Origin of the sequence: Pseudoalteromonas sp. GW168-MNA-CIBAN-0100 (assembly GCF_040309225.1) — a bacterium.
Taxonomy (GTDB): Bacteria; Pseudomonadota; Gammaproteobacteria; order Enterobacterales; family Alteromonadaceae; genus Pseudoalteromonas; species Pseudoalteromonas arctica.
Map to the genome: position 1 here is coordinate 1 of NZ_JBEOOL010000028.1, position 57,671 is coordinate 57,671.

49 protein-coding genes and 1 pseudogene (1 of these 50 running past the window's edge) are annotated in these 57,671 nt (G+C 39.8%); 34 read left to right on the forward strand and 16 right to left on the reverse strand.

Annotated features, from left to right (window positions below; translation table 11 throughout):
• Positions 1-763 (forward strand): annotated as a pseudogene (locus AAEY62_RS15825) (DUF2339 domain-containing protein); the annotation flags it as partial.
• A gap of 116 nt (positions 764-879) precedes the next feature.
• On the opposite strand, the gene AAEY62_RS15830 reads toward AAEY62_RS15825, so the two are convergent.
• Complete coding sequence (locus tag AAEY62_RS15830) at positions 880-4,320, reverse strand: PAS domain-containing hybrid sensor histidine kinase/response regulator (RefSeq protein ID WP_101163479.1); 3,441 nt, start codon at positions 4,318-4,320, stop codon at positions 880-882.
• A gap of 414 nt (positions 4,321-4,734) precedes the next feature.
• Between AAEY62_RS15830 and AAEY62_RS15835 the strand changes: the two genes are divergently transcribed.
• The 12 genes from AAEY62_RS15835 to AAEY62_RS15890 all read left to right on the forward strand — a co-directional run bounded on the left by AAEY62_RS15835 (position 4,735) and on the right by AAEY62_RS15890 (position 19,060).
• The gene (locus AAEY62_RS15835) at positions 4,735-4,998 is read left to right on the forward strand and encodes a DUF4212 domain-containing protein (protein ID WP_002961535.1); all 264 of its coding nucleotides are present in this window, start codon (positions 4,735-4,737) and stop codon (positions 4,996-4,998) included.
• A gap of 10 nt (positions 4,999-5,008) precedes the next feature.
• Positions 5,009-6,733 (forward strand): sodium:solute symporter family protein, encoded by a 1,725-nt coding sequence (locus AAEY62_RS15840; RefSeq protein ID WP_007587184.1) that lies wholly within the window; start codon positions 5,009-5,011, stop codon positions 6,731-6,733.
• 125 nt (positions 6,734-6,858) lie between these two features.
• Positions 6,859-8,697, forward strand: a complete 1,839-nt coding sequence (locus AAEY62_RS15845; protein WP_350635327.1) for a DUF294 nucleotidyltransferase-like domain-containing protein — start codon at positions 6,859-6,861, stop codon at positions 8,695-8,697.
• A 15-nt stretch (positions 8,698-8,712) separates the two neighbouring features.
• Positions 8,713-9,336: a 3'-5' exonuclease gene (locus AAEY62_RS15850; protein ID WP_350635329.1), complete on the forward strand. Its 624-nt coding sequence runs from the start codon at positions 8,713-8,715 to the stop codon at positions 9,334-9,336.
• Positions 9,337-9,485: 149 nt separating this feature from the next.
• Complete coding sequence (locus AAEY62_RS15855; protein ID WP_350635331.1) at positions 9,486-10,214, forward strand: SIMPL domain-containing protein; 729 nt, start codon at positions 9,486-9,488, stop codon at positions 10,212-10,214.
• 344 nt (positions 10,215-10,558) lie between these two features.
• Positions 10,559-11,221, forward strand: coding sequence for a peroxiredoxin-like family protein (locus tag AAEY62_RS15860; RefSeq protein WP_350635333.1), 663 nt, complete (start codon positions 10,559-10,561; stop codon positions 11,219-11,221).
• Between the two features lie 178 nt (positions 11,222-11,399).
• Positions 11,400-12,416 (forward strand): erythrose-4-phosphate dehydrogenase, encoded by a 1,017-nt coding sequence (gene epd, locus AAEY62_RS15865; RefSeq protein WP_024598978.1) that lies wholly within the window; start codon positions 11,400-11,402, stop codon positions 12,414-12,416.
• Positions 12,417-12,480: 64 nt separating this feature from the next.
• A complete protein-coding gene (locus tag AAEY62_RS15870; protein WP_024598977.1) occupies positions 12,481-13,656 on the forward strand; it encodes a phosphoglycerate kinase in 1,176 nt (391 codons plus the stop codon).
• A 200-nt stretch (positions 13,657-13,856) separates the two neighbouring features.
• Positions 13,857-14,921, forward strand: a complete 1,065-nt coding sequence (gene fba, locus AAEY62_RS15875; RefSeq protein WP_007587174.1) for a class II fructose-bisphosphate aldolase — start codon at positions 13,857-13,859, stop codon at positions 14,919-14,921.
• A gap of 992 nt (positions 14,922-15,913) precedes the next feature.
• Positions 15,914-16,603, forward strand: coding sequence for a phosphate regulon transcriptional regulator PhoB (gene phoB / locus AAEY62_RS15880; protein WP_006791869.1), 690 nt, complete (start codon positions 15,914-15,916; stop codon positions 16,601-16,603).
• Between the two features lie 65 nt (positions 16,604-16,668).
• Positions 16,669-17,976, forward strand: a complete 1,308-nt coding sequence (gene phoR / locus AAEY62_RS15885) for a phosphate regulon sensor histidine kinase PhoR (protein ID WP_007587170.1) — start codon at positions 16,669-16,671, stop codon at positions 17,974-17,976.
• A 115-nt stretch (positions 17,977-18,091) separates the two neighbouring features.
• Positions 18,092-19,060 (forward strand): PstS family phosphate ABC transporter substrate-binding protein, encoded by a 969-nt coding sequence (locus tag AAEY62_RS15890; RefSeq protein WP_010554592.1) that lies wholly within the window; start codon positions 18,092-18,094, stop codon positions 19,058-19,060.
• A gap of 233 nt (positions 19,061-19,293) precedes the next feature.
• Here AAEY62_RS15890 and AAEY62_RS15895 read toward each other — a convergent pair whose 3' ends face one another.
• The 8 genes from AAEY62_RS15895 to sfsA form a co-directional block, all read right to left on the reverse strand.
• Positions 19,294-19,530 (reverse strand): hypothetical protein, encoded by a 237-nt coding sequence (locus AAEY62_RS15895; RefSeq protein WP_007587168.1) that lies wholly within the window; start codon positions 19,528-19,530, stop codon positions 19,294-19,296.
• A 33-nt stretch (positions 19,531-19,563) separates the two neighbouring features.
• On the reverse strand, positions 19,564-20,412 hold the full coding sequence (gene panC / locus AAEY62_RS15900) for a pantoate--beta-alanine ligase (protein ID WP_007587167.1): 849 nt from the start codon (positions 20,410-20,412) through the stop codon (positions 19,564-19,566).
• On the reverse strand, positions 20,412-21,206 hold the full coding sequence (gene panB / locus AAEY62_RS15905) for a 3-methyl-2-oxobutanoate hydroxymethyltransferase (protein ID WP_007587166.1): 795 nt from the start codon (positions 21,204-21,206) through the stop codon (positions 20,412-20,414). Before panB ends, panC begins: the two co-directional genes overlap by 1 nt.
• A 30-nt stretch (positions 21,207-21,236) precedes the next feature.
• Positions 21,237-21,722, reverse strand: a complete 486-nt coding sequence (folK, locus tag AAEY62_RS15910) for a 2-amino-4-hydroxy-6-hydroxymethyldihydropteridine diphosphokinase (protein ID WP_350635336.1) — start codon at positions 21,720-21,722, stop codon at positions 21,237-21,239.
• Positions 21,723-21,726: 4 nt separating this feature from the next.
• Entirely contained in the window at positions 21,727-23,208 is a 1,482-nt protein-coding gene (gene pcnB / locus AAEY62_RS15915; protein WP_024608323.1) for a polynucleotide adenylyltransferase PcnB, read from the reverse strand.
• A gap of 78 nt (positions 23,209-23,286) precedes the next feature.
• The gene (gluQRS, locus tag AAEY62_RS15920; RefSeq protein ID WP_024608324.1) at positions 23,287-24,231 is read right to left on the reverse strand and encodes a tRNA glutamyl-Q(34) synthetase GluQRS; all 945 of its coding nucleotides are present in this window, start codon (positions 24,229-24,231) and stop codon (positions 23,287-23,289) included.
• Between the two features lie 20 nt (positions 24,232-24,251).
• Positions 24,252-24,695 carry an RNA polymerase-binding protein DksA gene (dksA, locus tag AAEY62_RS15925; protein ID WP_002962671.1) on the reverse strand — a complete coding sequence of 148 codons (444 nt, stop codon included), beginning with the start codon at positions 24,693-24,695 and terminating at the stop codon, positions 24,252-24,254.
• A gap of 316 nt (positions 24,696-25,011) precedes the next feature.
• Positions 25,012-25,731: a DNA/RNA nuclease SfsA gene (sfsA, locus tag AAEY62_RS15930; protein WP_007587160.1), complete on the reverse strand. Its 720-nt coding sequence runs from the start codon at positions 25,729-25,731 to the stop codon at positions 25,012-25,014.
• A gap of 123 nt (positions 25,732-25,854) precedes the next feature.
• Here sfsA and pepB point away from each other — a divergent pair, with 123 nt between their 5' ends.
• Both pepB and AAEY62_RS15940 read left to right on the forward strand, forming a co-directional pair.
• Entirely contained in the window at positions 25,855-27,150 is a 1,296-nt protein-coding gene (gene pepB, locus AAEY62_RS15935; protein WP_024589754.1) for an aminopeptidase PepB, read from the forward strand.
• Positions 27,151-27,333: 183 nt separating this feature from the next.
• On the forward strand, positions 27,334-27,900 hold the full coding sequence (locus AAEY62_RS15940) for a phosphoribosyltransferase (RefSeq protein WP_007377478.1): 567 nt from the start codon (positions 27,334-27,336) through the stop codon (positions 27,898-27,900).
• A gap of 48 nt (positions 27,901-27,948) precedes the next feature.
• On the opposite strand, the gene AAEY62_RS15945 is transcribed toward AAEY62_RS15940, so the two are convergent.
• Positions 27,949-28,605, reverse strand: coding sequence for a Crp/Fnr family transcriptional regulator (locus AAEY62_RS15945; protein WP_002962665.1), 657 nt, complete (start codon positions 28,603-28,605; stop codon positions 27,949-27,951).
• A 288-nt stretch (positions 28,606-28,893) separates the two neighbouring features.
• Here AAEY62_RS15945 and AAEY62_RS15950 point away from each other — a divergent pair, with 288 nt between their 5' ends.
• The gene (locus AAEY62_RS15950) at positions 28,894-29,130 is read left to right on the forward strand and encodes a YgjV family protein (protein ID WP_002962663.1); all 237 of its coding nucleotides are present in this window, start codon (positions 28,894-28,896) and stop codon (positions 29,128-29,130) included.
• 361 nt (positions 29,131-29,491) lie between these two features.
• Here AAEY62_RS15950 and rdgC read toward each other — a convergent pair whose 3' ends face one another.
• Both rdgC and AAEY62_RS15960 read right to left on the reverse strand, forming a co-directional pair.
• A complete protein-coding gene (gene rdgC, locus AAEY62_RS15955; RefSeq protein ID WP_024589755.1) occupies positions 29,492-30,409 on the reverse strand; it encodes a recombination-associated protein RdgC in 918 nt (305 codons plus the stop codon).
• A gap of 102 nt (positions 30,410-30,511) precedes the next feature.
• Positions 30,512-32,281 (reverse strand): sensor histidine kinase, encoded by a 1,770-nt coding sequence (locus AAEY62_RS15960; protein ID WP_024593692.1) that lies wholly within the window; start codon positions 32,279-32,281, stop codon positions 30,512-30,514.
• A gap of 366 nt (positions 32,282-32,647) precedes the next feature.
• Here AAEY62_RS15960 and AAEY62_RS15965 point away from each other — a divergent pair, with 366 nt between their 5' ends.
• The 14 genes from AAEY62_RS15965 (at position 32,648) to AAEY62_RS16030 (ending at position 48,815) form a co-directional block, all read left to right on the forward strand.
• Positions 32,648-33,016 (forward strand): response regulator, encoded by a 369-nt coding sequence (locus AAEY62_RS15965; RefSeq protein WP_007587152.1) that lies wholly within the window; start codon positions 32,648-32,650, stop codon positions 33,014-33,016.
• A 228-nt stretch (positions 33,017-33,244) separates the two neighbouring features.
• Positions 33,245-35,662, forward strand: a complete 2,418-nt coding sequence (gene thrA / locus AAEY62_RS15970; RefSeq protein WP_350635338.1) for a bifunctional aspartate kinase/homoserine dehydrogenase I — start codon at positions 33,245-33,247, stop codon at positions 35,660-35,662.
• A 9-nt stretch (positions 35,663-35,671) separates the two neighbouring features.
• Positions 35,672-36,607: a homoserine kinase gene (thrB, locus tag AAEY62_RS15975; protein ID WP_350635340.1), complete on the forward strand. Its 936-nt coding sequence runs from the start codon at positions 35,672-35,674 to the stop codon at positions 36,605-36,607.
• 11 nt (positions 36,608-36,618) lie between these two features.
• Positions 36,619-37,902, forward strand: coding sequence for a threonine synthase (gene thrC, locus AAEY62_RS15980; RefSeq protein WP_350635342.1), 1,284 nt, complete (start codon positions 36,619-36,621; stop codon positions 37,900-37,902).
• Positions 37,903-38,171: 269 nt separating this feature from the next.
• Positions 38,172-39,428, forward strand: coding sequence for a serine hydroxymethyltransferase (gene glyA / locus AAEY62_RS15985; protein ID WP_024589760.1), 1,257 nt, complete (start codon positions 38,172-38,174; stop codon positions 39,426-39,428).
• 368 nt (positions 39,429-39,796) lie between these two features.
• Positions 39,797-40,246 (forward strand): transcriptional regulator NrdR, encoded by a 450-nt coding sequence (nrdR, locus tag AAEY62_RS15990; RefSeq protein WP_024589761.1) that lies wholly within the window; start codon positions 39,797-39,799, stop codon positions 40,244-40,246.
• A 2-nt stretch (positions 40,247-40,248) separates the two neighbouring features.
• On the forward strand, positions 40,249-41,373 hold the full coding sequence (gene ribD, locus AAEY62_RS15995) for a bifunctional diaminohydroxyphosphoribosylaminopyrimidine deaminase/5-amino-6-(5-phosphoribosylamino)uracil reductase RibD (protein ID WP_350635344.1): 1,125 nt from the start codon (positions 40,249-40,251) through the stop codon (positions 41,371-41,373).
• Positions 41,374-41,400: 27 nt separating this feature from the next.
• Positions 41,401-42,054, forward strand: a complete 654-nt coding sequence (locus AAEY62_RS16000) for a riboflavin synthase (RefSeq protein ID WP_024608327.1) — start codon at positions 41,401-41,403, stop codon at positions 42,052-42,054.
• 29 nt (positions 42,055-42,083) lie between these two features.
• A complete protein-coding gene (ribBA, locus tag AAEY62_RS16005; RefSeq protein ID WP_010554580.1) occupies positions 42,084-43,196 on the forward strand; it encodes a bifunctional 3,4-dihydroxy-2-butanone-4-phosphate synthase/GTP cyclohydrolase II in 1,113 nt (370 codons plus the stop codon).
• Between the two features lie 100 nt (positions 43,197-43,296).
• The gene (gene ribH / locus AAEY62_RS16010; RefSeq protein WP_007587130.1) at positions 43,297-43,761 is read left to right on the forward strand and encodes a 6,7-dimethyl-8-ribityllumazine synthase; all 465 of its coding nucleotides are present in this window, start codon (positions 43,297-43,299) and stop codon (positions 43,759-43,761) included.
• Between the two features lie 15 nt (positions 43,762-43,776).
• A complete protein-coding gene (gene nusB / locus AAEY62_RS16015; protein ID WP_007587129.1) occupies positions 43,777-44,187 on the forward strand; it encodes a transcription antitermination factor NusB in 411 nt (136 codons plus the stop codon).
• A 46-nt stretch (positions 44,188-44,233) separates the two neighbouring features.
• A complete protein-coding gene (gene thiL, locus AAEY62_RS16020) occupies positions 44,234-45,208 on the forward strand; it encodes a thiamine-phosphate kinase (protein WP_007587128.1) in 975 nt (324 codons plus the stop codon).
• Positions 45,205-45,690 (forward strand): phosphatidylglycerophosphatase A family protein, encoded by a 486-nt coding sequence (locus AAEY62_RS16025; protein WP_007587120.1) that lies wholly within the window; start codon positions 45,205-45,207, stop codon positions 45,688-45,690. Before thiL ends, AAEY62_RS16025 begins: the two co-directional genes overlap by 4 nt.
• A gap of 38 nt (positions 45,691-45,728) precedes the next feature.
• Positions 45,729-48,815, forward strand: coding sequence for a ligand-binding sensor domain-containing diguanylate cyclase (locus tag AAEY62_RS16030; protein ID WP_007587118.1), 3,087 nt, complete (start codon positions 45,729-45,731; stop codon positions 48,813-48,815).
• A 73-nt stretch (positions 48,816-48,888) separates the two neighbouring features.
• On the opposite strand, the gene dxs is transcribed toward AAEY62_RS16030, so the two are convergent.
• From dxs to AAEY62_RS16045, 3 genes are all read right to left on the reverse strand, one after another.
• Entirely contained in the window at positions 48,889-50,751 is a 1,863-nt protein-coding gene (gene dxs, locus AAEY62_RS16035; RefSeq protein ID WP_007587116.1) for a 1-deoxy-D-xylulose-5-phosphate synthase, read from the reverse strand.
• A gap of 105 nt (positions 50,752-50,856) precedes the next feature.
• A complete protein-coding gene (gene ispA, locus AAEY62_RS16040; RefSeq protein WP_007587115.1) occupies positions 50,857-51,744 on the reverse strand; it encodes a (2E,6E)-farnesyl diphosphate synthase in 888 nt (295 codons plus the stop codon).
• A gap of 2 nt (positions 51,745-51,746) precedes the next feature.
• Positions 51,747-51,989 (reverse strand): exodeoxyribonuclease VII small subunit, encoded by a 243-nt coding sequence (locus tag AAEY62_RS16045; RefSeq protein ID WP_002961738.1) that lies wholly within the window; start codon positions 51,987-51,989, stop codon positions 51,747-51,749.
• A 321-nt stretch (positions 51,990-52,310) separates the two neighbouring features.
• On the opposite strand from AAEY62_RS16045, the gene pomA reads away from it, so the two are divergent.
• The 4 genes from pomA to AAEY62_RS16065 all read left to right on the forward strand — a co-directional run bounded on the left by pomA (position 52,311) and on the right by AAEY62_RS16065 (position 56,643).
• Positions 52,311-53,078, forward strand: a complete 768-nt coding sequence (gene pomA / locus AAEY62_RS16050; protein ID WP_007587114.1) for a flagellar motor protein PomA — start codon at positions 52,311-52,313, stop codon at positions 53,076-53,078.
• A gap of 2 nt (positions 53,079-53,080) precedes the next feature.
• Positions 53,081-54,001 carry a flagellar motor protein MotB gene (locus AAEY62_RS16055; RefSeq protein ID WP_007587113.1) on the forward strand — a complete coding sequence of 307 codons (921 nt, stop codon included), beginning with the start codon at positions 53,081-53,083 and terminating at the stop codon, positions 53,999-54,001.
• Between the two features lie 143 nt (positions 54,002-54,144).
• Positions 54,145-54,660: a hypothetical protein gene (locus AAEY62_RS16060; protein ID WP_024589766.1), complete on the forward strand. Its 516-nt coding sequence runs from the start codon at positions 54,145-54,147 to the stop codon at positions 54,658-54,660.
• 42 nt (positions 54,661-54,702) lie between these two features.
• Positions 54,703-56,643, forward strand: coding sequence for a DNA topoisomerase III (locus AAEY62_RS16065; protein ID WP_350635346.1), 1,941 nt, complete (start codon positions 54,703-54,705; stop codon positions 56,641-56,643).
• A gap of 76 nt (positions 56,644-56,719) precedes the next feature.
• Here the strand turns inward: AAEY62_RS16065 and AAEY62_RS16070 are convergent, their stop codons facing one another.
• Positions 56,720-57,671, reverse strand: partial view of a M20 metallopeptidase family protein gene (locus tag AAEY62_RS16070; RefSeq protein WP_350635348.1) — the 3' portion only. Its footprint extends 359 nt past the window's final position; 952 of the gene's 1,311 nt are visible here — the last part of the coding sequence; its start codon lies off the right edge, out of view; the stop codon is at positions 56,720-56,722.

The window sequence follows — 57,671 nt, forward strand, 5'->3', positions numbered from 1 at the left end:
TTGAACCAAAATAGGAACTCAGCTATGGTTTGTTTATCAATAAAAACAAATTTAAAAACGAGTTAATCTACAGGCTCATTATCCGCAATTTGATTCACTTAATTTTTACGAACAAATACTCCTTACCTGTAACTGGCTGGCATTAGGGTGCGTGTATTTACATAGAGCAAAACTTGCCGGTACTTTAGCTAAGTTATACCAAGTGGCGGGCTTTGCACTTGCAGGGTTAGCAGGGCTTTTTGCTATTAAAACACTGCTTGACGACAACCCATTATTTGAATCACTTTACATAGGTGAGCTGCCAATATTTAACTGGTTATTACTATTGTGGTTAGTACCTGCAGGATTAACGCTTTGGCTGGCCAAGCTTGTAAAACCAATAAACGCTAAAGCTACGCCATTTATATTGGCCGTTGCGGGTGGGTTTATATTATTGGCAATAAACAGCTTTATTCGCCAATACTGGCAAGGGCCTTATATTTACTTATCAAAAGGCGCAAGTAATGCAGAGCTTTATAGCTACTCTGTTATTTGGTTAGTAATGGGTGCGGGTACTGTTATTTTTGGTCATTTAAAAAACCAGTTATTAATACAAAAAGTAGGCTTAGGCTTACTAGCTGCAGTTATTGTTAAAGTGTTTTTAATTGATATGGCTAACTTGGAGGGCTTACTTAAAGCGCTTTCGTTTATTGGATTAGGACTTTCGTTGGTGGGGTTAAGTTGGTTGTTCCAAAAGCTTAGAAGCCGAGTAAATCCAGTTTAACTTTTGAACACTTTATAAAGCAAAGCCCAGTGAAGATACTGGGCTTTTTGTTTTACGCTATTACTTGATAGCTTTTAACTAGAATACTTTTAACTAGCTCACTTTTTACTAGCTTATTATGTACTGTGATTAAGCAGTGCCTTTAGTTTGCCCGGTTTAATTGGCTTACTTAAATAATGAATATTAGCGGCTTTGGTTTCTTGTTTAAGCTCGGTGTCGCGTACTGCGGTAATTAAAATAGCGGGCACTTGGCTTTGCCAAATTTCGCGCAGGGTTTTAATTAGCGTTATGCCATCGCAGTCATTGCCTAATTGGTAGTCCATTAAAATAACATCGGGTGCACCGTTTTGCTTAGCGTGCGCCAGTACATTATTTACATTATCAAATAGCGTGTAATTAGCTTGCCACTTTTTAAGTAAGCTTGCCATTGCAGCTAGGTTTTCAGGGTCGTCGTCTACGGCAACAATATTAATTGCTGCACGGTTTTCTATTAGGCTGTTTGTCGTACTTTTTTGTTGTACAAACTGCTCGTCACCATAAGGTACTTCAATGCTAAAACGGCTACCTTTATTGGGCTCAGAATGCACATCAAGCGGCAAACTTAATAAGTCAGCCATACGTTTTACAACACCTAAGCCTAAGCCTACGCCTTTGTTATCGCCCGACTCAACACGGTAAAAGTCGTTAAATATTTTAGCTTGCTCTACTTCGCTAATACCAGGGCCTGTATCCCATACTTCTATTCGTAAATTGTGCTTTCGGTTCCTACAGGCAATTAATACACGGCCATTATCGGTGTATTTAACTGCATTAGAGAGCAAGTTTTGAATAATTCGGCGCAAATAGGTTATATCGCTGTGCACAATTTGCTGGTTTGAACGCACACTAAGCTTAAGGCCTTTATCACTTGATAAAATAGCGTATTCACTTTGCAATGGCGCTAAAATATCTTCAATATAAAAGTGGCGAGGGGTTGGGGTCATAGCGCCTTGTTCTAGCTTGGCTATTTCAAGTAGCGCCGACATTAAATGCACGGTTGAATCGAGACTGTCGCCTAATTTTTCAAAGCTGTTTTGGTTAGTGCTGTCGAGTTGCTTTTCGTCAATGGCAGCAAGGTATAAACGTGCTGCGTTTAACGGCTGTAAAATGTCGTGGCTCGCCAGTGCTAAAAAGCGCGTTTTACTGTCGTTGGCTTGCTCTGCTTCTCGTTTGGCTAAAGTAAGTGCTTGCTCGGTTTGTACACGGCTATCTATTTGAGCTTGTAAGTCTCTATTAATGGTTTGCACTTCTTGAGTTCGCGCTTCTATGCGGTTTTCAAGATCCATATTTACTTCTTCAAGCGCATTTTGCGTACTTATGTGATTGGTAATATCCGAAAAGCTGGTAACAAATCCGCCATCGGGCAGCGGATTACCAATCATTTCGTATACTTGGCCATTACGACGGTGGCGAATAAAGTGATGCGAGCTGCCGTATTTTAAATGCTGCACACGTTTTTCTACTTGGCGTTCTATTTCGCCAGGGCCACATTCACCACGGTTAGCGTTGTATCTAATAATATCTTCTATGGGTTGGCCTACTTCTAAAAATCCTTCAGGGTAGCCAAACATTTCGCTGTAGCGCTTATTCCAAGCTACTAGCTTTAAATCTTTATCGACAACCGAAATACCATGGCTTAAATTTTCGAGTGAGGTAAATAACAAATTTTGATTAAATTGCAGCGCTTGTGTGGTTTCGTCAAAAAAGTTTACAACTTCTTCAAACGCCATACGCTTACCCGACGATACCGTATGTATTAATGCTTGTGCGGACGATGCGCCAAGCACGCCTGTTAACGCGCGTTCGCAGTAGGCTATAAATTCAGGCTCTGGGTGTGCGTTGTTATCGCTCAAGTGATGGGCGAGTGCGTAATGCGCCAATACTTGTTGGCTGCGCTGAATACCTAAAAAGGTTTGCAGTAGTATTTTAAAGTCGTAAACAGTGGCTTTTACGTCTTTATTTAAGCGCCTTGATAAAATAGCCTGATCTTTAGGGTTAACAAAAGCAGCTGCCTGAATCTTATCAATTAAGCGTTCCTCAGCCCCAAGTGAAAAACTAATATAACACCCAATATTGGCAAACAAAGCTATCAAGGTTCCGCGTGTTATAAGCGTTTGTTGTAGCTCGCTATCAAGCGTTGCACCGGCATCGAGTATTGGCAGCATTAAAAATAGTACCCAGCAAATAAAGCCTGCTACTAAACCTGCATAAACCCCATAAGCATGGCCTTTTCGCCAGTATAAACCGCCCACAATAGCGGGTAATAATTGAGTAACAAGTGAAAAAGCAACTAAGCCCATACTTGCCAGTGCGCTGCTATGGCCAAACCATTGCTGATAGAAATAGGCCAAAATTAATATGCCTGCAATAGCAAAGCGCCTTACAAGCAAAATACGAGACTTATAACTGGTGGTAATTAAGTTGCGTTTAAATTTACGACGTAGCATTAGGGGTAATACCACATCGTTTGAAATCATCGTGCTTAATGTAAGCGTTGCTACCACTATCATTGCGGTGGCGGCTGATAGTCCACCTATAAATACAAAGGTGGTTAAAAAGGCGTTGTCGTTAATTAACGGTAGGGCAAGTACAAAGCTATCTGGTGAATAGCCGCTGCCAATTTCAGGATGAATTGCCGCAGTCGCAATAGGTAAAATCATTGCGGCAGTTAATAGTAAATACAGCGGAAAAGCCCAGCGAGCGGTAAGTAAGTGGCGTTTGTTTTGGTTGTCGACCACGGTTACATGAAACTGGCGTGGTAAACATATAATAGCCGCCGCAGCCATTAAAGACTGGCCAATAAAGTTAAAGCTAAAGAAGTTAAAGTCGCTCCAATGGGCCCAAATCGACTCGGTTACTTTATTTGAAGTAGGCTCTGGCATATTAAATAAGGTGTAAACAGCAAGGCCTGCTACAGCAATAAGTGCAATAAGTTTAATCATTGATTCAAACGCGACAGCAAGCATTAACCCAGAGCGATACTCTGTTACGTCCACTTTGCGGGTACCAAAAAATATTGCAAATAAGGCCATAATTAATGTGGCAGAAAGCGCGAGCATATCGCCTGATATTTTATTACTGTTTTGCAAAAGTAAAAAGCTGGTACTAAGCGCTTTTAATTGCAGTGCAATGTAGGGAATAGTCGCCAGCAGCGCAATAACAGTAACCATAATAGCGGTAGTTTGGCGTTTGCCGTAACGAGCTGAAATAAAGTCAGCAATAGTGGTTATGTTTTGTTTTTTGCTTACCAGTACCAGCTTACGTAAAAACCCTTGGCCGAATAAAAACAGCAGCGCAGGGCCCAATAATATTGGCAAATAACTCCAACTGCTGGTGGCGGCTGTACCCACTGAGCCGTAGTAAGTCCAAGAGGTACAGTAAATCCCAAGTGAGAGTGAATACACAAAAGGGTGATGGCTAATACGCTTTGCCAAAGGGGTTGTTTTATCGCCCCAATTGGCGAGCCAAAACAGCACACCTATATAACTTAAAGCAACAATAATGAGTACGGCAGTCATGTTGTTATTAAACCTTATTATTTTAAATAGTCCCCCAACCCTATGAGGGATTAACACAATACCAGAACTGAGGTTAAGTGTGAGGCTTGAATTTAAAATAAAACTTTCATTTTATTTCTATCTTATTGAATATTAATAACAAAAATAAAATCATCTCAAGCATTAGACTAATGTCGCATTAATGACCAACTTATCAATTTAATCATAAAGCCAGCTTACAAAAACAGCCTAAGTAATTGAAATAATATAAAAATATATAAAACACGCTTGAATGATAAATACAGTTTACGTAAACGTTAACAAGCTGTTACGACTATGGTCTCAATTCAATATGTAACCAGCGTTGCTAAATTGGTAAGCGAAGATAAAAAACCACTCATCGCGATATTGCGGTGCTTAAAGGGGAAAACAAAAATGGCTTTTAAAGATGAAGAACAAGCAAAAGCTTATTGGGCAGAAAACATTTCGCTGTTATTTAAACTGTTAGCAGTGTGGTTTGTTGTGTCTTTCGGCTTTGGCATATTACTGGTTGATGTACTTAATGAAGTGCGTTTTTTTGGGTTTAAACTTGGCTTCTGGTTCGCCCAGCAAGGCGCGATTTATACCTTTGTTGCTTTGATTTTTGTGTACGTTTTCAAAATGAATACGTTAGATAAAAAATACGGCGTAGACGAATAGGAGCTAAGCAATGGATGTTCAAACACTCACGTTTATAATTGTTGGTTTAAGCTTTGCGCTTTATATCGGCATAGCAATTTGGGCCCGTGCGGGTTCAACTAAAGAGTTTTATGTAGCAGGTGGCGGCGTACCTCCTCTTGCTAATGGTATGGCAACGGCTGCCGATTGGATGAGCGCCGCGTCGTTTATTTCAATGGCGGGTATTATTTCGTTTGCAGGTTACGATGGCAGTGTTTACTTAATGGGGTGGACAGGTGGTTATGTACTATTAGCCATGTGTTTAGCGCCTTACTTACGTAAATTCGGCAAGTTTACTGTGCCTGATTTTATTGGCGACCGTTACTACTCACGCACCGCGCGTTTAGTAGCAATTGTATGTGCCATATTCATTTGTTTTACTTACATTGCAGGGCAAATGCGTGGCGTAGGCGTAGTATTTTCACGCTTTTTAGAAGTAGAAATTGAAACTGGTGTTTACATTGGTATGGTGATTGTATTCTTTTATGCGGTACTTGGCGGCATGAAAGGGATTACCTATACACAAGTAGCGCAGTATTGTGTACTTGTATTTGCCTACCTTGTACCAGCTATTTTCATCTCGATGATGATGACGGGTCACTTCTTCCCACAAACCGGTTTTGGTGCCACATTAATTGGCAGCGATGGCGTGTACGTACTTGATAAACTAGACGGCTTAAGCGCTGAACTTGGTTTTGCGCAATATACCGAAGGCTCTAAGAGCATGATTGACGTGTTCGCTATTACTGGCGCGTTAATGGTAGGTACTGCTGGTTTACCACACGTAATTGTTCGCTTTTTCACTGTACCTCGTGTAAAAGACACGCGTATTTCTGCAGCATGGACACTTGTGTTCATCGCGATTGTTTATACTACAGCACCTGCGGTTGCAGCCTTTGCTCGCGTAAACATGGTTGATACTATTAATGGTAAAGACGGTAGCGGTACAGCTTACGCAGAAGCACCAGGATGGATTAAAAACTGGGAACGCACAGGTTTAATTACATTTGATGATAAAAACGGCGATGGCAAAATGTTCTACACGGCGGGTAAAATCACCGATCCGAACAGTGCTAACGAAGTAAACGTAGACCGCGACATTATGGTATTAGCAAATCCAGAGATTGCTAACTTACCAGCATGGGTAATCGCACTTGTAGCTGCTGGTGGTATTGCCGCTGCACTTTCTACAACAGCAGGTTTACTACTGGTTATTTCGACCTCCGTTTCGCACGATTTACTCAAGCGAACCCTCAAGCCCGATATTACCGACAAGCAAGAGTTACTTGCAGCGAGGTTGGCAGCCATGGTCGCTATTGTTATCTCCGCGTACTTTGGTATTAACCCGCCTGGGTTTGTGGCATCGGTAGTGGCATTTGCATTCGGCTTGGCGGCAGCGAGTTTCTTCCCAGCAATTATTATGGGTATATTCTCTAAAACAATGAACCGCGAAGGCGCCATTGCAGGCATGGTAACGGGTATTGGCTTTACCGCTGCGTATATCATTTTCTTCAAGTTTGTTAGCCCAGAGCTAAACAGCCCTGAAAACTGGTTCTTAGGTATTTCGCCTGAAGGTATTGGCTTAATTGGTATGATTATTAACTTTGCAGTTGCTGCAATTGTTCTTAAGTTTACTAAACCTACACCGGTTGAAATTCAAGAAATGGTTGAAAGCATTCGTAACCCAAAAGGGTCTGCAGAAGCACACGACCACTAGGCTACAATTTATAGATATAGTTTAGAAAACATAAAGCACCAAAAGCCCGACTTTAGTCGGGCTTTTTATTTGTTTAATAAATAAGTACATTAGATTGGTACATCACCATTTAAAGAGCGAATACAATGAGTGTAGAACAACAAGAAATAGCCCAATACGTTTGTTTACAAGCGCCTTTTACACTGCTTGATAGCAGCGCATGCGAATATTTTGTAAATCATCTTGATATTATTTACCTCACCCGCGAAAACCAAACTCAGTGGTTACAAAGTGAAAACCCTAAACTGTTTTTAATTCGCTCTGGTTTGTATGACCTAGTTGATGGTAAGGGCGATGTTGTTACACGCTTAGCGCAAGGTGACTATTTTGGTTTTCCGTCGCTGTTAACCGGTGAGGCAATTCAAAATAGGTTGGAAGTACAAAAAGAGGGCATAGTGTATATGCTCTCTCAAACGCACTTTGATTTTTTACGCAGAGAATATAAATCGTTTGAGCAATACTTTGTACGCGCTCATGCTAATCGGTTGTTGTCATCGCATTATAAAAGTAAAAACGATAGTTGGTCTGAACGTAAAATATCAGAGCTGATGACCCGCACCGCCATTACGCTTTCGCCCGATGCAAGTATTAGGCAAAGTGCTAAAAAAATGAAAGAGCATGGTGTGTCGTCAATAATGATAACGCAGCACGCACACTTAGTAGGGGTGGTAACCGACCGCGACTTACGTAATCGAGTACTTGCCGAAGAAGTAGATCCACAAGACGCAGTAAGCAGTATTATGACCGCCAAGCCCAAGTTTATATTTGAAAATAACCGGGTGTTTTCGGCGCTACACTTAATGCTTAAATACAATATTCATCATTTACCCGTGCTTGACGAAAACCATAACCCAATAGGGATGATAACCAGCACCGATTTACTGCGTCAACAAAAAAGCGACCCCGTACAGCTTATTGGGCGCATATATAAAGCGCATACTGTTACTGATTTAAAACGCTACGCAAAAGAAATCCCCGAACTTTTGCGTGGTTTTTCGTACAACATTGACGACATATCGCTCATTGGTAAATTACTCAGTGGTTTAACCGATGCGCTTACATCGCGCCTGATTCACTTATTTCAAGAAGAGCATGGCGCAGCGCCAACCAGCTTTAGTTTTATTTGCTTTGGCTCGCAAGCACGCGAAGAACAAACCCTGCACTCAGATCAAGACAACGGCTTGTTACTCCCTAACGACTTAACCACCGAGCAACACGCTTACTTTAAAAGTATGGGGGAGTTTGTATGTGAGAATTTAGTTGAGTGCGGCATTAGGCGTTGCCCAGGTAATATTATGGCAAGCAGTGATGAGTGCCGTATGAGCGTAAACGATTGGAGCGAGCGCTTTTTTAAATGGATAAAAAGCCCTACTCCTAATGCAATGCTTAACTGTAAGATATTTTTTGACTTGCGATTTATTGAAGGTTCAAACGCTTTATACACGGCTTTTTGCGAGCAACTAATTCGTATATCACGTAACGACTTATTCTATGCCGCAATGGCAACCGACATAAGCAGCAACAGCGTGCCAATTGGTTTATTTAATAAATTTAAAACCGAAAAAACAGATCAAAATAATAAATACATAGATTTAAAAAAACGCGGTGTCGTAATTATAAATGACATAGTGCGGTTATACGCTTTAAAAGCGGGTATTAGGCGCGCCAACACGCAAGAGCGATTAGACGCACTACTAAAACATAAACTGATCAGCAAAGAAGATATATACAACCTAAAAGACTGCTGGCGGTTCTTAACGCAGCTTCGCTTGAGTACACAAATAAACGAAGAGGGCTTACCGAGTAATTGTATTAATCCTAATAAATTAAACTCACTAGAGCGCCATCAACTAAAAGAAGCGTTTTACCTTGTTAAACAAGCGCAGCAAGCCGCCGCGTTTAAGTTTGCTCGCGGCAGTTTATAATGATGGACTACTAACATGGTAAAAAAGCTGCTCACTCGGTATTTAAAGCGCCGTAAATTACTAGGCAAAAATGCCTTACAACAACGTTATTTGGTGATTGATTTAGAGCTCACTGGGCTTGATGCAAAACAGCACGAAATTGTATCACTAGCGTGGGTGATAATAGATAACCAATGTATAAAAATGAGCGAGTCGCAGCACCTTATAAATAAAGACGTAAAAAGCCTTGAGCAAAGTCCTGTTTTTCATGGGATTAGCGACGATGCTATAACAAAAGGACAGAGCTTGTGCAGTATATTAACGCAATTGAGCTGCCATTTTAGCGACTGTATTTTAGTGTTTCATAATGCCATGCTCGACTGGGGTTTTTTAAAAATAGCGCTTAAAAATGCCAATATAACAATACGGCCTAAACTGATACTCGACACACTGCATATTGAGCAAAAGCGCTTACTCCATCATTCAACTGAAATAAAACAAGATGATTTAACCCTTAATGCATGCCGCACACGTTATGAGTTACCAAGCTATCATTGCCATCATGCCCTCACTGACGCACAAGCAACCGCTGAGTTACTGCTAGCCCAGTGCCATCAAATAAGCCGTGGCAAAAAGCTAAAAGTAGGCGAGTTGACGTAGGTTGGATAGAGGACAGCGAAACTCAACGATAAAATGCCTTATCGGTTAACACCGAGGTTTAGTAATATACAGTTTACTTTTATTGTTGTATGTATAATTATGGGTACAGTTACGTAATCATTATCTAACTAATCACTTCAAGGACGATCATGAAACTCATCACTAGTATTTTCTTAACCTTATTCCCACTCATCACTTTTGCTAATTCAAGCTTAGCCACAAATCGCCATATTGCAGTTCAAGGTACTGCAGAGGTGCTTGCCAATCCTGATATCGCTAAAATACTATTTCAAATTATAAGTATTAAAAACGAACCTTTAGCAGCTAAGAACGATCTTGATAATAAAGTTAATTTACTAATTGACGGACTAAATCAATTTGAAATAACTGCCGATGATGTAGTTGCTTCAAGTGTTAAAGTTGAAAAAACGGGTATGGATTACATTGAAACAGGGCATCAGGCCCCCGCAGAATACGCAGCTATAAGGACCTTTGAAGTAACACTAAAAAATATTGAAAGAGTGAATGATTTAAGTGATTTTTTATTGAGTTTAAAAGTAAATGCGATTCAAAATACTGAGTTTTTATCTTCAAAAGCTGAGCTGTTACAAGCACAAGCTACACAACAAGCACTTAATAACGCAAAAGAAAAAGCAAATATGCTTGCTAACTCCTTTGGTACAAAAGTGGGTGAAGTACGCACTATTAGCTCAACTCAAAAAAGCGTTTACAGTGGCTTTGGTGCAGCGGTTAAAAAAATAGATAGAGTAAATCCAATAAGCGATTCATTTCCTAAAGCTCGCAAAAATTATCTACAACAAACGGTAAGCTTTAAATCATCAATAAACGTGGTGTTTGATTTAGAGGTAGATGAATAAGGTAGGGCGTGTTTTTCTTTCGATGTTGAATTTGCAGCGGTATGTTTGGTATTAAAGCAAGGCAGAGCCTATGGTGTGTAGTTATTCCACATAAGTAGGCGATAACACAGCATAAATACCAAACATGCGCTGCCCTTTGGGTTCGTCCTAGGGACAACTCACTCTTTGTTGCTCAGTTTTTACTTAGCCCACTAGGTTTCAAATCTCGCGCCGCGATTAAATAGCCCCTAGATAGAACAAATTTAACCCTGAAAGGTCAACACGCCCCAAAATTTTCATTTCAAATACATTTTCATAATGTAAGCTGGCTTTAAGTTTTTGATTAATTTGAAGGTAGCCATATAATGAGCGATGAAAATAACACGTTAAAAGCACAAACTGAGGCAAAAATAGCAGCAGGGCGTAAAGGTAATCCTGATTTTATGAAAGGTGTTGATGAAACGATTGCACAAGCAAAAGCGTTTCAACAAGGTGCTAATGCAATTGATTTAAACCAAAGCGCACCAAGTTTTGAGTTACCAAATCAACATGGTCAATCGGTGCAGTTAACCGAGTTACTTGCTAAAGGGCCTGTGGTTGTTACTTTTTATCGTGGAAGTTGGTGTCCGTACTGCAATTTACAGCTCAAAGCGCTTCAAGCACGTTTACCTGAAATTCACGCATTAGGCGCACAATTGGTGGCTATTAGCCCACAAGTACCCGATGGCTCACTTAGTGATGATGAAATAAGTAAAATGGATTTTTTAGTGCTGAGTGATCAAAATGCCGATGTAGCAGCAAGCTACGGCGTAGCATGGCAAGTACCCACATTTTTACTAGAGCATATGCGAGTAGACAGAGGTCTAGATTTAGAGTCGGTTAACAATGGCAATAGTAGTGTTTTACCGATCCCTGCCACCTTTGTTTTAGATAAACAAGGTAAAGTGACTTGGCGTTATGTTGATGTTGATTATCGTACTCGTTCTGAGCCAGAAGATATAATTAGCGCATTAAAAAATTTAGTATAAAAAACTTAATTTAAAAAGTCAGAACCATCAAAGAGCTTGCAATGCGTAAGCTCTTTAACCTTAATTTAAAGTTTCTAATGCTTCCCTCTTATAATCAGATGCAAGGTCGATTACAATACAGACATCTAAAAGGCGTATTGCCTTTATCTGCACGCTAAAAGAGTGGATTTTATATTTCATGGCAATCAAACTTGCAATTAATGGTTTTGGTCGTATTGGTCGAAATATTGTCCGCGCGTTATACGAGTCTGGTTTGAGCGACGATATAAAAATTGTTGCGATTAACGAACTTGCTGATCCTGAAGCTATTGCTCATTTATTAAAATACGACACATCCCACGGTCGTTTTTCTTTTCCTGTAAAACTTGGTGAAGACACCATTAGTGTTGCAGGCGATACCATTGCACTTTTTTGTGAAGAAAACCCAATTGAATTACCTTGGCAAACGCTCGATGTAGACGTTGTACTTGAATGTACGGGTGTTTATCACTCGCGTGAACATGCGCAGCTACATATTACTGCAGGCGCTAAAAAGGTGTTGTTTTCACACCCGGCTGATAACGATGTTGATGCTACGATTGTGTATGGCATTAACGACGATGAGCTTAAACGCGAGCACACAATTGTGTCTAACGGCTCGTGTACAACTAACTGTGTTGTGCCGGTTATTAAAGTATTAGATGATGCATTTGGTATTGAGTCGGGCGCTATTACAACGATTCATGCGTCGATGAACGATCAACAAGTGATTGATGGTTATCATCATGATTTACGCCGTACACGCGCTGCAAGCCAATCAATTATTCCAGTTGATACAAAGCTCGCTCGTGGTATAGACCGTATTTTACCTAAATTTAAAGGCCGTTTTGAAGCCATCGCCGTACGTGTTCCTACTATAAATGTAACGGCAATGGATTTAAGTGTAACGGTTAATACCGATGTAGATTTAAACGCAGTAAATAACGCACTTAAAGCACAAGCAAAAGACCGCTTAGAAGGTATTTTAAGTTATACCGAAGAGCCGCTTGTATCGGTTGATTTTAATCACGACCCACATTCTTGTATTATTGATGGCACACAAACACGTGTTAGTCACAAACGACTGATAAAGTTATTAGTATGGTGTGATAACGAATGGGGTTTTGCTAATCGCATGCTCGACACAGCGCGTGCTATGATGGCAGTGAATAAGTAATTTATTAATATAATAATTTTAAACGTATTTTTCAGGTTCAGTATCGTTAACTAAGGAGATGTTCATGTCGGTCATAAAAATGGCAGATTTAGATTTAAACGGCAAACGCGTATTAATTCGTGAAGATTTAAATGTACCAGTTAAAGCAGGTAAAGTGACGTCAGATGCGCGTATTCGTGCAGCACTACCTACTATTAAATTAGCGCTTGAGATGGGTGCTAAAGTAATGGTTATGTCACACCTTGGCCGTCCTACGGAAGGGGAATATGACGAAGAGTTTTCGCTAGCACCTGTCGCTGATTACTTAAACGATGCCCTTGAGCAAACTGTACGTTTAGAAAAAGATTACCTAAACGGTGTTGATATTGCTGATAACGAAGTTGTTGTTTTTGAAAATGTGCGCTTTAACAAAGGCGAGAAGAAAAACGACGAAGCCTTATCTAAGCAACTTGCAGCACTGTGTGATGTATATGTAATGGATGCATTTGGTACGGCTCATCGTGCACAAGCATCTACCCATGGCGTTGGCTTATTTGCTGATGTGGCATGTGCAGGTCCATTGTTATCAGCTGAGCTAGAAGCGTTAGGCAAAGCACTTGATAACCCAGCGCGTCCATTAGTAGCGATTGTTGGTGGTTCTAAAGTATCTACTAAGCTAACCGTTTTAGATTCACTTTCTAAAATTGTTGACCAATTAGTCACTGGCGGCGGTATTGCAAATACCTTTATTGCTGCATCAGGTAGCCCAGTTGGTAAATCGCTTTACGAACCTGATTTAATGGATGAAGCTAACCGTTTATGTGCAGCAGCGATTGCTAATAATGGTGAAATTCCGGTACCGACTGACGTAGTTGTTGGTAATGAGTTTTCTGAGTCTGCTGTAGCTACGCTTAAAGATGTAAGCGAAGTGACAAGCGATGATATGATTTTTGATATTGGTCCTGATACAGCGAGCAAGCTTGCAAAAATTATTGCAAATGCGGGCACTGTTGTATGGAATGGCCCTGTTGGCGTGTTTGAGTTTGACCAATTTGGTAATGGTACTCGTGCTATTGCTCAAGCAATTGCTAACTCAAATGCGTTTTCGATTGCTGGTGGTGGTGATACCTTAGCCGCAATTGATAAATACGGCATTGCCGATAAAGTTTCTTATATTTCTACTGGTGGTGGTGCGTTCTTAGAGTTTTTAGAAGGCAAAAAACTTCCAGCAGTTGAAATGCTAGAGTCGCGCGCTAAGTAATTTTAGTAGCGTAAGGTGGGGGTTAATAGCCCTCACCGACAATTAATTATTAAATACCTCTCACCCTAATTTAATAGTTAATTTAGACGGAATATTACTGCAAAGCAGTGGTTTTTCGTGGCGTTGTTATAACGCCAAACTAACACATCCGTTCAAACTAGATGGTAGGGAACTACTGTCGATAAATTGGAGAATACCCAATGGCTTTAATCAGTATGCGACAACTTTTAGATCATGCAGCAGAGCATGGTTACGGCGTACCTGCTTTTAACGTTAACAATCAAGAGCAAATGCGCGCAATAATGGAAGCGGCTGACAAAACAAACAGCCCAGTAATCGTTCAGGGATCAGCTGGTGCACGTGCTTATGCTGGTGCTCCATTTATTCGTCATATGATTTTAGCAGCCGTTGAAGAATGGCCACATATTCCGGTTGTTATGCACCAAGATCACGGCACATCGCCAGGCGTATGTCAGCGTTCAATTCAGCTTGGTTTTTCATCAGTAATGATGGATGGCTCGTTAATGAGCGACGGTAAAACTCCTTCAAGCTACGAATACAATGTAGAAGTAACGCGCGAAACTGTTGCTATGGCGCATGCTTGTGGCGTATCGGTTGAAGGCGAGCTAGGTGTACTTGGTTCACTGGAAACCGGTGAAGCTGGCGAAGAAGATGGTGTTGGCGCAGAAGGGTTACTAACCACTGAGCAAATGCTAACAGACCCAGAAGAAGCGGCTGACTTTGTAAATAAAACACATGTTGATGCACTTGCAATTGCCTGTGGTACTTCGCACGGAGCTTATAAATTTACACGTCCACCAACCGATGACATTTTAGCGATTGACCGCATTAAAGCGATTCATGCGCGTATTCCTAACACGCATTTAGTGATGCATGGTTCGTCTTCAGTTCCTCAAGAATGGTTAGAAATTATTAATCAGTATGGTGGCGAAATTCCAGAAACTTATGGTGTGCCAGTTGAACAGATTGTTGAAGGCATTAAGTTTGGTGTTCGTAAGGTAAATATTGATACCGATTTACGTTTAGCATCTACCGGTGCAATTCGCCGTCATATGGCGCTTAACCCATCTAACTTCGATCCACGTAAATACTTAGCTGAAGCAACTAAAGCAATGACAGAGATTTGTGTTGCACGCTATAACTCGTTTGGTACTTCTGGTCAGGCTAGTAAAATTAAGCCAATTTCACTTGATGAAATGCACCTTAAATACTTAAGCGGCGAGCTAGACCCTAAAATTAGATAATAGATCAATTTATAATTGATCATTATTAGGGCCTGTTTATCTTTCGAGGTTAAATTTGCAGCAGTATGTTTGGTATTTAGGCAAGGCAGAGCCTATGAAGTGTGGTTATTCCCCATAAATAGGCGATAACGTGGAATAAATGCCAAACATGCGCTGCCCGAAGGGTTCTGCCTAGGGGCAATTTACTCTTTGTTGCTCGGTTTTTACTTAGCCCGCTAGGTTACAAACCTCACGCCGCGATTAAATCGCCCCTAGATTGAACAAATTTTAATCCTGAAAGGTCAACAGGCCCTAAGCCAGTAACTTTGTTGCTGGCTTTTTTAATGTCAGCCCTTTTTATATTGCAGGTTACGGCTTCTATTGATCAGATCGCTGTACTATCAACGCCGTACTTTGGGATCACGCATTTACTAACACAGCCTTTTCGGATCATTACTTTACTAAGCCAAATACACTTTTTCGCTATTTTAGGCTCTGAGATAATTTGATCGTTATTTATTTGTATAAACAATCAACAACTTATGGCTTTGACTAGGTACAACTCTGATCTGAGAGTGGATCGGCTTGGTAAAAATCTGATCCTTTATTTTGGGCTTAGTAAAATTTAGATCTATTTTTAAACGTATTGATTGTTACACAGGCGGGTTTGTTAATTTTAAAATAGCTTTAAAGTTACTTTTAAACGATCGATCTGTAAAAAAGTCTTGGTTAGTAAAACAATGATCCCAGTTAATTTTGTATTATTTAATGATTCAACTAGCGACAAAAAGCAGATAATTTCAAAAATTAGCTATTTTATAAATTTATCGTAAATCTCTTTTTATTACGTTAAATATTAAAAAGGTTTTAAAAATATGACGTTAATGAGGTTTTTTGTCACTAATTTGTGTTTTTTTTACCACCATTTTAATTTACACGTTACACTTTCATAAAAATGTCATACTTAGTCATAATAATGAAAACTAATTCGATAGCGTAAGAGATAAATTGGAATGTCACGTAAAGTACTAGTCGTAGATGACGAAGCTCCTATCAGGGAGATGTTGGTTTTTGTTTTAGAGCAAAATGGATTTCAAGCAATTGAAGCAGAAGATTACGACTCTGCTATTGCAGCTATGGTTGAACCTTACCCAGATATGGTTTTACTTGATTGGATGTTACCAGGTGGAAGCGGTATTCAAATTGCTAAAAAGTTTAAGCAAAACGAACATACCCGCCAAATCCCAATTATTATGCTTACAGCCCGTGGCGAAGAAGAAGACAAAGTACGCGGCCTTGAAGTAGGTGCTGACGATTATGTAACTAAGCCGTTTTCTCCTAAAGAGCTTATGGCACGTATTAAAGCGGTTATTCGCCGTGTATCGCCAACCTCATTAGAAGAAGCGATTGAAGTACATGGCCTACGTTTAGACCCTATTTCGCATCGTGTTACCTCAGAAGGTAACGAGCTTGATATGGGGCCAACCGAATTTAGATTACTGCACTTTTTTATGACTCACCCAGAGCGTGTTTATAGCCGTGAACAATTGCTTGATCATGTATGGGGAACTAATGTTTACGTAGAAGATCGCACGGTTGATGTGCACATTCGTCGTCTGCGTAAAGCAATTGGCCCACTTGGACATGACCGTTTGGTGCAAACTGTACGTGGTGCTGGATATCGTTTTTCAAGTAAGCTGTGATCAGCTTAAAGCTTAGCTAATGTATGAAATACGCATGTATTACTACTCTAAGGTAAAGTGAGTGTATGTATCGAGTTGTTAATAAGCAGGCGTTAGTAAAGCGCCTGTTTATCTATTTTTTACCCTTACTATTAATTGGTGTGCTGGTTGGCGCGCCATTTTTGCTTTTATTTTTAGGATCTTTTTCCCTCCTTATTTGGCACTACCATCAACTTTATCGTTTGAGCGATTGGCTACTTAATCAACGTAGCTTTAATCCACCTGAGGGCGAGGGTGCATGGGAGCAAGTGTTTGAAGGTATTTATCATCTACAGCACCGTAATCGTAAAAAACGTAATGAGCTTGCTGATTTAATTCGTCGCTTTCGCGATGGAGCTGAAGCAGTACCTGATGCGGTAGTGGTATTACAAAACGATTTAAGTATTGTGTGGTGTAATCAATTAGCCCTTAAAGTGCTTGGTTTGCAGTGGCCAACCGATCATGGTCAGCGTCTTGATAATTTAATTCGCGAACCTAAGTTTGCTAAATACATGCACAAAGGTGAATTTGACGACGCGCTTGAGCTGGATAACGGTCATAGCATTGAGCAAGTACTAGAATTTAGGGTAATGCCTTATGCAAGCACGCAACTTATGGTTGTTGTGCGTGATGTAACGCGCTTGAAACAGCTAGAACAGATGCGTAAAGACTTTGTAGCCAATGTGTCACACGAACTACGTACACCGCTTACAGTGGTTACTGGCTATCTTGAGATGATGGATGGCGACATGATGCCGCCGCCAGCAATGTGGAACAAAGCGCAAAATACTATGCTTGAACAATGCAAGCGCATGGATAGCTTAGTCAGCCAATTATTATCGCTTTCGCGTATTGAAGGTGCACGGCGCCAAGACAACGATAAAGCTATAAATGTGCCGCAATTACTTGGTTATATTCACACTGAGGCAAACTCAATTAATCAAGACAAAGGCCATGAGCTTATTTTTAATATTGATAAAACCCTCGATATTAAAGGCTCTGAGGATGAACTGCGTAGTGCGTTTTCTAATTTAGTATTTAACGCCATTCATTACACTAAGCCCGGTGGCAAAGTGGAAGTGTGTTGGCAGCGCAAAAACAATAAAGCGTGTTTTAGTGTTACCGATAATGGTGATGGTATTGCGCCAGAGCATATTAACCGTTTAACTGAGCGTTTTTATCGTGTTGATAAAGCCCGCAGCAGAACAACAGGTGGCTCAGGTTTAGGGCTTGCGATTACAAAACATGTACTAACGCGCCACGATAGCAAATTAAATATTAGCAGTGAAGTTAACAAAGGTTCGTGTTTTTCTTTCGAATTTTCAATAGATAAGATAGTTTCGCTAGCTAAGTAATTAGGCTGAAAAGTAAAGTCATAAAAGTGTCATTTAAGAGTAATGTAACTGTCATGTACTCACTTTAGAGTGGGCAGCAGTTAGAAAATGGGACGAACAAACCGGAGAACCCTACATGAAATTTAAAAACTTAGTTGCCGCAATGGGTGTGGCTGTTACAACTTTCGTATCTGCACAAGCAGTTGCTTTAGACCAAGATATTCCTGAGTATCAAAAAATTAGTGGTGTTTCAGGTAACTTCTCATCAGTAGGTTCTGACACTTTAGCCAACATGATGACGTTCTGGGCTGAAGAGTACAAACGTATTTACCCAAATGTAAATATTCAAATTCAAGCAGCAGGTTCTTCTACTGCGCCACCGGCACTTACCGAAGGTACAGCTAACCTAGGTCCAATGAGCCGTAAAATGAAATCTAAAGAAATCGAAGCGTTCGAAAAACGTTACGGTTATAAGCCAACAGAAGTTCGCGTAGCTATTGATGCACTTGCTGTATTTGTACATAAAGATAACCCAATTGAAGGTCTTCGTATTGACCAAGTAGATGCTATTTTTTCATCTACTCGTAAATGTGGCGCACCAGAGCAAGTTAATCGTTGGAGCGATGTCGGCCTAACAGGCGATTGGGCTGCTAAAGACGTTCAGCTTTATGGACGTAACTCAGTGTCAGGTACTTATGGCTACTTTAAAAAGAAAGCACTGTGTAAAGGTGATTTCCGTAATAACGTAAATGAGCAACCGGGTTCTGCATCGGTAGTACAGTCAATTTCATCTTCATTAAATGCAATTGGTTACTCTGGTATCGGCTATAAAACATCGGGCGTACGTACAGTACCGCTAGCTAAAAAAGGCGATAACTTTGTTGATGCAACACTTGATAACGTTGCACAAGGTAAATACCCGCTATCGCGCTTTTTATATGTTTATGTGAATAAACACCCGAATAAGCCACTATCACCTATGGAAGAACAATTTTTAAGAATGGTACTTTCAAAAGATGGTCAGCAAATTGTAGAAAAAGATGGTTATGTACCACTTTCTGCAAAGCTAGTAAAAACAGAACTTAAAAAGCTGGGTTTGAACTAATACCAATTGCATTAAATTAGTGAGTTATTATAGCGATAAGAAAATAGCGCAATAACAAGGCTAAAATTATGATACATAGTTGTTCTATATAAATAATTTTTAACGTAGTTAGTGAGTTATTTAATACGCTAGAATGGTCATGTTTTTAATAAAATTGGTATGATAAACCATAGGCAATAAAAAACCGCTCATTGAGCGGTTTTTTTGTGCCTAAAACTAAAAACTTTTAGGCATTAAATATTACCTAATTTTTCGGCTTGTGCTTTACATTGATTATAGCTCTCAACACATTTTCCAGAGCATACTTGTTGCTTTAAGCCCTCAGCAGTTGTTTGCTGTTCACATGTACTTTCGCATTGGTAATTTTGTTGAGCACACTGATTCATTTCAGGGTTTTCAACTTGGTTTTGGCAACCTACTAATAGTGCAAAAGTAAGGGCGACTACGCTTGTTTTTATTAAAGTGTGCATGCTTCTTATCCTTAAAATGGAGTCGCAATAATATTAAATTTCGACTTGAATATTGTCGATCAATCTAACACCACCAAAATAGGCTGCGGCTAAAATAACAAATTGAGTATCTTCGATTGTAGCAGTTTTTAATGTATCTCGTTGAGCAATCTCAAAATAGTCTGGCTTTAGGCCAGCTTGCTCTAAGCTCTGTTTAGCTAAGCTTTCAAGTTTTACGAAGTCTTTTTCGCCGCTTTTAAGTTGCTCAGCGCATGTATTAAGTGCTTTAAATAATACGGTTGCAGTCGCTTTTTGCTCATCAGATAAGTAACCATTACGTGAGCTCATAGCAAGGCCAGAAACTTCTCGCATTGTAGGTACACCAATAACTTCAACCGGAATTGATAGGTCGCGTGCCATGGTTTTAATTACTTGCAGTTGCTGAAAATCCTTTTCACCAAAGCAGGCGTAATCGGGTTGTACAAGATTAAATAATTTTGTAACTACCGTTGCAACACCTCTAAAGTGACCAGGGCGTGAGCCACCACAGTAACCTAATGAAATATCAGGCACATCTACAAAGCTCTGTGCGCCAAGTCCATTTGGATAAATTGTTTCTACACTTGGGGTAAATACAATATCAGTGCCTAGTTCTGCAAGGCCTTGTTTATCTTCGTTTAGTGTACGAGGATAGTTATCTAAATCTTCGTTAGCACCAAATTGCATTGGGTTAACAAAAATACTCACAACGACTTTATCGGCTAAGTTTTTTGCTTTTTCTACTAGCGAAAAATGCCCACGGTGCAAGTTGCCCATCGTTGGCACAAGTGCCACGCTAAGACCCGCTTGGCGCCATGCTTTAATTTGACTACGTAACGATCTGATTTCAGTAATTGACTGCATTATTTAAACTCGTGTTCAGCGCTTGGAAACGCGCCATTTTTAACGTCTGTACAATACTTTTGAACGGCTGCAGGCATATTGCCTGTTTCGAGCAAAAAGTTTTTAGAAAATTTAGGAATGTAACCTGCTGAAATACCAACAAGGTCATGCATTACCAGTATTTGGCCGTCAGTTAAACTGCCCGCACCAATACCAATTGTTGGGATGCTTAGGGCGTCTGTAATGCGTTTTGCCAGTGCACTTGGAATACATTCAAGTACTAATAATTGTGCGCCAGCAGCTTCAAGTGCTTTTGCGTCATCAATCATTTTTTGTGCTTTGTCTTCTTCGCGACCTTGTATTTTAAAGCCACCAAATACATGTACTGACTGTGGTGTAAGGCCTAAATGCCCGCAAACTGGAATACCTTGTTGAGTAAGCGTTTTAATGCTCTCGTAAAGCCACTCTCCGCCTTCAAGCTTAATCATGTTTGCGCCAGCGCGCATAAGCTCAGCTGCATTTTTACAAGTATCACTTACGCTTGAGTAGGTCATAAAAGGTAAGTCAGCAATTACAAATAATTCGCGGCTACCAGCGCGTACACAGCGGGTATGATATGCAATATCTTGATTGGTTACGCCAAGGGTGTCATCGCCGCCTTGTAGTACCATGCCCAAAGAGTCGCCCACTAAAATAACTTCAACGCCGTTATCATGAAATAACTTTGCAAAACTAGCGTCATAGGCTGTTAATGCAGTAATTTTGTTATTTTCTGCTTTCATTTTATTTAAAGTAGAAACGGTTATTTTAGACATAATATCCTCGCAGGCAAAAGCCTAGGTTAATTACAGAGGTAATTGTTGTAAGTCGTTGAGCGGTAAGTTATTTGCAATGGTTTTTAATGCAATGCCGCTTGGTAAAATAAGTTCAGGTGCAAGCTCTAATAGTGGATAAACCACAAACTCGCGATTATTCAAACCATAATGAGGCACAGTTAAGCGCACCGTATTTATAATTTGATCATCAAATAATAGAGTATCTATATCAAGAGTGCGTGGACCCCAACGCTCAGCCTTTCTTACTCGACCATGCTCAAGTTCAATACGTTGCGTTAAATCAAGTAGTTGCTCTGGCTCAAGAGTCGTTTTAATGCACGCTACTGCATTGATATAGTTTGGTTGATCTTGTGGGCCCATAGGCTTACTTGCATAGTAATGCGATACGTTTATAAATTCACAATTAGGCAGCTTTTTAAGCGCGATTACCGCGTTATCAAGCTGCTCTTTTGGTGAGTTTAGGTTGGCACCTAAACCCAAATAAACACAGTGCATGTTATTACTCAGCTGGCTTTTTAGTTGGTCGACGGCGCTTTCGCGGCTTAGGACCACCTTGGTGGCCTAAGTTTTTAACCATCTCTTTTTGGCCGTTTATATCTTGGCTTAAGTATTGTGTCCACCACTGGGCAAGCTCAGTATGCTGTGTTTCGCCTGCGTCTACACGTAAGAGTAAAAAGTCGTAGGCGGCTTTAAAGCGAGGTTGCTGCGTTAGTCTGTAAGCACGTTGGCCTGCGCGTTTATCTAAACGGTGCTGAATATGCCAAATATCGCGAGCACCTAAAGTAAAGCGCTTAGGAACCGCAATGTGTTGTGAGTTATCGCTTAGTACTTTATTCATTGCTTGTGCGAAAGCATCGTACTCAGGTAGTTGCTCTTGGCTTTGAATCTTTTTAGTACGTTCAAGCAGCGGGAACCAAAGTAGTGCGGCAAAAATAAACGCTGGTGTTACTTTTTTATCGGCATTAATACGTTTGTCGGTATTTTGAAACATTTGCTGAATAAGCGTGTGTTCTAAGCCACTTGGGTTTTTATCTAAAATTTTATCAAGCTCAGGAAACAGTGAGCGGAATAAGCCGTATTTACGCAGCATTAAAAAGTTAGCTTCGGCCTTGCCATTTAAAAACAGCTTAAGAATTTCTTCAAATAAACGTGCTGGCGGAATGTTATCAAGCAAACTTGCAAGCTCGCTAATTGGCTTTTCACTTTTAGGCGCAATGCTCATATCAAGTTTAGTAGCAAAGCGAACTGCACGTAACATACGAACAGGGTCTTCGCGGTAACGCGTTTCAGGGTCGCCGATTAGCTCAATTTGTTTAGCTTTAATTGCCGCTAAGCCGTTGGCGTAATCGTGAATACTAAAATCTTTGATTGAGTAATAAAGTGCATTGATTGAAAAGTCGCGGCGTTCTGCATCTTCTTCAATACTGCCAAATACGTTGTCACGTAGTAATTGGCCTTCATCGCTTGATTGGCTTATTTGATTTTTGTCTTCTTGCGCTTCGTGGTGGCCACGCATAGTCGCCACTTCAATAATTTCACGGCCAAATACAATATGTGCTAAACGAAAGCGACGACCAATAAGGCGACAGTTTCTAAATAGTTTTTTTACTTGATCTGGCGTGGCATTAGTAACTACGTCAAAATCTTTTGGCTGTTGGCCTAACAATATATCGCGAATACAACCACCAACAAGGTAGGCATCGTAGCCACCGTCTTTTAAGCGGTATAATACTTTGATTGCATTTGGGCTAAATTGTTTGCGAGAAATACCATGCTCACCACGAGTGACAACAATAGGTTCACTGCTTACAGAAGCGCTTTCGGCACTGGTATTCGGGCCGATTATTTGTCGGCAAAATTGAAAAAGCTTGGAAATAATAGTCTGTCTCCTAGAAGGTGTGATTGACTCTGCATCGCAATCAAAAGTTACAGCAAATGGGGCGGTTATAGCCCAGTACAAGCTGTTTGACGTAATTAGCATATATTTAGGCGGCTATCATATACCAGCAGGGTTTAAAAATTAAGTTGATGTGTTGAAATTAAGCCGTTTTTAGCTATTTTATTTACTTAAATGTGTAAATTGGACTTTCTGACTACGTGGATGCTGAGAAATTTGTATTTCGGATACTTGTGGTACCTGTTTTAAGCTAAAGTTTTTAATTCCCCAAGCGATTAATTGTTCAATATTTAAATCGATTAAATCAGCTATAACAGGCAATCCTAAAAATTCAAATGCACTAATTAAAGCAGGCTTTGGATTTTGTTTGCTAATGGCAGGAGCATAATTTTGTTTAGACAATTTGAAACCAGGCTTGGCAACCGCTAAAGGTAAATGAGCAAATTCAGGTACAGGGCTATCGAGTTGTTTAAATAAACTAATTTGGCGTGCGGTTGGCTCAATTAAATCAGCGCCTCTTACAATTCGATTAATCCCTTGATCAATATCATCGACGACCACAACAAGTTGATATGCAAATAAGTCATCGCTGCGTTTAATTAAGTAATCTTCATGGGAAAGCGCGCTATTTACCGTTATATCACCTTGAATTAAGTCATTAAATTGAGTCGTTGGATGTTGCTGAACTAAGCGAAGCGCACCGGATTGAGTATTATGATTAAGTGCTTGGCAATGCCCCTGATAAATACCGCCAATGGCTTTTATTTGTTTGCGAGTACAGGTGCAACCATAAACAAGTTTTTGTTTTAAAAGTGAGTGGGTAATATCTTGGTATAAAGGCAGACGCTGCGTTTGATATACAACAGGTTCGTCCCAGTGAAGGGCGTAGGCATGTAAGGTATTAAGAATATCGGAGTCGGCGTTTTTAACCACGCGCGTAGTGTCAATGTCTTCTATACGAACTAACCAATCTCCTTGGTTAGCTTTTGCATCTAGATAACTACCCACAGCCGCTACAAGTGAGCCAAAATGTAATGGCCCAGAAGGAGACGGTGCAAAACGACCGCGATATTTACGCATAGGCGCAGTAACGGCTGTAGGAGACATAACTAATTAATAAGTATTAATTAGCCGCGTCCAGATTGCTTTTCTTTGATTTCTGCAAGTGTTTTGCAGTCTACGCATAAATCGGCAGTAGGACGTGCTTCTAAGCGACGTATGCCAATTTCGATGCCACAAGACTCACAAAAGCCAAAATCATCTTCTTTAATCAAATTAATTGTTTTTTCAATTTTTTTGATTAATTTACGTTCGCGGTCACGAGTACGAAGTTCTAAAGAGAACTCTTCTTCTTGTGCAGCGCGGTCAACTGGGTCAGGAAAGTTAGCAGCTTCGTCTTGCATGTGTGATTTAGTACGATCAACTTCGTTACGTAAATCATTACGCCAAGTTTCTAAAATCGCTCTAAAATGAGCACGTTGTGCATCATTCATGTACTCTTCGCCTGGTTTTTCTTGGTATGGTTCTAAACCGGCTTGAGCCAATAAACCATGTTTCTTTTGGTCTGGCATAACTCTCTCCTAAATCCTTAATTTAATGCCTCAGCATTAGCCGGCGGTATAAATAACAGAATCTTATATCCTAGGCAAATTTATTTTTAATTAATCGAATTAGCTTCAGCCATGCTTACTGAGTAAAAAGTGTATTAATAGTTTATTTACACTTTTAATTAATTCACATATTCGCTTTCTAAAACTTGCCTTGTTATGTGGGCAAAAGCTTTAAAAACAAGTTAATTTTTATAATTCACTTTGTATAACTTTTTTTAATTTGAGTACTTTGCTTATTTTGCAAATTACGCTTAGTTCAATCCCTTGGTTTAATACACTATTGTGCAAATACTATTTTTTTATGAAGTAAAACTTCATTAGCAGAAATTGTGGCCTTGTATGCTAATACTTCAACGCCGGCTATTATTGCTTGGCTTAATAGCGTGGCGTATTTTTTATCAATATGCGCAGCTGCACTTACTGTATTTATTCCTTCATGCAAAACAGCGAACAGTAATACTGCTCGGTGGCCTTGTTCGATCATTTCTATTAGTTCGCGAATATGCTTTTGTCCGCGCAGTGTTTGCGCATCAGGAAAGTAGCCTTGCCCGCTTTGTGGTGCATCTTCGCTTAATAATGTGACTGATTTAACTTCTACGTAGCAATCAGGCTTATTTTCGTCTGTGAGTAAAAAGTCGATTCTGCTGTTTTCGCTGCCATACTTTACTTCGCTTTGCAATTGACTGTAGTCGAGTAGCTCGCTTATCACATTATTGTTTATTGCTTCTTCTACTACTTTATTGGCCACCGCTGTATTTACACAAATAAGCTGCGATAAGTTATTTTGCGTAAGCTCTAATGAATGCGGGTATTTTCGTTTTGCGTTATCGCTTGTTGAATAAAAAGCAGCAAAACCCGGCTCTGCGCATCCCGTCATTTTACCTGTATTAGCACAGTGGGCGGTAAATTCACTGCCATCACTTAATTGTAAATCAGCTAAAAAGCGTTTGTAGCGTTTTAATAAGGTGGCAGGTTGCAGAGTTGGCGTGTACTTCATGATAACTTCCAAAGCGTAAATACTGCACAGCAGTGTGGTTTATGTTATTTATCTCAAGCTGTTGGGAACTTAAGCGCTCTATAGTAAACTCGGTGGCACATTTAAGTGCAAGGGTATTCTAACATGAGTGAAAAATTTGTTGTTCAACTAAGCGAACAAGCAGCAGCGAGTCATTGGGGCGATAATGCGTCATTGTCTTTTAATGAGCGCGGTGCAACTGTTCATTTGTCTGAGCAAGAAACATTGAAAAATGTTCAAAAAGCTGGTCGTACTATTGCAATCCAAGGTATTAAAAACGTTGAATTAGCAGGCGATGCTTGGTGTACAGAAAGCCAGTGGGCTTTTTATCAAGGCTTTGTAACACCAAAATCGTTAAATGGTGTTGAGTTTGTTGATAACGCACAATCAGATATTAAAGAACTTGCTCACTTAAAAACGTCAGCAATTTGGGCACGTGAAATGGTTAACGGGACTGCCGATGACATTTACCCTGAAAGCCTTGCTGAAAAAGCGGCTGAGTTTATTCAATCATTAGCGCCTGAGCATGTAAGTTACCAAATTATTAAAGGTGATGCGTTACTAGAACAACAGTGGATTGGTATTCATGCTGTTGGTCGCGGTAGTGTTCGCCCACCAGTATTGCTTGAGCTTGATTACAACCCAACAGGCGACGAAAATGCACCAGTAAGTGCAGCGCTTGTAGGTAAAGGTATTACGTTTGACTCAGGTGGTTACTCAATTAAATCAAGCGAAGGTATGCTTGGTATGAAGTGCGACATGGGCGGCGCTGCAACAGTAACTGCAGGTTTAGCATTGGCTATTAACCGTGGTATTGAAAAACGTATTAAACTGTTTTTATGTTGTGCTGAGAACTTAATTTCGGGTCATGCATACAAATTAGGTGACATTCTTACTTATAAAAATGGCACGACAGTTGAAATTGTAAACACGGATGCTGAAGGTCGCTTAGTACTTGCAGATGGCCTAATGGCCGCAGGTGAGACTGGCGCTCCACTTATTATTGATGCAGCAACACTAACTGGCGCAGCGCTTGTTGCTGTTGGCCAAGAGTACAATGCATTATTTGCACTTGATAAAGAACTTGTACGTGAAGTTGAGAGTTTTGCATCTCAAGAAATGGAAGCTGCTTGGCCACTTCCTCTTGAAAAATGGCATCAACAAAACTGCCCATCTCCTTATGCTGATACGGCGAATAGCCGTGCACAAAAAGGTGGCGGTTATGGCGGTGCATCGAATGCTGCAGGCTTTTTATCGCGCTTTGTGCCAAACGATGGCAAAGGCTGGGTACACATAGATTTAGCGGCTGCATTTAACATGGGCAGTACAAGTCAATGGGCAGCGGGTGCAACAACTCAAGGTATGCGTACAGTTGCTCGTACTTTACAAGAAAAAGCATAATATTTACTAAATTACGCTTTTTACGCTAAAAATAGGCACCCTTGGGTGCCTATTTTTTAATTTACAGGCAAGCAATTTTATTTCATTTACGGTAAAATCAGTCGCCAATACCTGTTTGAGTTTAATTTTTGCTTAACTCTAAGCTGCGCTCAAATCTTATATCCACCACTGGGGTTTCTAATTATGTCAGATAAGTGCTACATCACAGCTCAACAGCTGCTTGAAGATTCGTTCCGCGTAGCGGCACAAGTATACCAAGATGGCTTTCGTCCTGATTTTATTATTGGTATTTGGCGAGGTGGTGCACCGATCGGTATTGCTGTTCAAGAATATTACGATTACAAAGGCATTGAGACTGACCACATTGCAGTACGTACATCGTCTTATTACGGTATTGGTAAACAGTCGAAAGAAATTAAAGTACACGGCTTACATTACATTGTAGAGAACGCAAATGCAGGTGATTCATTATTAATTGTTGATGATGTATTTGACTCAGGTCGTAGTATTGTTGCATTAAAAGAAAAGCTTTCAGAGCTTATGCGCTTAAACTTACCACGTGATATTCGTATTGCATGCCCGTACTACAAGCCAAAAAACTCAAAAGTAGACACTGTTCCAGATTATTACATTCATGAATCTGAAGAGTGGCTAGTGTTCCCGCATGAACTATCGGGTTTAACGCCGGATGAAATTATTGCTGGTAAATCTGATCTTGCGAAAATTCATGACATTTTGCTAGAGAAGTAATTAGTAATTTGCATAAATAAAAAAAGGCCATTAAGGCCTTTTTTTATTTTAAAGCTGAGCAAAGCTATCTACGTACTCACTTAGTTTTGGTATATCGACTGCTTGTAAGCCATCGTTACTTCTAAGTACCAAGCCTTTTTCTACAAGTTCTGTAACAACACGTCTGTAAGCTCGCTCAGTGGTAGCAAAGCGTTCGGCTTCAGCATTTACAGTTGGGTAGGCTCTAAGTAGCGTAGGGTTGTTGTTCTCGGCCCTTAGTAAGCAATCTTTAGCTATGTTATAGCTAAGTGGTAGTAATAACTTATCTAAATTGATTTTTTGGTTTTCCTGAAATTTAGCCGCAATAGTTTGTGCTGTGTATAAGCTTAGTTCTGGTTTTTCAAGCAGTAGAGCACGCCAATGCCTTAATTCAATAAGGTTATAAGTTACATCGCTAAAGCACGTTACCGTATAAATACATGGATTATTATTTAGCGCTTCTATTTCACCAATAAGGGTGTTGTTACAATCCAATTGTCCTAACAGCAGGCGTCGTCCATTACCTACGTCGTAACTAAACGACACAGTGCCACTGCGTACAAGCACAAGCTTGCTTAAAGGCTGATCTTGATGGATCAGAACTTCTTTTTTTGATTGTTGATAGCTGCTACCGGCAAAGGTTAAAAGCTGATCAACAAGGTAACTAGAAAAATGGTATTGAAACATCAATGTGCTCTTCGGACATTTGTCCTATTTATTACATCTTAATGACGATAGCATTAAGACACTAAGAATTTACGCTAACTTGCTACTAATATTATTAGCTTTGCTAAGAGTATTATTTTACCTTCATTTCCCGTGTAATGATTTAAGAATTTGCTGGTATTTTCCGGCAAACTTTTTCAGGTTTTTTAAGCAGGTTAGCTTTTTTATTTTGTTGTAACTTTGCAATACTTACAAGTGCCATAAGATAGCAGTACATGTAATGCTAACCTAAAGGCTAGGAGAGAACAATTGAGTTGGGAATATTTAGGTTATATTGCATCAGCTTTATTAGTTGCATCGTTAACAATGACAGATGTAGTAAAACTACGTTGGTACAACATGTTTGGTTGTATTGTATTTACTGCATACGGTGTTGCCATTGGCGCAGTGCCTGTTATTTTTACCAACGGCTTATTGTCGCTTGTAAATTTATATCACATTATAAAAATATATCGCCAACCTAAAGTTGAAGACGCTAAAAGCTAAAATAAGTTATCTGCACAAAGTAAGTTAATGGTTTTAATTAAAATCAAAAGCTTCAGTTTTTGTGCAGTCCAGCTTGAAGCGTATATAGATAATCTCATATCACTCTACATAACTTACCATGATGAACCTTTGAACCATGCTGTAATCTCCTACTTAAAAGATGATTACCTTAGGTTTTAATACGTCGATCGTTAGCTAAATACTGTTCGCGGTTTAGATATAAATAAGTGCTTCTAAATTTCATAAAAAAATCCGATAGCAGTTTACTGCTATCGGATTTTTATCTGTTATACCAACCTGCTTATATGCTATTTAATTTGTTAAATTGCTTAAATATTTATGCAGGTAGGCACTATGGTATTTACGCTTTTTCTAAATCTTCAACGTCACCTAAACCTGCAGTTAGTTCTTCAAGTAATTGCTTTATTTCTTCAGAAGCTAAAATAAAGTCAGCATCAAGTTTTAAAGCCATATCTTCTTTAGGAATATCTGCGTTTTCTTCTTTTAGAGTTTCAGAGTAGCTTAAACGTTTGATAGAGCCATCGTTTTGCAGCATAAACTTAAGACGCTCTTGCCAATCAAGTGCAAGTTTAGTTACGCGTTTACCACTTTCTAAATGCGATTTAACTTCATCACACGATAGGTCATGACCTTTAAGTTTTACTTGTGCGCCGCTGTCGTCTGCTTCTTCAAGTTCAGCATCTGAGCCAATAGCAAAACCTTCTGGTGTACTAAAGTTAGTTAACCAATCAGTTAAAAATACATCTAGGTCGTAGTTAGCAAACGCAGGTACAACCGGAAGCGTTCCTAACGATTTACGAAGTAGTGCTAGTAGCTCTTCTGCTTTATTAAAGCTGCCACTATTTACAACAACCCAACCGTTTTCTTGGTCAATAAAGGCAAATTGTAAGCTCGACTTTTTAAATGCTTGAGGTAGAAGAGTATGAAGAATGTTTTCTTTTAATTCGTCTTTTTCTTTCTTTTTAACTGGGCGGTTTTCTTCAGCTTCTATCAGATCAATTTTCTCAGCAACTAGTTCATTAATAACAGAAGCAGGGAGTACTTTTTCTTCGCGTTTAGCGCAAACTAGAATACTTTTTTGAGAAAAATGCGATAGCGTATCGCCATGTTTTCCAAACGCTTTTGTCCAACCAAATGTTGCAAGCTCTTGACCAGTACATGGGCGAAATAAATCTTGCTCTAATGCTTTATCAAAGTCTTCTTGAGTATATGAAACGTCTTGCTTAAAGCGGTAACAAATAAGGTTACTAAACCACATAGGGGAATTGATCCATTTGAAAAATTTGTACAATCATAGCAATAAAAACAGTATCTCGAAATGACTGATTTGTTACTAATAATTTAATGCATATACTTTTATTTATTCATATTTATCAAAAATAGGCAGTGGCTTAGCCATGTTCTTCGGAAATTGAATATAGTAACGCAGACCTTTGCCCGGTTCACTCGTTGCATCAATAGAGCCACTAAGGGTTTGCTTGACCAAATTAAGCATTATATGGGTGCCTAATCCGCTACCACCTTCATCGCGTTTGGTAGTAAAAAATGGGTCAAATAATTTTTTTAATTGCTCGTTGGTAACACCGTTACCGTCATCTTTGTAATCAATAGTTAAGTTAGTGTCATCAGCGCTTATTTTAATATCCATTACACCGTTGCTTTTACCTTCAAAGCCATGAATAAGTGAGTTCATAATTAGGTTAGTAAAAATTTGGCTTATAGCCCCTGCAGGTAGATTTAAAACTAAATCATCAGGACATTCTAATTTTATAGTATGGGATGTCTTTTTTAGTTTTGGGTGCAGTGAGCGTATTACTTCGTTAGTGTAATCTTTAAAGTTAATGGTTCTTACTGCTTCACTGGCTTGATCGACCGCTATTTGTTTAAAGCTAGCAATAAGCTCCGAAGCTCTATCTAAGTTAGTGGTTAGTAAGCTTGTGCTTTGCTTTGCCTCGTTAATGAACTCTTCTAGTGCTTTTGGCGAAAGTGTTTTTTCGGTATAAGCATTTTCGAGTTTATTTAAGCGTTCTTGTAAAAATGATATTGCCGTTACACCTATCCCAATAGGGGTGTTTATATCGTGTGTAATACCTGCTACAAGTCCGCCTAGCGCAGCCATTTTTTCTGTGCCTAGTAAACGTTCCTGTGCAAGGCTTAACTCTTCTATATAGCGCTGAGATTCAGTTTGCTTTGTAATTAACTCTAGCTCTGTGCTGCGGCGTAAGTCTACTTCTTCGGTGAGGACAATTTTTTGCTTTTCGAGTTCGTATTTTTGCTGCTGTAAATCCATCATTGCTTGGCTTAAGTTGGATGTTTTACGGGCTACGTCTTGTTCAAGTTGTATGTTGTGTTGATCAAGCTTTTCGTTACTTATAATGAGTTCTTTTTGGGTGTGTTCAAGCTCTTTTCTATACTGAACCACTTTATCTATTAGTTTGTTAAATGACTGCTCCATCACTTTTAGTTCATTATGTTCTTCTGTTTCTATTTCTATATGTTGACCTTCTAGCTCGTCTAGTTCTAAATTTTCTAGTTGCTCAGTGAGTTCTGCTAAAGGGTCTGTAAGAAGTTTTCTAAATGCCATTAAAAATAAGATGATCAAAAAGGTGGTTTTAATCATCGCATTACCAATCAAAAAGTAGATTGATACCATAATGCGGCTAAAAACAACTTCTCGACTTGAGAATAAGGTAACGTCACCAACTTGAGTAGCACGACCTGAAAATTCAAAAATAAGTGGAAAGGTATAACCAAATAAACCCGATTTTGCGTCTTCTAAAATAACCTCTTCTTGTACTAACTGTTGGTTATATAGCTTGTGTATATCAAGAGAGCGCCCTAGCTGTGAAATAATTTCGCCGCTGTCGTCTCGAACAATAATCCCTTCAATCATGGGAATGGCGAGTAAACCTTCTGCTGTTGTAATTGTTTGCTTGGTATTAAGCTCCCAAATTGCACGTGTTAAGCTGCGACTAAAGGTTTTTTGTAAGGTACTAAGTTCATCGCGAATATAGTCTTTAGTATTGACGTATTCAGCAAGCACTTGTCCACAGGTCACTACAAAGGTAAGCAAAAAATAGACGGATAAAACGCTAGTCAGTAGCTTCTTAGAAAGACTTTTTTGTAACATGAGTGACTTGTTCATCCTTTATTATTTTTGTAACGTTACGATAGTAATTTAAAAGTTAGTCAATAAACCTCTAAAAATAAATAAAAAAGTTAAAATTTAATAAGATAAACCCAAAAAGTGAGCGTGTAGTATCAAAGTATTTAAACCAAGGTATAAATTAATAAATTCGTTATCTGTTATGTATTGTAGGCTTAATTAGTATTTGCTTTGGTTAATTATATCTTAAACGGATTTATTCTATATTTATCATTGTATTAAATTATTAATGCGCTGAGTGCTTTGAGGCGTGTTAAAGTGTCTAAAATGCAATGGAAGGCATTAGTTTAATAACCTTTTAATAACTTTGATGGTTGTGTAGTAGTAAACATGATGAAATTTTCGATATTAGTCTGTGACGATTCTGCAGTTGCCCGTAAACAAGTCGTGCGGTGTTTAAATGAATGTATAGACGCTCAAATACAACAAGCTACAAATGGAGCGCACGCTCTAGAACTTTTACGAGCACAAAGCTTTGATTTATTGTGCTTAGACCTCACCATGCCTGAAGTTGATGGTATACAAGTACTCGAGACTATAAAAACAGAAAAAATAGAGTGCTTTGTTTTAGTTATTTCTGCTGATATACAAGAGAAAATGAAGCAACGAGTCGCACAACTTGGCGCAATAGACTTTATCGATAAACCTATCAATAAATCTAACTTAAACGAAATATTGCATAAATTTGGCATTCATTAGGTTTTTTCATGTTAAAAAAGGCTGTTTTATCTTTTAATTTAGGGTTGACAGCATAGCCTTTGTTAAGGCAGTCTTAACATATGAAAACAATTAATCGCGTACTGACCATTATTATTACAACCATCATTCTTACTGGATAGTGGCATAGGTCGGTGCAACAAATTTAAAGGCCTGTGTTCACTTAGAACACAGGCCTTTTTTCGTTTTATGGGATGAGGAACATAAACAATGCGAGTTTTAAAATTTGGTGGGTCTTCGCTTGCCGACTATGCATGCTTACAACAGGTAGCTCAGCTAGTTAAAGCACAATTAAAAGATGAAATGCTTTTGGTACTTTCTGCTCCCGGTGGAATGACCGATTCGCTAGTCGCACTTGCAAGTGCTGCAGAACAAGGCTTAGATTTTTCGCAGCAATGGCAAACATTAGTTAGCCGCTGTGAAGGTTTGAAAGCTGACGTTGAAAAAAGTGGTGTAGTAGTTACAAGTTGGCCAAACTTAGGCGAGCTTAAAAATAAACTAGATGGCGTGTCACTTATACAATGTTGCCCTGATCAGGTTCGCGCATTTGTAATTAGCTTTGGAGAGCGCGTTAGTGTTTCTTTAATGCAGGCTTTATTGAACTCGCACGATGCAAGATACTTAGAAGCAACAAGCTGTATCGCTTCAACTGGCGGTTATATCGACGCCGAGGCTGATTTAGTAACAAGTAAAGCGCGCTTTCAAGCTGTGCTTAAAGAAAGCCCTGCAACTATCTATATCATGCCTGGTTTTACAGCGAGTAATGACAAAGGTGAACTTACAACGCTTGGCCGTAATGGCTCAGACTACTCAGCAGCAATTGCAGCAGCATGTTTAGAAGCTGAAATTTGCCAAATTTGGACAGACGTTGATGGTGTATACAGTGCTGATCCTCGTTATATTAAAAAAGCGACTAAAGTAGATTTTTTATCTTATAAAGAAGCGATGGAGCTTTCTTACTTTGGTGCAAAAGTACTTCACCCTAAAACAATTTTGCCGTGTGCTAAAGCCGGCGTGCCGTGCGAAATTAAAAATACGCATAACCCAGACGCACAAGGCTCATTAATTGGTAACGATTATTCATCAGATGAGCCAGTAAAAGCGCTTTCGAGCCTACAAGACCTTGCAATGCTAACTGTCTCAGGGCCAGGCATGAAAGGCAAAGTAGGTATGGCGTCTAAGGTATTTAACGCGCTTGCTCACGATAATGTATCAATTGTATTGATCACGCAGTCATCATGCGAATTTAGTATTAGCTTTTGTGTACACGAAACAGACCTAGCACTTGCACTTGATGCGCTACAAACTGCATTTGAACTTGAATTACAAGCAGGGCTTATTGAGCCTGTACAAGTGCAGCGCAATTTAGCCATTGTTACTTTAGTGGGCGATAACATGCGCGCGCACCGTGGCTTAGCGGCTAAGTTTTTTGCATCGCTTGCACAAGCGCAAGTAAACATTGTGGCAATTGCACAGGATTCTACAGAAAGTGCTATCTCAGCAGTAATTGATGGCGAACTTTGTAACGACGCCGTAAAAATATGCCATGAAAACTTTTTCACGCATGTGCCGTCAATTGATGTGTTTTTACTAGGTTGTGGCTTAGTAGGGCAAGAGCTTATTAATCAGCTTGAGCGCCAGCAAGCGTGGCTTGAAAAACGTAATATTAAACTTAATTTGTATGGTGTTGCTAACTCTCGTCAATTACACCTTGATAGTGAAGGTATTGCTTTTGGTGATTGGCAGCAAAAATTGGCCTCATCTGAGCAGGCGTTTGATTTAAAACTGGTAGAGCAGTTTGTTAAGCAAAATCATTTAGTAAACCCTGTGCTTGTTGATTGTACGTCGTCGGATGCACTTGCTGCGCAGTATGTAGACTTTTTAAATGCAGGTTTTCATGTGGTTGCTGCCAATAAAAAAGCAACAACAAGCTCATACACGTATTACCAAGATTTAATTGCAGCAACGCAAAAGAATAATCGTAAATTTTTATACGAAACAAACGTTGGTGCAGGCTTACCAGTAATCGACAACTTACAGTCGTTATTTGGTGCCGGTGATGAGTTATTAGAGTTTAGCGGTATTTTATCAGGTTCACTTTCGTATATGTTTGGCGCACTTCAAGATGGTTTATCACTTTCTGAGGCAACTATTAAAGCCAAAGAAAGTGGCTTTACTGAGCCAGATCCTCGTGATGATTTATCGGGTACCGATGTCGCACGTAAGTTATTGATCATTGCTCGCGAAGCCGGTATGAAATTAGAGCTAAGCGATATTGAAGTTGAGTCAGTATTACCACCAGGTTTTGCACAAGGTGATAGCGTTGATGAGTTTATGGCAAAACTACCAAGTTTAGATGCTGATTTTAACGACCGTATCAAAAGCGCTGCGAGCGAGGGTAGGGTACTTCGCTATGTAGGCACAATTAAAGAAGGCCACTGTAAAGTAGGTATTGAAGCGGTAGATGCAAAGCATGCGCTTAGTGTCATTCGTGATGGTGAAAACGCACTGGCTATTTTAAGCCAATACTACCAGCCACGTCCGTTTGTAATTCGTGGTTATGGCGCCGGCTCGGAAGTAACAGCCGCGGGTGTATTTGCTGATATTTTAAAAACGTTATCGCGCTAGGAGCTCGTTATGATTGAAGTATATGCTCCGGCGTCTATTGGTAATTTTGCAGTGGGTTTTGATGCACTTGGCGCAGCGCTTGCGCCAATTGATGGCCGTTTGTTAGGTGATGTAGCCGTTGTAAGCGCAGCACCAAGCGACGAATTTATTTGCACAGGCGAGTACGCTCACAAGTTACCAAGTGATGCTAATGAAAATTTAGCGTACCAGTGCTTAGTGCATTTTAGAGCGCATGTTGCGCCTACTATGCCAAGCGTAAAGCTCGAGCTTAAAAAGAACTTACCAATTGGCTCAGGGCTTGGCTCTAGTGCATGTTCGGTCGTGGCTACTTTTGCTGCCCTTGATAAGTTTGCAAAAACTAATTTAAGCCAGGTTGAGCTAATTGAGCTTATGGCTGACTTTGAAGCTGTGGTGAGCGGCGGTCGTCATTACGATAACATCACGCCATGTTATTTAGGTGGTTTGCAGCTAACGGGTGATTTAATTCCTGATAAATCGATTGCACTTCCGGTTGATGAAAACTGGTATTACGTAGCTGCGTTTCCTGGTTTTTCACTTAATACAGCAAAAGCGCGTTCTGTTTTACCAAAAGAGTTGAGCATGCATGCAAGTGTTGAGTTTGCGCAGCGTTTATCGGCATTTAGTAGCTTACTGTTAACTAATCGTTTTGACGATGCGCTAAGCATAATGAAAGATGAAATAGCAGAACCTTACCGCGCACCGCTCATTAAAGGCTTTAGTGAAGCCAAAGCAAGCTTGCCAGCACTGGGCGCTGAAATAGTCAGTATTTCGGGCGCAGGACCAACCTTATTTACTGTGTGTAAAACACTTGAAGCTGCACAGCAATGCGCGCAGTGGTTAGAAACCAATTACATTAACGAGCAAGGCTTTTGCCACATTTGTAAATTAGATAACGACGGCACGCGTCAATTAACAGTTTTATAGGATAGTTAGTCATGCAATTACATAATTTAAAAGATAGCTCACAAAAAGTGTCGTTCGTTGAAGCCGTAAAAACAGGTTTGGGTCGTAACCAAGGTGTATTTTTCCCAGAATCACTGGCCCCACTGTCCGATGTTGATGCATTGCTTGATATGGACTTTGTTACGCGCAGCGGCAAAATATTATCGCACCTAATTGGTGATGAGCTACCAAGCGATACTGTGGCAAAAATGGTTAAAAATGCATTTAACTTTCCCGTTAAGCTGGTGGAAGTTGAAGAGAACACATACTGTTTAGAGCTGTTTCATGGTCCTACACTTGCGTTTAAAGACTTTGGTGGTCGCTTTATGGCAGAGTGTTTAACGCAGTTTAACAAAGACGAGAAAGTAACTATTTTAACAGCAACATCGGGCGATACCGGTGCAGCTGTAGCGCATGCTTTTTACAATAAACCAAATATCGATGTTGTTATTTTATACCCTAAAGGCAAAATTTCACTTGCTCAGCAAAAGCTATTTACTACGCTAGGTAACAATATTCATTGTTACGCAGTTGAGGGCAGCTTTGATGATTGCCAAGAGTTAGTTAAAAATGCCTTTTTAGATGAAGAAGTTAAATCAACACTTGGGCTTAACTCAGCTAATTCAATTAATATTAGCCGTTTAGTTGCTCAGGTTTGTTACTACTTTGAAGCCATTGCACTGCTACCAAAAGAAAAGCGCGCAACAGCGCATATATCAGTGCCAAGTGGTAATTTTGGTAATGTGTGCGCCGCAATGATTGGTGCGGTTATTGGTTTACCTGTTGGCAAATTAAGTGCAACAACAAATCAAAATGATACTGTGCCGCGCTTTATGCTTGATAAAAACTGGACGCCAAACGCAACGCTTGAGTCGCTTTCAAATGCGATGGATGTAAGTAAGCCAAACAATTGGCCGCGTGTACAAACAATGTTAGATAATAACTGGTTTAGCTACGATAATTTTTATTCAACAAGCGTAAACGAGCAAGACACGCAAGCCGTGATGAAAAAAATTCAACAAAATGGCTATGTTGCAGAGCCTCATACTGCTATTGCTTACCAAGGTCTTGTTGAAAATCGTGCACCTGGTGCAGCGGGTATCTTTTTAGCGACAGCTCATCCTGCTAAGTTTAAAGAAAGCGTAGAGGGTATTCTAAATATTGAATTAGGTATGCCAAAACCACTTGCTGATGCACTAGCAAAACCATGCCTAGCAAGCGATATGAACGCCGATTACGACGCGTTACGTACCGAAATGCTCGCTAAATTAGGCTAAGCTAAATTACAAGTAAAAGCGGCTTGAGCCGCTTTTTTTATAACTTTATACGGATGAATACACTTAGTTATATTTACTAATTAAATGTAGTAAATATAATTCATTTAAAATTATTATGGCTTTATAAAAAAATATCATCTTAAAAGAGCTGTGAAATAGTTTCAATCCCTGTTTAAATATCCTCAACTTAAGAGCGTAGGCAAAGAGTCGTTTAAAGCGTACAATAAAGCCTCTAAAAAACACCATACACGTTGCCCTAGGAGACCCCAATGTTAGAACGTAGCATGAATATTTCGGATTTTGATCCAGAGTTATTTGACGCGATAACCAAAGAAACTGCTCGCCAAGAAGAGCATATCGAACTAATCGCTTCAGAAAACTACTGTAGCCCACGCGTACTAGAAGCGCAGGGTTCACAGCTTACAAACAAATACGCAGAAGGTTACCCAGGCAAACGTTATTATGGCGGTTGTGAGCATGTAGATGTTGTTGAGCAATTAGCAATTGACCGTGCTAACGAATTATTTGGTTCTGACTACGCAAACGTACAGCCACATGCTGGTTCGCAAGCAAATGCTGCTGTTTTCCTAGCATTATTAGACGCTGGCGATACTGTATTAGGTATGAGCTTAGCTCATGGTGGTCACTTAACTCACGGTTCTCACGTAAGTTTCTCTGGTAAGCTTTACAATGCAATCCAATACGGACTAGATGAAGCAACGGGCGAAATTGATTACGCACAAGTTGAAGCACTAGCACTTGAGCACAAACCAAAAATGATTATTGGTGGTTTCTCAGCGTACTCAGGTATTGTTGATTGGGCTAAATTCCGTGAAATTGCTGACAAAATCGGTGCTTATCTGTTTGTTGATATGGCTCACGTTGCGGGTTTAATTGCGGCAGGCGTTTACCCAAGCCCTGTTCCTCATGCACACGTTGTAACTACAACTACGCATAAAACACTTGCAGGCCCTCGTGGTGGTTTGATTATTTCTGCATGTGGCGACGAAGCAATCTACAAAAAGCTTAACAGCGCTGTTTTCCCTGGTGGCCAAGGCGGTCCTTTATGTCATGTTATTGCAGCAAAAGCAGTGGCATTTAAAGAAGCACTTCAACCAGAGTTTAAAGTATACCAAACACAAGTTGTTAAAAACGCAAAAGCAATGGTTGCTGTAATGCAAGAGCGCGGCTACAAAATCGTTTCTGACAAAACTGAAAACCACTTATTTTTACTTGATTTAATCGATAAAGATATCACTGGTAAAGATGCAGACGCAGCCCTAGGCAACGCTAACATCACAGTTAATAAAAACTCAGTACCGAACGATCCACGCTCACCATTTGTAACATCTGGTTTGCGTATTGGTTCTCCTGCAATTACTCGTCGTGGTTTTAAAGAAGAAGAATCAAAAGAGCTTGCTGGCTGGATTTGTGACGTACTAGATAACATCACTGATGAATCTGTACAGGCGCAAGTTAAAGAAAAAGTAAAAGCAATTTGTGCAAAATTACCTGTATACGCTTAATTGCATAAGCGGCAGTAATTTAGAGCACATAAGCTAGGGGCCTGTTTATCTTTCGAGGTTTAATTTGCAGTAGTATGTTTGGCTTTTAAGCAAGGCAGAGTCTATGTAGTGTGGTTACTCCACACAAATAGGCGATAACGCAGCATAAATGCCAAACATGCACTGCCCTCGGGTTCGTTCTAGGGGCGATTTACTCTTTGTTGCTCGATTTTTACTTAGCCCACTAGGTTACAAATCTCGAGCCGCGATTAAATCACCCCTAGATAGAACAAATTTAATCCTGAAAGGTCAACAGGCCCTATTTTTTTGCTAAGATAAAAGACCGCTATTTAGCGGTCTTTTTTGTTTTAAAACGGAAGTACCGAGCTATGCATTGTCCATTTTGTACCGCAAAAGATACTAAAGTTATTGACTCACGCCTTGTTGGCGGAGGCCATCAAGTTCGCAGGCGTCGTGAGTGTAACGACTGCCACGAGCGCTTTACTACATTTGAAGGCGCTGAACTGGTTATGCCTCGTGTTATTAAACAAGACGGCAGCCGCGAACCATTTAACGAAGATAAATTATTAAATGGCTTAAATCGCGCACTCGAAAAACGCCCAGTGAGCACCGAGCAAGTAGACGAAGTAGTGAATATAATAAAATCGCAACTACGCGCAACGGGTGAGCGAGAAATTTCAAGCCATTTGGTGGGTGAATACATTATGGAAGCCCTCAAAAAGCTCGATAAAGTAGCGTACGTAAGATTTGCCTCTGTTTATCGCTCGTTTGAAGATATACGCGAATTTGGCGAAGAAATTGCCCGCTTAGGGGAGTAACAATGCAAAGCCAAACTACTTTTACCGAACATGATGAAATGTATATGGCACGCGCCATAGAACTTGCCAAAAAAGGCCGGTTTACTACCACGCCTAACCCTAATGTTGGCTGTGTATTAGTTAAAAATAATCAAATAATTGGTGAGGGTTTTCATCAATTAGCAGGTCAAGGCCATGCAGAAGTAAATGCACTGGCAATAGCTGGCAATAATGCACAAGGTGCAACGGCTTATGTAACGCTTGAACCGTGTAGTCATTATGGGCGTACGCCACCGTGTGCTGAAGGTTTAAAAAAGGCGGGCGTTGTAAAAGTAATTGCCGCTATGGTTGATACAAACCCACAAGTTGCAGGCAAAGGCCTTAAAATACTGAGCGATGCAGGTATTGAAGTTGCTTATGGATTACTTGAATCACAAGCTCGCGCACTTAACGTTGGCTTTTTTAAGCGAATGGAACAAGGCTTACCTTATGTGACCTGTAAAATGGCAGCAAGCATAGATGGTAAAACAGCGCTTAAAAATGGGCAAAGTAAGTGGATAACAAGTCCCGCTGCTCGCCAAGACGTACAATTATACCGAGCGCAAAGCTGCGCTATTTTAACCGGTGCCGATACCGTGTTAGTAGACGATGCTAAACTTAATGTGCGACTAAGCGAGTTGCCTTGCACGCTACCTACCGATTTACCGCTTCGCCAGCCCGTGCGTGTTATAATTGACTCACAGAATCGCTTAACGCCCAACCTTGCTTTATTTAAAATCCAAAGTGATGTAATAATATTTACGACTAAGGTTGATAAATCACTGCAATGGCCGCATTTTGTAAAGCATATTGAAGTAAGTGAAAGTAACGGCAAAGTTGATTTACAGGCTGTTTTAGAAAAGCTTGGGCAACTGCAGTTTAATAATGTTTGGCTTGAGAGCGGAGCAACACTTGCTGGTAAAATGACAGAACTTGATTTAGTTGACGAGTTTGTTTTTTATTTGGCGCCTAAATTAATGGGCCATGATGCAAAAAGTTTAGTTAATTTTCCTGAATTGACGAGTATGCAAAACACCGTTGATTTAACATTTAATGAATGTGCGCGCATTGGTGACGATTTACGTATCACCGCGTTAAAAACTCATTAAAATCACTTAATAAAAAAGAGTAGCGCTATGTTTACTGGGATAATAGAAGCCACAGGCAAAATTGCTTTATTACAAAAAAAACAAGGCGACTTAGCCATTCGTATCCAAAGTGCTGACCTTGATATGGAAGACGTAAAGCTAGGCGACAGCATTGCAACCAATGGCGTTTGCTTAACCGTAGTTGATAAACATATTGACGGTTTTAGTGCTGATTTATCTAACGAGACGATTGGTTTAACCGGTTTTGCTCACTATGCTTTAGGGCAAACGGTTAATCTTGAAAAAGCCATGCAACCTGTTTCGCGTTTGGGCGGTCATTTAGTATCTGGCCATGTTGATGGCATAGCAACTATCACAAGCATTACAGCAAACGCTCGAGCAACAGAATATTGGCTTACAACTGACGAAAATTTAATGAAATACATTCCGTACAAAGGTTCGGTATGTATTGATGGTATAAGCCTGACAGTAAACGCTGTAGAAGGTAATAAATTCAAATTAACAATTGTCCCACATACGAGTGAGCAAACCACAATTGCTCACTTTAAAGTAGGCACTCAAGTTAATTTAGAAGTCGATCAAATTGCACGTTATTTAGAGCGCCTTATAAAAGGTGCAGAGCAACCAACGGGCTCTGATATTTCGATGAGCTTACTCGCTAAAGCGGGTTTTATTAAATAACGAAACTGATAACTTACACGAGCAAATTTATGAATTTACACAGCGCACAAGAAATCATCGACGATATTAAAGCCGGTAAAATGGTTATTTTAATGGATGATGAAGATAGAGAGAATGAAGGCGATTTAATTATTGCCGCAGAGCATATTAGCGCACAAGCTATTAATTTTATGGCGACTCATGGCCGTGGTTTAATTTGTTTAACTATGACGCAAGAGCGTTGTGAGCAACTTGATTTACCGTTAATGGTTAAAAATAATGGTGCTGCATTTTCGACTAACTTTACAATGTCGATAGAAGCATCAAAGGGTGTTACTACAGGTATTTCAGCAGCAGATAGAGCGCGTACAGTGCAAGCGGCTATAGCTAAAGGCGCAGTACCAAGTGATATCGTGCAGCCTGGTCATATTTTTCCAATTATGGCACAACCTGGCGGCGTATTAACTCGCGCAGGACATACTGAAGCTGGCTGTGATTTAGCGCGTTTAGCTGGGCTTGAAGCATCATCTGTTATTGTTGAAATACTTAATGCCGATGGCACCATGGCGCGTCGCCCTGATTTAGAAGTTTTTGCGAAAGAGCATGATATTAAAATTGGTACTATTGCTGATTTAATCGAATACCGTAACTTAAATGAAACAACAATTGAGCAAGTTGCAAAATGTAAGTTACCAACTATTCACGGTGAATTTGATTTAGTTACTTACAAAGACACAATTGACGGCCAATTACATTACGTATTGCTTAAAGGCGATATAAAAGAGCAAGAACCGACAAATGTACGTGTACATTTGCAAAGTACCTTTAACGATATCCTACTTTCAGATAGAAGTGCTGACCGTAGTTGGGGCCTTTCAGAAGCAATGGCTTATATCGCTAAAAATGAAGGTGCTTTAGTTATTTTAGGTAAGCAAGAAAGCACTGAAGAATTAGAGGCAACTGTAAAAGCATTCGCAGCAGCTGATGCTGGCGAAAGCGTTACGCCTCGTAAATTCAAAGGTACATCTCGTACTGTTGGCGTAGGCTCGCAAATACTTGCAGATCTTGGAATTAAACAAATGCGATTAATGAGTCGCCCTAAAAAGTACCATGCACTTTCGGGCTTTCATTTAGAAGTTGTTGATTATGTTGAGCCACAATAAGCATCACGCTTAAACTAGGCTATTATTTTATTTTTATGGTATGATGCGCAGCAATTTTTGCGCAATCGCAACCGCTTGAACTTATTTTTAGGGTTATCAAATGAAAATTATTGAAGGTAGTAAGTACGCTCCTGGCAAAAAGTTTGCCATTGTCATTTCTCGTTTTAATGACTTTATCGGTAGCAGCCTCCTTGCAGGTGCTGTTGATGAGCTAAAACGCACTGGTGGCGTATCTGATGACGACATTACCGTTATTTATGTACCAGGCGCGGTAGAATTACCTTTAGCGGCTAAACGCGTTGCGGCAAAAAAAGAGTATGATGCAATCATCGCATTAGGCGTAGTGATCAGAGGTGGTACACCACACTTTGACCTAGTTGCTGGCGAATCAAACAAAGGTCTTGCGCAAGTATCACTTGAGTATGATATCCCGGTTGCATTTGGCGTATTAACCACAGAAAGCATTGAACAAGCAATTGAGCGTGCTGGCACCAAAATGGGCAATAAAGGCGGCGAAGCTGCTTTAGGCGCGCTTGAAATGGTTAATGTGTTAGATAAAATTTAAGTTTAAGGAATTTTTGTGAAACCAGCAGCAAGACGTAAAGCACGTATCTTAGCACTCCAAGCCGTTTATTCTTGGCAAATAAGTGGCAATTTAATTGCCGATATCGAACAACAAATGTTGATCGAAACAGACGTTACTAAAATTGATGTTGAATACTTTAAAGATTTAGCGACGGGTGTTGCTGTAAATTATAAGCAACTAGACGAAGCTGTATCACCACATTTAACACGTCCGTTTAATGACTTAGATATGGTTGAGCGCGCAATTTTACGTTTAAGCAGCTATGAGCTTAAATTCCGTGAAGATGTACCTTATAAAGTTGCTATCAACGAAGGTATTGAGCTGGCCAAAATATTTGGCGCTGAAGACAGCCATAAATTTGTAAACGGTGTACTTGATAAAGCTGTTAAGCATTTACGCAAGTAAGTAAACCGTTAAAGAGGGGAGCCGGCATAGGCCGGCTTTTTTGTGTATGAAGGAATTTGAATTAATTAACCGCTACTTTAAAGGTCGCGGGATCACCCGTCGTGATGTAAACCTAGGTATAGGGGATGATTGCGCTTTAGTAACCGTTCCACAAAACTGCCAACTTGCCGTTACAACAGATACTCTTGTTGCTGGCGTACACTTTTTTGATGATATTTCCCCTCGTGCATTAGGTCACAGAGCGCTTGCTGTTAATTTAAGTGACTTAGCAGCAATGGGCGCTGAGCCAACATGGGTTTCAGTTGCGTTAACCTTGCCAAGTATTGACCCACAGTGGATTGAAGAGTTTACTGAAGGCATGCATGAAATTGCAGAATACTTTAATGTGCAAATTATAGGTGGCGATACTACGCAAGGTCCATTAACTATCACTATTTGTGCAAAAGGGACTGTACCAGAAGGTACTGCACTTCGCCGTAGTGGTGCGAAAGTGGGTGATTGGATTTATGTTACAGGTCCGCTAGGTGACGCTGGACTTGCAATTGAGTCTCGCAAACAAGGTATAAGTATTGAGCCAGAGCATTTAAAGTACTTAAATAAGCGCTTTGACTTTCCAACACCGCGTGTTGCTGCTGGGCAGGTATTGCGAGGCCTTGCATCATCGGCTATTGATGTATCGGACGGTTTAATCGCTGATTTAAGTCATATACTTGATATGTCGCAAGTAAATGCAGTTGTGAATATTGAAAGTATTCCGACTTCAGATGCAATGCAAGCAAGCCTTGATTTTAATCAGCAGCTGCCATTTATTCTAAGTTACGGTGATGATTACGAATTAATTTTTACTGTACCTGATAGCAATAAAAGTATGCTAGATATAAAACTGCGTCAATATGGTGTAGATGCAACATGCATAGGCCAAATTAAAAGTGGCGATGGTCAAATTGAACTTTTACACAACGGTGAAAAGTTTGATTTTAAGCAGCAAGGTTTTGAGCATTTTGCAAAGGAGCTGGTTTGAACAAAAACCGAAAGTTTAATTTAAAGCGCCCACATCAGTTTTTTGGTTTGGGTTTTGGTACAGGGTTAGCCCCTAAAGCACCTGGTACATTTGGCACTTTTGCTGCACTGCCATTCATTTTTATGACTATGTATTATCCGCTATGGTTGCAAATTGTGTTTGCCGTAGTGATCAGTATATTTGGTATATGGGCCTGCGGTAAAACGGCTGATGATTTAGGCGTGCACGACCATCCTGCTATTGTATGGGATGAAGTGGCAGGCTATTACATTACAATGATTGGTGCAGCACTTAGCTGGCAAACATTACTCGTTGGTTTTTTGTTATTTCGCTTTTTTGATATAGCAAAACCTGGCCCAATCCGTATGCTAGACAAACGAGTACATGGTGGTTTAGGTATTATGGCCGATGATATACTTGCGGGCGTTTTTTCGCTTATATGCTTACAGGCGCTAATAAAAGTGGGTTTACTACCCTTTTAATTTTTTATATTTGATTTGTTTAACTAGGTGGCAGCAATATGATGCGATTTTTACTGGTTTGTGTACTGATGTTGTGCGCGACACCAAGTTGGGCTTCAATTAGTGATTACGTAGTTAAGCAATGGAATATAAAAGATGGTCTACCTTCGCAATCACTTAAAAGCGTAGTACAAGACCAGCAAGGCTATATGTGGCTTGGTACTCAGTTTGGCTTAAGCCGTTTTGATGGCACAACGTTTACAAACTACAACACGCAAAATAGCCCGTTCTTGCCTAGTAATGGTATTAATAAACTTTTAGTCGATTCTAGTGGCTTATTATGGGTAGGTACTAAAAGTGGCTTGGTAGTTATTAATCCTGCCACATTTGCAGCACAAGAGTTTAATATTAAAGGTCCAGTAAGAGATATTCTTGAGGACTCTAAAGGCAGCATATGGATTGCGGCTAATGGTTTATACTATGTAGATAGAGGGCAAGTTGATTTACGCACTCAAGTAAATGGTCCCCTACCTATTGTTAATGCTACCGTAATTACCCAAATTGTTGGCTCTGTTAGCCAAATGGCACTCTCTCCTGAAGGTATTTGGCTGGTTAATGATCGTCATTTATTACGCCTTACTAAAAACTCATCAGATTTCTCTAAACTACGTTTAGAGCTTACCGCTAAAATATCGTTACCAGAGCGCTTAGCGCAAACCATAGTGCACGATTTATCATTCTTAAACGGTAATTTGTATATAGCCTCTGAGCTAGGTGCATACTTTTTAGATTTAGATGACGAACTAAGACCTTTTCCTTTACCTAATGCAAATAACTCAGCCGTTTATAAGTTTATGAGTGATACCGATGGTGGCTTATGGGTTTCGACTTATGGACGTTTATTATTTAGAGATAAAACCGGTGAGTGGCAATGGGTAGAGCCAAGCCAACTTGATCAAAGCATATGGTTTGCTGATATTTTTAGAGATGATAAAAATAACGTTTGGTTAGCAAGTTTTAGTGAAGGCTTATGGCTTGCCCATGAAGGGCGGGTAGAAAGGCATTCAGCAGTTTCAGATATGACCGAGTCTGTTATGGCTATTAGCCAAGCTCCAGATGGAAAACTGTGGGTTGCTAACAAAAGCGGCATTGGTTATTTCGATTTAGATAAAAGTTTTATTAATTTAGTTCCAAGTAGTAAATATGGATACGCATCAGTACACGATCTACAATTCGATGGTGAACGATTATATATAGCTACAGGACGTGGCTTATTTGTTTTTGAAAACAAGACACTCTATACCGTCCCAGGTCGAGCGCTTCGCGATAATCCTGTGTTTGCAATAAGTCGCTCTAGTAAAGGCGGTTTTTGGATTGGTACCGGACGCGGTTTATATCGATTAAATTATGCTGGTTTAACACCTTTTGCATATAACGCTTTTTTAGGTAGTAAGTTTATTACCTACGTATTGGATAAAACAAACTTTGGTGTGATTGGTACTAGTAAAGGCGCATATTACTTTACAGACCGTGGCATTGAAAAAATTGGTGACCAAACAACACTTGAAAGTGCATACGTAACTAGTGTGCTACATATAGATGGCGTGGGTATTTTAATCGGCTCTCTTAACGATGGGCTTTTTTACAGAAGTACGCAAGGGCAGTGGCGTCAACTCGATGCAGCTAATGGCTTACCGTATGGGTCTATATTTAGCCTAGAATATGATGAAAAGTTAAAGCATGTTTGGGTAAGCACCATGAAAGGTGTTTACAGAATGCCTGTAGAGCAATTTAAAACAGAAATAAAAAGCTTAAAAGTTGAAGAAGTGATTTCATCTTTTGACCGTCAACTCGATGGTAAAGCGAATCAATGTTGTAGTGGACTTGGGCATGATGCGGTAGCAGACACCGGTAATTCTATTTGGTACCCAAGCTTACAAGGTGTTGTTGAAATACCTAAAAATGTAGAGCTATTTGGTGTGCTTGCATTAAAGCCAACAATAGAAACAATAACAACACCACTTCGTCATTTAACTACCGCTGCGCTTGGTAAAAAACCATCATTAGAAACAGACGAGCGTGATATAACGCTAACTTACACAGCTATTGATTACTATGCACCAAACAGTATTGAATTTAGATATAAACTAAGTGGCTTAGATAGTGACTGGCGCTATGCTAATACGCGACGTGAAGCTATTTATACTAACTTGCCTCCAGGCTCGTTTTTGTTTCAGTTAGAAGCGAAGCGCCAAGGTGAAGACTGGACTAAAGCGCAAGAAGTAGAATACGGTTTTGTAGTGCCAGAGCGCTTTGACGAAACTATTTACTTTAGGCTTTTAATTACCAGTGGTTTTATTTTGCTTTTTTATCTCATTTTTTGGGTGTTTAGAGCGCAAGAGCGTAGAAAACAAGAAGCATTAGAGGGCTTGATCACCGAGCGTACCTTAGAGCTTCGTCAAGCTAATGATAAATTAGGCCAAGTGAATTCACAGCTTAAATTAGTTAGTCACTCAGATGAGCTAACGGGGCTGCGTAGCCGCCGCTTTTTGTTTGATCAACTCCCTAAAGATATTGAACACTTTCAACGTAATTCACAATCGCTGCAGGCACAAGGCAAGTCACTGGTGCTGGTAATTATTAACTTTGATAATTTCAGCCGTATTAATGATGCCTATGGCCCAATTGCAGGTGATAGCTGCTTACAGCAAATGGCTGCATTATTAAATTCGCGTACGCAGGGTTCTGACTATGTGGCACGTTGGAGTGGTGATGAATTTTTACTATTATTACGTGATTTTAAATGCAATAAAATAGACAGCTATGCTTCAGATCTTTGTAAAGTAATAGCGGCTAATTCATTCCAATTACCAAATGGAAAAACAACTAATATCACGGCATCAATTGGTTGGTCATTTTATCCATTACCACTTTTGGGTGGGCAGGTAATTAGCTGGGAGACATCTATTAATTTAGCTGATATTTCATTGCACCAAGTTAAAAAGCGCGGTGGTGATGGTGTTGCAAATATTACGTTTGATGATCAGCTTGATGCATTTGAGTTTGAACAAAATTCTAACGTTGATCAACAATTAGGTATTTTACAAAGCAATGGCCTAGCTGATATTAAAGTGTGGATGCGCTGATCAGCAATATTTGATATTAAAAAAGGAGCCTAGGCTCCTTTTTTAATATGCTCAACTTTAGATGTATAGGAAGTTAATTAATAAACGCTTTAATAGCGGTTAATATTCCTTGCTCGCCTAATCCCATTTCATCGTGCATTTCATCTTGGGTGCCGTGTTTAATAAACTCATCAGGAATACCTAAGTTAAGGATATTAATATCAGCTTTTTGCGTTGCTAAGAATTCGTTAACTGCAGAGCCGGCACCGCCAGCAATAGCATTGTCTTCAAGCGTAACAATTACATCGTGGCTAGTTGCAAGCTCATTTAAAAGTGCGGTATCAAGTGGTTTAATAAAACGCATATTAACAAGCGTTGCATCTAATTCATCTGCAGCAAGCTGTGCATTTTCAAGTAATGTACCGAACGATAAAATGGCAATTTTACTGCCTTTCTTAATTGTATCTGCCTTGCCTATTTCAAGCAGTTGCATAGTGCTTTCAATGTCTGCAGTACCTGCACTACCTCGAGGATAACGAACTGCAACAGGGCAGTTTGCTTTATAACCGGTGTATAGCATTTGACGGCACTCGTTGGTATCGCTTGGTGCCATAATTACCATATTTGGAATGCAGCGCATAAAGCTTAAATCGTACGCACCTTGGTGAGTTTCACCATCGGCTCCCACAATACCAGCGCGGTCAATGGCAAATAATACAGGTAAGTTTTGCAGTGCAACATCATGTATTAATTGGTCATACGCACGTTGTAAAAAGCTCGAGTAAATAGCAACAACAGGTTTTAAACCTTCACAGGCAAAGCCAGCGGCTAAAGTAACGGCATGCTGCTCAGCAATAGCTACATCAAAGTATTGATCTGGATGCTCTTTAGAAAAACGTACCATGCCTGAACCTTCGCGCATTGCAGGCGTGATAGCCATTAACTTGCTGTCTTGTTCGGCCATATCACATAACCAATCGCCGAATACTTTTGAAAAAGTAGCGGCACTAGGTTTAGATTTAGGCAGGCTAGTTGTGCTTGGGTCGAATTTTGGTACACCATGGTAGCCAATAGGATCGGCTTCAGCCGGTTTGTAGCCCTTACCTTTTTGGGTTTTTATATGTAAAAGCTGTGGGCCTTTTAAATTACGCATATTACGTAATGTATCTACCAACATGTTTACATCGTGACCATCAATGGGACCAATGTAATTTAGGCCTAATTCTTCAAAGAAGGTACCTGGGATCATCATGCCTTTAATGTGCTCTTCCATTTTACTGGCAAGTTGCTTTACCGGAGGTACTCCTGAGAGTAACTTTTTACTACCTTCACGAATGTTAGTATAAAAGCTACCTGATAAAATTCGAGCAAAGTGATTTGTTAATGCGCCAACATTTTCAGAAATCGACATTTCGTTATCATTTAAAATAATAAGCATGTCTGATTTTACATCACCTAAATGATTCATCGCTTCAAATGCCATGCCTGCGGTTATAGCTCCGTCACCAATAATGGCTACAGACTTTCGACCTTTACCTTCTTTTTGTGCAGCAATAGACATACCTAAAGCAGCCGAAATAGAGGTGCTTGAATGGCCTACGCTAAACGTATCGTATTGGCTTTCATCGCGAAAAGGAAAAGGGTGCAAACCGTCTTTTTGGCGAATAGTGTGCATTTGCTCGCGACGACCAGTAAGAATTTTATGCGGATAAGCTTGATGACCCACATCCCAAACTAGGCGATCGTCTGGAGTGTTATAAACATAATGCAGCGCAACGGTTAGTTCAACCGTCCCTAAACCAGACGCTAGATGACCGCTACTTTGCGATACTGAGTTGAGTAAATAATCGCGCAGCTCATTGCTAAATGCAGGGAGTTTGTCTTGCGCTAAGTCACGCAATTGGGCTGGCTCGTCAACCAAATTAAGTAATGGATACTTGCTACTATCAAGTGTCATGGTTTTATATATATCCTTCGCTAACATTAATTAATTCAAAGCTTTTACGAATAATTAATGTTGAGTAATAATGTCAGTGCTAATTGCAATACGTATGAGCAAAAATTAGTGGTCACGCTCAATTAGGTAATTTGCTAGCGACGCAAGAAGTGTTGTGTCAGCATCTATATTTGCTAACGCTTCATGGGCTTGTTGTATTAAATTTTGCGCCTTTTCTTTAGCGCCTAGCATACCTAATAACGCCGGATATGTCGCTTTATTCGCGGCAATATCGGAGCCTTGTGGCTTTCCTAAAATAACTGTATCGCCTTCAACATCTAAAATGTCGTCGTGTACTTGAAATGCTAGCCCTATAGCATACCCAAAAACACTTAAATTTTCTAAGGTTTGTTGATCAGCCTTTTCACTGCACAGTGCACCAAGTGTAATTGCGCAATTAATTAGAGCCCCGGTTTTTAGCTTATGTATTCGCTCAAGCTCTTGTACGGTAATTACTTTATCAGTTGCTGCTATATCAAGGCCTTGTCCGCCAACCATACCCTGAAGGCCTGATGCGTGGGCAAGTGTAGCAATCATTTTTACTTGTGTTTGCGATGAGCATTCAAATTTGTGATTCGCAATAAGCTCAAAAGCAAGAGTTTGAAGAGCATCACCGGCTAAAATTGCATTTGCCTCGCCAAACTCTATATGACAAGTAGGGCGTCCGCGGCGTAAGTCGTCGTCGTCCATTGCTGGTAAGTCATCATGGACTAACGAATAGCTATGAATACACTCAATTGCAGCAGCAAGTACGTTTAAGTCTTGATGGTTTGCGCCGAGCATTTTACCTGTGGCATAAACTAAAAATGGACGTAATCTTTTACCACCATTAAACAATCCATACTGGGTGGCGTTCTTTACAGTTTCTTCTGTATCGAGAGGCTGGTTAAAATGCTGTTGTAAGGTCGCTACTACATCTTTTTGAGCACGTTCAATATGATTTTTTATGCTCACAGCTATTCCATATCATTATCAAAATTTGTAAGTACTGACTTTTCGCCATTCCCCATCAAAATTGATACTTTTTGTTCTGCTTGCTGTAATTTCCCTGATGAAGCACTTGCTAATGCAATTCCACGCTCAAATTGCTTTAACGATTGCTCAAGCGATAAGTCACCTTGTTCCATGTCACTAACGATTGTAGATAATTCTTCTAGTGCTTGTTCGAAACTTAAGTTTTCAGGTTTTTTAGTCGCCATCTTTATTTCAGCTTACATAATAAATTTAGGGGTCAATTTTAGGGGGAATGCTAAACTAGGTCAAAGGATGATATTGGTTTTTTACCTTTATAACGTTAAATTATATTTCAAGTGCATTAATAAAGCCTTAATAGCGGTCTGTTGGTTTAATAAATCAATTGATAATTAGGTAGCCCTTATAACTTGATCTAAGATAGTGCTAAAGGCTGCTTTTTATGTTTATTTATAAAAATGGCTTAAGCAATTCAATATGTTGCCGATAAGCAGTTAATAATAAAAGTTTATGATAAGGCCATTAAGCATGAAACTTCTGGAGGAAATGTGGATTTAGCAACCATAATCGGGATCCTAGGCGCAATTGGCTTAATTGTCATGTCTATGTTTATGAGTAGTAGCGGTGAAATGGCTATGTTTTACAATACCCCGTCTGTGGTTATTGTATTTGGTGGTTCACTCTTTATTGTTTTATCAAACTTCACCATGTCGCAATTTTTGGGGATAGGTAAAGTTGTTGCCAAAGCGTTTATGTTTAAAATCGAAACGCCAGAAATACTTATCGAAAAAGCAGTAGAACTTGCGGATTCAGCTCGTAAAGGCGGTTTTTTAGCACTCGAAGAAGCTGAAATTCCAAACCCCTTTATGCGCAAAGGCGTCGATATGCTCGTTGATGGCCACGACGCAGATGTAGTTCGCGCTACACTTCAAAAAGATATTTCTCTAACCACGACTCGCCATGAATTGGGCGCGGGTTTATTTAAGTCGTTAGCTGATATAGGGCCTGCAATGGGTATGATTGGTACTCTAATTGGTTTGGTTGCAATGTTGTCTAACATGGATGACCCAAAGGCAATTGGTCCGGCAATGGCAGTAGCACTATTAACAACTTTATATGGCGCGTTTTTAGCCAATGTTGTGGCAATTCCTATTCAGGTAAAACTCGAACTGCGTAAAGACGAGGAAGCTATGAATCAGCGTTTAATTTTGGATGCTATTTTAGGTATACAAGATGGTCAGAATCCAAAAGTAATCGAAGGTATTTTGAAAAATTACTTAGCTGAATCTAAACGCAAAGTAGATACCGAGGAGTAATTATGTCTGATCAAGAGTGCAAATGCCCACCGCCAGGTCTACCTGCATGGATGGGAACGTTTGCCGATTTAATGTCACTGTTAATGTGCTTTTTTGTACTCTTGCTCGCGTTTTCAGAAATGGATGTACTTAAGTTTAAACAAATTGCGGGCTCTATGAAGTTTGCTTTTGGTGTGCAGAATAAAATTGAAGTAAAAGACATCCCTAAAGGTACCTCTGTTATTGCCATGGAGTTTACCCCAGGCAAACCAGAGCCAACCCCAATAGAAACCATTCAGCAGCAAACAGTCGAAATGACTCAACAAATGTTAGAGTTTCAGGCTGGCGATGAAAGCTCAGCAGGCGGCAGGCAAGAACAGCGCGGGGATAAACGCGGTGGCGAATCTCGTAGTACCTCACAAGAAGAATCTTCTGAGCAAGCAACTTCAGCAGCCGATCAGGAGCAAACTAACGAGCTTGTTAAAAAGATAGCGCAGCAGCTTGAAAAGCAAATAATCGATGGCGCTATTGAGCTTGAGTCTTTAGGGCAGCAAATAATTATTCGCATTAGAGAGAATGGTTCATTTCCTTCAGGTAGTGCATTTTTACAACCTAAGTTTAAACCTATAATTCAAGATATCGGTGTGCTGTTAAAAGATGTACCCGGTGAAATAACAGTATCTGGCCATACAGATGATTTTCAGGTATCGAATGAGTTATATATTAATAATTGGGACCTATCATCAAAGCGTGCTGTAGCCGTTGCAAGTGAACTGCAAAAAGTCCAAGGATTTGATAAAACCCGAATGATGGTGGTTGGTCGAGCTGAAACACGACCACTTGTACCGAATGACACAGATGAAGATCGCCGCAGGAATCGCCGAGTAGAAATATCTATATTACAAGGTAAAGCAAAAGAGTCAGCTCCTATCGACGTGAGGTAGTACTGCTTGGCAAAGCTTATTTTTTAGCTTAAAGTAAAACTCCTTAACAATTGTAATGGAGTACTTATGAAAATAATAAATAAATATTGTTATATGCCGGGCAACGGAACTGGTGGAGACGATGATAAGACTAAAGAATAACCATGCCTTTATGGGTTGATAAAGTAATCTTTTTTCTTGAACTTAGCTGGGTTTTATTTTTAATCCCGGCTATTTTTATTTTCTATTTACGTAAAGATTTTTTGGCATTACGGTTTGTATGTATAACAGGTGCATTTTTTTTATTTGGTGCACTTATATTCGATTCTTTAAAAGAGTTTGATAAAGATATTTATATATATAGGTATCTTGTTTGGGCGTTTAATGACATTGCTTGGATGGCACTTATTGCATATCTAGGTTTAAAAGATAAAGTTTATTTATGGCAATGTGTGGTAGGTCAGTTAGTTGTTATTATGGCACCAATTTTACAACTTTTTCGTGTTGTTGATCGCCACCTTTGGGATTTATCTTATAGTACGCTGATCTATAAAACGCTTTTACCTTTAATTAATATAGGCACTGTAGTGGTGTGCTATCTTCCGCTGATTTATTTAGTGATCAAAAATAATAAAGTTGTAACCAGTAATGGTTATAAAAAAGCCCCTCCTTTAAAATAGCTGTGCTAAACTACTGTTTATATGAACAGTAGTGAGCAAGCTATGAAACTCTACATTGCAGAAAAACCTTCACTTGGACGCGCTATTGCTGATGCGTTACCAAAACCACATAAAAAACACGATGGTTATATAGAAGTCGCTAATGGCGATTGTGTATCGTGGTGTATTGGGCATTTGCTAGAACAAGCAGAACCTGATGACTATGATGAGCGTTTTAAAAAGTGGCAGTTTGAACACTTGCCTATAATACCTGAGCAATGGAAGCTAAAAGCTAAAACCAAAACACGTAAACAGCTCACTGTTTTAAAAAAATTAATTAAACAAGCTTCGCAACTTATTCACGCTGGCGATCCAGACCGTGAAGGCCAGCTATTAGTCGATCAAGTAATTGAAGAAGCTAAAATAAGTCAGGCTAAAAAGCAGAGTACACAACGTTTACTCATTAGTGATTTAAACTTATCGGCAGTAAAAAAATCATTGAGTAATATGCGCTCTAATCGAGACTTTATTCCGTTAAGTGTATCTGCTTTAGCACGCTCTCGTGCTGATTGGCTATTTGGTATGAATTTAACGCGTGCATATACATTAGCGGGTCAAAAAGCAGGATTTGGTAATGTACTTTCGGTAGGACGGGTACAAACCCCTATTTTAGGGCTTGTTGTTAATAGAGATAACGAAATAGCACACTTTGTATCTAAGCCTTTTTACGATGTACTGGCGCATTTACTTACTCCAGATAACCAGCCATTCATAGCTAAGTGGGTTCCTAGTAAAGCATGTGAGCCACATCAAGATGAAGAAGGGCGAATACTTAACAAAGCACTCGCAGAAAATGTTGCTTCGCGTATTACCAAACAAAATGCTGAGCTTACAGCGCTTGAGCAAAAACAAAAAAAACAAAGTGCTCCATTACCTTATAATTTATCTGCACTGCAAATAGATGCGGCTAAAGCATTTGGAATGCCGGCTCAAAAAGTGTTGGATATTTGCCAAATACTTTATGAGCGACATAAATTAATTACCTACCCACGCTCGGATAATCGTTATTTACCTAAAGATCACCATCAAGATGCATCTGCTATTTTTAAAGCTATAAGTGCTAATGGTGGGCAAAGCACCGAATTGGTAAATGGGGCTGATGTAAAAAAGCGTAGTAAATGTTTTAACGGTTCAAAAGTGGCTGCCCATCATGCCATTGTCCCTACGGCTAAGCAGTTAAAGTCAGCGAGTTTGAGCGGTGACGAAGCGAAGGTATATCAATTAATAAGCCGCCATTATCTAATTCAGTTTTATCCCGACTATATATATAACGAAACTAAAGCAGAGATAACAATCGCTGGCGGATTATTTAAAGCAAATGCAAAACAAGATGTAAGCTTAGGCTTTAAGGTATTAATGGGTAAGTCTGAATTAAAAGATGAAGCTACGTTACCTCCTTTTACAAAAGGTATGTCTCTTTTTTGTGAGCAAGGCGAAGTGGTCGAAAAGCATACATCACCCCCTGCTTATTTTACCGATGCTACATTATTGGCTGCGATGACCGGCATTAGTCGTTATGTTAAAGATCCACAAATTAAAAAAGTATTAAAAGACACTGATGGTTTAGGTACGGAGGCAACACGTGCGGGAATAATCGAGTTGCTATTCAAGCGGCGTTTTTTAAAACGTGAAGGTAAGTCAATTAGAGCGACCGAAACGGGACTTGCCCTTATTAGCGTATTACCACAAGGTTTAGCGAGTCCTGATTTAACCGCAAAGTGGGAATCGAGCTTAGGTGATATCGCGCAGCAAGTAATGAGTTATCAGCAATTTTTACAGCCTTTACTTGCTGACTTAAATGGGTTTGTACAATTAGCAGCAAACTGCGATAGCAATGCATTTACAAGGTTACCAAAAAGCTCACCTAAAAAACGCTTTGCTAAACGAGGTGGAAAAACGACCTTTAAAAAGTCGAGTTATAAAAAAAGCTCTGTTGCTAGTTAGCTACAGAGCCATTTTATTAAACGATATTACTTAACCTGGACTCTGCTTGAGATAGATTTATTATCCAGAATTCAGGTTACTTATTAAATAAAGCAACAGCAGCGTTACTCATTGCTTTTATTCCGGTAGGGATAGCAACTTTATAATCTGGTGCAAATTTACTAGAGTGTAGGGAAGGGGGGACTTCACCTGTTTTTATCGAATCTGCATATTGTGCTTGGTTTACGCCACCTAGCCAAAATAAGGTAATAGGGATGTTTTCATCGGTGCGTCCGTATAGGCCAAAGTCTTCACCTGCCATTACAGCTTGTGTTTCAAGCACATTAGTATCACCAATTGCGCTGGCAATAGAGTTTCTAACAATGTCTGTTTGTGCAGGGTTATTATAAGTAGATGGAATAGATTCATCTTCATGTACATATACTACAGGGTAGTTTGATTCATTTAAGCCAGCACTTTGTGCAATACCTGCCGTGATTCGTTTTATTGCTGCTATTTGAGCACTTCTAACATTTGGGTTATAGCTTCTGAGAGTGAGTTGTAGTTTTACTTCATCCGAAATCACATTATGTTTTGAGCCACCATGAATAGACCCAACCGTAATAACCGAAGGCTCTAGCGGTGAAAGTTCTCGGCTTGTGATTGTTTGCAGAGCAAGTACTGTGCGTGCAGCTATAATCACAGGGTCTATAGTTGTATGCGGATAAGCACCATGACCACCTTTACCTTTTATTGTAATATCGACAGAATCTACACTTGCCATAGTGTATTCATTTTTCATTGATACCTTACCAGCGGGGACGCTAGCACTTACATGCAAAGCAATTATATGATCAGGTTTTTCATATTTACTAAATAGTCCTTCGCCTAACATGGCTTTAGCACCCCCACCAACTTCTTCGGCAGGCTGTGCAACCATCATCAAAGTGCCTTTCCATTGATCTTTGTGTACTATTAATTGCTCAGCAGTACCAATAAAAGAGCTCATGTGAATATCGTGGCCACAACCGTGCATTACACCTACTTTC

Excerpts from the sequence above, each read along its gene's own strand:
- thiL (WP_007587128.1), top strand. The coding sequence starts at position 44,234 with ATGAAGGAATTTGAATTAATTAACCGCTACTTTAAAGGTCGCGGGATC.
- AAEY62_RS16030 (WP_007587118.1), top strand. The coding sequence starts at position 45,729 with ATGATGCGATTTTTACTGGTTTGTGTACTGATGTTGTGCGCGACACCA.
- AAEY62_RS15895 (WP_007587168.1), bottom strand. The coding sequence starts at position 19,530 with ATGCACACTTTAATAAAAACAAGCGTAGTCGCCCTTACTTTTGCACTA.
- AAEY62_RS16000 (WP_024608327.1), top strand. The coding sequence starts at position 41,401 with ATGTTTACTGGGATAATAGAAGCCACAGGCAAAATTGCTTTATTACAA.
- ribD (WP_350635344.1), top strand. The coding sequence starts at position 40,249 with ATGCAAAGCCAAACTACTTTTACCGAACATGATGAAATGTATATGGCA.
- AAEY62_RS15830 (WP_101163479.1), bottom strand. The coding sequence starts at position 4,320 with ATGACTGCCGTACTCATTATTGTTGCTTTAAGTTATATAGGTGTGCTG.
- dxs (WP_007587116.1), bottom strand. The coding sequence starts at position 50,751 with ATGACACTTGATAGTAGCAAGTATCCATTACTTAATTTGGTTGACGAG.
- AAEY62_RS16060 (WP_024589766.1), top strand. The coding sequence starts at position 54,145 with ATGCCTTTATGGGTTGATAAAGTAATCTTTTTTCTTGAACTTAGCTGG.
- dksA (WP_002962671.1), bottom strand. The coding sequence starts at position 24,695 with ATGCCAGACCAAAAGAAACATGGTTTATTGGCTCAAGCCGGTTTAGAA.
- AAEY62_RS15835 (WP_002961535.1), top strand. The coding sequence starts at position 4,735 with ATGGCTTTTAAAGATGAAGAACAAGCAAAAGCTTATTGGGCAGAAAAC.
- AAEY62_RS15965 (WP_007587152.1), top strand. The coding sequence starts at position 32,648 with ATGATGAAATTTTCGATATTAGTCTGTGACGATTCTGCAGTTGCCCGT.
- AAEY62_RS15890 (WP_010554592.1), top strand. The coding sequence starts at position 18,092 with ATGAAATTTAAAAACTTAGTTGCCGCAATGGGTGTGGCTGTTACAACT.
- AAEY62_RS16065 (WP_350635346.1), top strand. The coding sequence starts at position 54,703 with ATGAAACTCTACATTGCAGAAAAACCTTCACTTGGACGCGCTATTGCT.
- AAEY62_RS15840 (WP_007587184.1), top strand. The coding sequence starts at position 5,009 with ATGGATGTTCAAACACTCACGTTTATAATTGTTGGTTTAAGCTTTGCG.
- AAEY62_RS16045 (WP_002961738.1), bottom strand. The coding sequence starts at position 51,989 with ATGGCGACTAAAAAACCTGAAAACTTAAGTTTCGAACAAGCACTAGAA.
- AAEY62_RS15940 (WP_007377478.1), top strand. The coding sequence starts at position 27,334 with ATGTCAGATAAGTGCTACATCACAGCTCAACAGCTGCTTGAAGATTCG.
- AAEY62_RS15860 (WP_350635333.1), top strand. The coding sequence starts at position 10,559 with ATGAGCGATGAAAATAACACGTTAAAAGCACAAACTGAGGCAAAAATA.
- pcnB (WP_024608323.1), bottom strand. The coding sequence starts at position 23,208 with ATGCTAATTACGTCAAACAGCTTGTACTGGGCTATAACCGCCCCATTT.
- glyA (WP_024589760.1), top strand. The coding sequence starts at position 38,172 with ATGTTAGAACGTAGCATGAATATTTCGGATTTTGATCCAGAGTTATTT.
- phoR (WP_007587170.1), top strand. The coding sequence starts at position 16,669 with ATGTATCGAGTTGTTAATAAGCAGGCGTTAGTAAAGCGCCTGTTTATC.
- AAEY62_RS15850 (WP_350635329.1), top strand. The coding sequence starts at position 8,713 with ATGGTAAAAAAGCTGCTCACTCGGTATTTAAAGCGCCGTAAATTACTA.
- AAEY62_RS15855 (WP_350635331.1), top strand. The coding sequence starts at position 9,486 with ATGAAACTCATCACTAGTATTTTCTTAACCTTATTCCCACTCATCACT.
- AAEY62_RS15870 (WP_024598977.1), top strand. The coding sequence starts at position 12,481 with ATGTCGGTCATAAAAATGGCAGATTTAGATTTAAACGGCAAACGCGTA.
- epd (WP_024598978.1), top strand. The coding sequence starts at position 11,400 with ATGGCAATCAAACTTGCAATTAATGGTTTTGGTCGTATTGGTCGAAAT.
- pepB (WP_024589754.1), top strand. The coding sequence starts at position 25,855 with ATGAGTGAAAAATTTGTTGTTCAACTAAGCGAACAAGCAGCAGCGAGT.
- panC (WP_007587167.1), bottom strand. The coding sequence starts at position 20,412 with ATGCAGTCAATTACTGAAATCAGATCGTTACGTAGTCAAATTAAAGCA.
- gluQRS (WP_024608324.1), bottom strand. The coding sequence starts at position 24,231 with ATGTCTCCTACAGCCGTTACTGCGCCTATGCGTAAATATCGCGGTCGT.
- AAEY62_RS15960 (WP_024593692.1), bottom strand. The coding sequence starts at position 32,281 with ATGTTACAAAAAAGTCTTTCTAAGAAGCTACTGACTAGCGTTTTATCC.
- nrdR (WP_024589761.1), top strand. The coding sequence starts at position 39,797 with ATGCATTGTCCATTTTGTACCGCAAAAGATACTAAAGTTATTGACTCA.
- AAEY62_RS16055 (WP_007587113.1), top strand. The coding sequence starts at position 53,081 with ATGTCTGATCAAGAGTGCAAATGCCCACCGCCAGGTCTACCTGCATGG.
- thrC (WP_350635342.1), top strand. The coding sequence starts at position 36,619 with ATGCAATTACATAATTTAAAAGATAGCTCACAAAAAGTGTCGTTCGTT.
- phoB (WP_006791869.1), top strand. The coding sequence starts at position 15,914 with ATGTCACGTAAAGTACTAGTCGTAGATGACGAAGCTCCTATCAGGGAG.
- fba (WP_007587174.1), top strand. The coding sequence starts at position 13,857 with ATGGCTTTAATCAGTATGCGACAACTTTTAGATCATGCAGCAGAGCAT.
- ribBA (WP_010554580.1), top strand. The coding sequence starts at position 42,084 with ATGAATTTACACAGCGCACAAGAAATCATCGACGATATTAAAGCCGGT.
- thrB (WP_350635340.1), top strand. The coding sequence starts at position 35,672 with ATGATTGAAGTATATGCTCCGGCGTCTATTGGTAATTTTGCAGTGGGT.
- panB (WP_007587166.1), bottom strand. The coding sequence starts at position 21,206 with ATGTCTAAAATAACCGTTTCTACTTTAAATAAAATGAAAGCAGAAAAT.
- AAEY62_RS15945 (WP_002962665.1), bottom strand. The coding sequence starts at position 28,605 with ATGTTTCAATACCATTTTTCTAGTTACCTTGTTGATCAGCTTTTAACC.
- rdgC (WP_024589755.1), bottom strand. The coding sequence starts at position 30,409 with ATGTGGTTTAGTAACCTTATTTGTTACCGCTTTAAGCAAGACGTTTCA.
- sfsA (WP_007587160.1), bottom strand. The coding sequence starts at position 25,731 with ATGAAGTACACGCCAACTCTGCAACCTGCCACCTTATTAAAACGCTAC.
- thrA (WP_350635338.1), top strand. The coding sequence starts at position 33,245 with ATGCGAGTTTTAAAATTTGGTGGGTCTTCGCTTGCCGACTATGCATGC.
- folK (WP_350635336.1), bottom strand. The coding sequence starts at position 21,722 with ATGCACTGTGTTTATTTGGGTTTAGGTGCCAACCTAAACTCACCAAAA.
- AAEY62_RS15845 (WP_350635327.1), top strand. The coding sequence starts at position 6,859 with ATGAGTGTAGAACAACAAGAAATAGCCCAATACGTTTGTTTACAAGCG.
- ribH (WP_007587130.1), top strand. The coding sequence starts at position 43,297 with ATGAAAATTATTGAAGGTAGTAAGTACGCTCCTGGCAAAAAGTTTGCC.